Origin of the sequence: Shigella sonnei, from assembly GCF_002950395.1 — a bacterium.
In the GTDB taxonomy this organism is placed as follows: Bacteria; Pseudomonadota; Gammaproteobacteria; order Enterobacterales; family Enterobacteriaceae; genus ECMA0423.
Window position 1 is genome coordinate 1 of sequence record NZ_CP026802.1, and the last position, 57671, is coordinate 57671.

The window sequence follows — 57671 nt, forward strand, 5'->3', positions numbered from 1 at the left end:
CAGCCCTTGAGCTGCCGTTTTTTTATTCTGTTAGTTGTGAAACTGAAGCGATTTAGTCACTATCGATCTCATCAAATATGGCTCGCTTTGAGATATTCCTCAAGTAAAAAAACACCTCTTCCTGCGATTTCTCACAAAAAAGATTCGTTGACAAAAAGTGACAAAATTATGAGATTCCCATCACACATTTTGACATCAGGAACGGTATGCTGAATTCACCAAGACGGGAAGACAAGAGGTAAAATTTATGACAATGAACATTACCAGCAAACAAATGGAAATTACTCCGGCCATCCGCCAACATGTCGCAGACCGTCTCGCCAAACTGGAAAAATGGCAAACACATCTGATTAATCCACATATCATTCTGTCCAAAGAGCCACAAGGGTTTGTTGCTGACGCCACAATCAATACACCTAACGGCGTTCTGGTTGCCAGTGGTAAACATGAAGATATGTACACTGCAATTAACGAATTGATCAACAAGCTGGAACGGCAGCTCAATAAACTGCAGCACAAAGGTGAAGCACGTCGTGCCGCAACATCGGTGAAAGACGCCAACTTCGTCGAAGAAGTTGAAGAAGAGTAGTCCTTTATATTGAGTGGATCGCCAACGCGCCTTCGGGCGCGTTTTTTGTTGACAGCGTGAAAACAGTACGGGTACTGTACTAAAGTCACTTAAGGAAACAAACATGAAACACACACCGTTTTTCTTCGCATTCTTTTTTACCTTCCCCTGAATGGGAGGCGTTTCGTCGTGTGAAACAGAATGCGAAGACGAACAATAAGGCCTCCCAAACCGGGGGGCCTTTTTTATTGATAACAAAAAAGGCAACACTATGACATCGGAAAATCCATTACTGGCGCTGCGAGAGAAAATCAGCGCGCTGGATGAAAAATTATTAGCATTACTGGCAGAGCGGCGCGAACTGGCCGTCGAGGTGGGAAAAGCCAAACTGCTCTCGCATCGCCCGGTACGAGATATTGATCGTGAACGCGATTTACTGGAAAGATTAATTACGCTCGGTAAAGCGCACCATCTGGACGCCCATTACATTACTCGCCTGTTCCAGCTCATCATTGAAGATTCCGTATTAACTCAGCAGGCTTTGCTCCAGCAACATCTCAATAAAATTAATCCGCACTCAGCACGCATCGCTTTTCTCGGCCCCAAAGGTTCTTATTCCCATCTTGCGGCGCGCCAGTATGCTGCCCGTCACTTTGAGCAATTCATTGAAAGTGGCTGCGCCAAATTTGCCGATATTTTTAATCAGGTGGAAACCGGCCAGGCCGACTATGCCGTCGTACCGATTGAAAATACCAGCTCCGGTGCCATAAACGACGTTTACGATCTGCTGCAACATACCAGCTTGTCGATTGTTGGCGAGATGACGTTAACTATCGACCATTGTTTGTTGGTCTCCGGCACGACTGATTTATCCACCATTAATACGGTCTACAGCCATCCGCAGCCATTCCAGCAATGCAGCAAATTCCTTAATCGTTATCCTCACTGGAAGATTGAATATACCGAAAGTACGTCTGCGGCAATGGAAAAGGTTGCACAGGCAAAATCACCGCATGTTGCTGCGTTGGGAAGCGAAGCTGGCGGCACTTTGTACGGTTTGCAGGTACTGGAGCGTATTGAAGCGAATCAGCAACAAAACTTCACCCGATTTGTGGTGTTGGCACGTAAAGCCATTAACATGTCTGACCAGGTTCCGGCGAAAACGACGTTGTTAATGGCGACCGGGCAACAAGCCGGTGCGCTGGTTGAAGCGTTGCTGGTGCTGCGCAACCACAATCTGATTATGACCCGTCTGGAATCACGCCCGATTCACGGTAATCCATGGGAAGAGATGTTTTATCTGGATATTCAGGCCAATCTTGAATCAGCGGAAATGCAAAAAGCATTGAAAGAGTTAGGGGAAATTACCCGTTCAATGAAGGTATTGGGCTGTTACCCAAGTGAGAACGTAGTGCCTGTTGATCCAACCTGATGAAAAGGTGCCGGATGATGTGAATCATCCGGCACTGGATTATTACTGGCGGTTGTCATTCGCCTGACGCAATAACACGCGGCTTTCACTCTGAAAACGCTGTGCGTAATCGCCGAACCAGTGCTCCACCTTGCGGAAACTGTCAATAAACGCCTGCTTATCGCCCTGCTCCAGCAACTCAATCGCCTCGCCGAAACGCTTATAGTAACGTTTGATTAACGCCAGATTACGCTCTGACGACATAATAATGTCGGCATAAAGCTGCGGATCCTGAGCAAACAGTCGCCCGACCATCGCCAGCTCAAGGCGGTAAATCGGCGAAGAGAGCGCCAGAAGTTGCTCAAGCTGAACATTTTCTTCTGCCAGATGCAGCCCATAAGCAAAAGTAGCAAAGTGGCGCAGAGCCTGAATAAACGCCATATTCTGATCGTGCTCGACAGCGCTAATACGATGCAGCCGAGCGCCCCAGACCTGAATTTGCTCCAGAAACCATTGGTATGCTTCCGGCTTACGTCCATCACACCAGACCACAACTTGCTTTGCCAGGCTACCGCTGTCCGGGCCGAACATCGGGTGTAACCCCAGTACCGGGCCATCGTGCGCCGCCAGCATGGCCTGTAATGGTCCATTTTTCACTGATGCCAGATCAACCAGAATACAATCTTTCGGTAAAGGCGGTAATTTGCCGATAACTTGCTCAGTAACGTGGATTGGCACACTAACAATCACCATTCCGGCATCGGCAACAATATCAGCCGCTCGATCCCAGTCATGTTGCTCCAGAATCCGCACCTGATAACCCGAGAGTGTCAGCATCTTCTCGAACAGGCGTCCCATCTGACCGCCACCGCCGACGATAACCACCGGACGCAGTGACGGACAAAGTGTTTTAAATCCTTTGTCGTTTTCACTGGAGTAAGATTCACGCATCACCCGACGCAAAACATCCTCAATCAGATCTGGCGGTACACCCAGAGCTTCCGCCTCTGCACGACGCGAGGCCAACATAGATGCCTCGCGCTCCGGAACATAAATAGGCAGTCCAAAGCGGCTTTTCACCTCGCCCACTTCAGCAACCAGTTCCAGACGCTTCGCTAATAAATTCAGCAGCGCTTTATCGACTTCATCAATTTGATCGCGTAATGCGGTCAATTCAGCAACCATAATAAACCTCTTAAGCCACGCGAGCCGTCAGCTGCCCGTTCAGATCCTGATGAATTTCACGCAGCAAGGCATCGGTCATTTCCCAGCTAATGCAGGCATCGGTTACGGATACACCGTATTTCATTTCACTGCGCGGTTGCTCAGAAGACTGATTGCCCTCGTGGATATTACTTTCGATCATCAGACCAATAATTGAGCGATTGCCATCTTTGATTTGAGCAACCACGGATTCTGCCACCGCAGGCTGACGGCGATAATCTTTATTGGAATTACCGTGGCTGCAATCTACCATCAGAGACGGGCGCAGTCCCGCCTGTTCCATCTCTTTTTCACATTGCGCAACATCCGCAGGGCTATAGTTCGGCGCTTTACCACCGCGCAGGATGACATGCCCGTCCGGATTCCCCTGAGTTTGTAGCAACGCAACCTGCCCTGCCTGGTTAATGCCAACAAAACGGTGCGGCTGGGCGGCGGCGCGCATAGCGTTAATTGCTGTTGCCAGACTGCCGTCGGTGCCGTTTTTAAAACCAACCGGCATGGAAAGCCCGGAGGCCATTTCACGGTGAGTTTGCGATTCCGTTGTACGAGCACCAATTGCTGACCAGCTAAACAGATCGCCCAGGTATTGCGGGCTATTCGGATCTAACGCTTCCGTCGCCAGTGGCAGTCCCATATTCACCAGCTCAAGCAGCAATTTACGCGCGATCTGCAGCCCGGCTTCTACATCAAAAGAGCCATCCATATGGGGATCGTTAATTAACCCTTTCCAGCCGACAGTGGTACGGGGTTTTTCAAAATAGACGCGCATTACCAGATAGAGGCTATCGCTGACCTCTGCGGCAAGGGCTTTAAATCGACGAGCATATTCCAGAGCAGTTTCCGGATCATGAATGGAACAAGGACCACAAACTACCAGCAGACGAGGATCGCGCCCGGCGATAATATCTGAAATGGTTTTACGCGAGTCAGCAATCTGGGCTTCTTGTTGCAGGCTCAATGGAAAAGCGGCCTTCAGTTGTTCCGGAGTCATTAAAACCTGTTCGTCGGTAATATGTACGTTATTCAGCGCGTCTTTTTGCATGATGGCGATCCTGTTTATGCTCGTTTGCGATAGTTGATCCTCAGCGAGGATGACGTAACGATAACACATAAAGTAAAGTTTTCAATCCATATTTCGTACATTTTTCTTTACACGAACAATTTGCTCGCGCTTTTGATGCTTATTTCGTACAAATAAATTTACACCTCCTTTAAAAACAATCCGCTATGCTTTGAAAAAGGAGAAAGAAATGATGAAAAAGTTTATCGCCCCCTTATTGGCTTTACTGGTTAGCGGATGTCAGATTGATCCTTATACTCACGCGCCAACCTTGACCAGCACCGACTGGTATGATGTCGGTATGGAAGATGCGATATCGGGCAGCGCCATAAAAGATGACGATGCATTTAGCGATTCACAGGCGGATCGCGGTCTATACCTTAAAGGATATGCCGAAGGACAAAAGAAAACTTGCCAGACCGATTTTACTTATGCCCGGGGACTTTCCGGTAAAAGCTTTCCTGCCAGCTGTAACAATGTTGAAAGTGCCAGCCAACTGCATGAAGTATGGCAAAAAGGGGCTGATGAAAATGCCAGCACAATACGATTAAATTAATTAAAACCCCACAAATAAATTAAACATAAGATTTTACTCATTGTGTTTTATTTCTCACATTGATGACGATCGCATGAAAAAATGATATTTTAATGAGCATTCTGAAAAAATATCGATGCATTTCGAGCGAAGATGGTGGGGATCCCTGAATGCGTTTTTCTCACCGACTGTTCTTACTTCTGATTCTCCTGCTGACGGGAGCACCAATACTCGCTCAGGAGCCTTCTGACGTTGCGAAAAACGTGCGTATGATGGTTTCCGGTATTGTCAGTTACACCCGCTGGCCTGCGCTATCAGGGCCACCAAAGTTATGTATCTTTTCATCTTCACGTTTTAGTACCGCCCTACAAGAGAATGCCGCGACATCTTTGCCTTATCTGCCTGTCATCATTCACACTCAACAAGAGGCGATGATTTCAGGCTGCAATGGTTTTTATTTTGGCAACGAGTCACCGACATTCCAGATGGAATTAACCGAACAATATCCGTCAAAGGCGTTATTATTAATTGCCGAACAAAATACCGAGTGCATTATTGGTAGCGCCTTTTGTCTGATCATCCACAATAATGACGTCAGATTTGCCGTAAACCTGGATGCCTTATCGCGTAGCGGTGTAAAGGTCAACCCGGATGTCTTAATGCTCGCACGGAAGAAAAATGATGGATAACGATAATTCTCTTAATAAGCGCCCCACGTTTAAAAGAGCATTACGCAACATCAGTATGAGGTGTACTGGCAATAGCGGACACTACCATTTGTTCTTTTTTTAAGCAGCCATCTGATGATATTTTTCCCTGAAGGCTGCCGGGGAGATATTCCCCAGACGAGAGTGACGACGCTGACGATTGTAGAAAATCTCAATGTATTCCCGTATTACTGAGATGGCTTCATCCCGGTTATTAAAACGATAGTGGCTCAGGCTCTCATTTTTCAGCGTTCCCCAGAAGCTTTCCATCGGAGCGTTGTCGTAACAGTTACCTTTACGCGACATTGATGTTTTCAGACCAAACTGCTCCTGTATGACCCGGTAATCGTATGCGCAGTACTGTGAACCTCGATCAGAGTGGTGGATTAGCCCGGCAGGTGGGCGCTGGCTCCTGAGCGCCATAAACAGGGCTTTACCTGTCAGCTCTTTTGTCATGCGCTCTCCCATGGCGTAGCCGACAATTTCGCACGTATAAACATCTTTGATGCCAGCGAGGTACAACCATCCCTCCTGTGTGGCAACATACGTCAGGTCCGCCACCCAGACCTGATTTGGTGCTGTAGGAGCGAACGTCTGGTTCAGCAGATTTGGCGCAACTGGCAGATTGTGGTTCGAGTTCGTAGTCGCTCTGAACTTGCGTTTCTGCTTACAGCGTAGCCTTAGCTCCTTACGAAGACGTGCCAGTCGGTCACGACCAACGATGATGCCATTCTCTGCCAGCTCCGTCTGGAGCCGCCGGGTTCCATATGTTTCGCGAGTGCGGATATGTGCCACCTTAATCTCCAGTTTTAGCCGCTCATCACTTTGTTTTCTGTCTGAGGGTTCATGCTGTACCCAGTTGTAATAACCGCTCCTGGATACACCAAATACCTGACACATCGCTTCAATGGGAAATTGTTGTCGCCATTGTTCGATTAACGCGTATTTTTCAGCGACTCCTGTGCAAAATACGCTGTTGCTTTTTTTAATATATCTCGCTCAAGGCGAGCTTCATTTAACGCCTTACGCAGTTGCAGAATTTCAGATTCCAGTTCAGCCACCGTGCGGGAACCAGGAGTACCGAGCCCTTTTCTGGCGGCGGTAACCCATTGTCCTAAAGTGCCTTCAGGAAGAGATAATCGGGAAGCGCCTTCACTGATCGAAAGTTGATTTTCAAGAACCGTTCTGACAGCTTCGGCTTTGAACTCTTTAGAGTAACGTTGGGTTTTTCTGCTCATTATTAGCTCCTTCTGATGCCATTCTATTTCAGGAAGGAGTGTCCGTTAAACTCAGGCTACCTCAGTATGACCAGCATATTTATCACTATGATGCTGATCTGGTTGCTGCTTTCCGTGACCTCGGTGCTGACCCTGAAACAGTACGCGCAAAAAAACCTGGCACTGACAGCAGCAACAATTGTCAGCGCCAGTGATATAAGACGGTAATTCGCCATTTGGATTGTCCGCTCCACCCAACATGTTGTTTCCTTAAGGTTCTCACACCAGAAAGGACATCAACATGCTGAGCAGAGAGGACTTTTACATGATAAAGCAAATGCGCCAGCAGGGCGCGTACATCGTCGATATTGCGACTCAGATTGGTTGCTCTGAACGGACGGTCAGACGCTACCTCAAATACCCTGAACCGCCAGCCAGAAAGACCCGCCACAAAATGGTTAAGCTGAAACCGTTTATGGATTACATCGACATGCGCCTGGCAGAGAATGTCTGGAATAGCGAGGTTATCTTCGCGGAGATTAAGGCAATGGGTTATACGGGCGGACGTTCCATGCTGCGTTACTACATCCAGCCCAAACGTAAAATGCGTCCGTCAAAAAGAACAGTTCGCTTCGAAACTCAGCCTGGATACCAGCTCCAGCATGACTGGGGCGAAGTTGAGGTGGAGGTTGCCGGGCAACGGTGCAAAGTTAACTTTGCGGTTAATACGCTGGGGTTCTCCCGCAGCTTCCATGTCTTCGCCGCACCAAAACAGGATGCTGAGCATACCTACGAATCACTGGTTCGCGCCTTCCGCTACTTCGGTGGTTGTGTGAAAACGGTGCTGGTTGATAACCAGAAGGCTGCGGTGCTGAAGAATAACAACGGGAAAGTCGTGTTCAACTCCGGATTCCTGTTGCTGGCTGACCACTATAACTTCCTGCCACGGGCATGCCGTCCACGCAGGGCCAGAACAAAAGGTAAGGTTGAGCGGATGGTGAAATACCTCAAGGAGAACTTCTTCGTCCGGTACCGCAGGTTCGACAGCTTCACTCATGTCAATCAACAACTGGAGCAATGGATAGCCGATGTGGCTGACAAACGGGAGCTTCGCCAGTTCAAAGAAACGCCGGAACAGCGCTTCGCGCTGGAGCAGGAACATCTGCAGCCGTTACCGGATACAGACTTCGATACCAGTTACTTCGATATCCGCCATGTGTCCTGGGACAGCTATATCGAGGTTGGTGGTAATCGTTACAGCGTTCCCGAAGCGCTGTGTGGTCAGCCGGTATCGATACGAATATCGCTGGATGACGAGTTGCGGATCTACAGTAATGAGAAACTGGTGGCCTCACATCGCCTCTGTTCAGCATCGTCTGGCTGGCAGACAGTGCCGGAGCATCACGCCCCGCTCTGGCAGCAGGTCAGTCAGGTGGAACATCGACCACTGAGTGCCTATGAGGAGCTGTTGTGATGCATGAACTGGAAGTCCTGCTGAGTCGCCTGAAAATGGAGCATCTGAGTTATCACGTTGAAAGCCTGCTGGAACAGGCAGCTAAAAAAGAGCTGAACTACCGGGAGTTCCTGTGCATGGCGCTACAGCAGGAATGGAACGGCAGGCATCAGCGCGGTATGGAGTCCAGGCTGAAGCAGGCTCGTCTGCCGTGGGTCAAAACGCTGGAGCAGTTCGACTTTACCTTCCAGCCGGGCATCGACCGTAAGGTTGTCCGGGAACTGGCTGGTCTGGCGTTCGTGGAGCGCAGCGAAAACGTGATCCTGCTGGGCCCTCCTGGTGTCGGAAAAACTCATCTGGCCATAGCTCTTGGCGTGAAAGCGGTGGATGCGGGACATCGGGTACTGTTTATGCCACTGGACAGACTGATCGCGACACTGATGAAAGCGAAACAGGAAAACCGGCTGGAGCGTCAGCTACAGCAACTGAGTTATGCCCGGGTGTTGATCCTGGATGAAATAGGCTATCTGCCGATGAACAGAGAGGAAGCCAGTCTGTTCTTCCGGCTACTGAACCGTCGATATGAAAAAGCGAGCATCATACTGACGTCAAACAAAGGGTTCGCAGACTGGGGAGAAATGTTCGGAGATCACGTACTGGCAACAGCGATCCTGGATCGGCTGCTACATCACTCAACCACGCTGAATATCAAAGGAGAGAGTTACCGGTTAAAAGAGAAACGTAAAGCTGGAGTGCTGACCAAAAACACAACGCCAATCAGTGATGATGAAATGGTGGAAAGCGGACAGCATCAGTAACGAAAGTATTTAGCGGGCATGAAAATGGCAAATAACGGTCAAACATCGTGGCGTTGACACAATGACTTACAGTCTGGAAGCAGCTGTCGTTTTTGCCGATGGCCCTGCAGCAACTGAAACACTGGCAGCGCTGGGCCAGCAAGGGCAATTTTCAACTGCAGAAGTACGTGATAAGCAGCAAAATATTCTGGCGTCCTGGCATTACACCCGTAAGGATCCAGGCGATACTTTCAGCAATTTCATAAGCCACTGGCTCTTCCCCGCCCCCATCATTCAGCCGATTCGTCACAATGGTGAAACCATTGGCGAAGTACGCTTAACCGCTCGCGACAGTTCAATCAGCCATTTTATCTGGTTTTCGCTCGCCGTACTGACCGGTTGTATTCTGCTGGCATCAGGCATCGCAATTACCCTCACCCGCCATTTGCACAATGGCCTGGTGGAAGCACTGAAAAATATCACCGATGTCGTACATGATGTGCGTTCCAACCGCAATTTTTCCCGACGAGTTTCGGAAGAACGTATCGCTGAGTTTCACCGCTTCGCTCTCGACTTCAACAGTCTGCTGGATGAAATGGAAGAGTGGCAGCTTCGTTTACAGGCTAAAAATGCGCAGCTTCTACGTACCGCGCTACATGACCCATTAACCGGGCTGGCTAACCGCGCAGCGTTTCGTAGCGGCATCAACACGTTGATGAACAATTCCGATGCCCGAAAAACGTCGGCGTTACTATTTCTTGATGGCGATAATTTCAAATACATCAATGATACCTGGGGTCATGCGACGGGCGATAGAGTCTTGATTGAAATCGCAAAACGGTTAGCTGAAGTTGGCGGGCTGCGACATAAAGCATACCGCCTGGGCGGCGATGAATTCGCTATGGTGCTCTATGATGTACAGTCAGAATCTGAAGTGCAGCAGATATGCTCAGCACTGACACAAATCTTTAATCTCCCGTTTGATCTTCATAATGGCCATCAGACCACCATGACATTAAGCATTGGTTACGCGATGACCATTGAGCACGCCTCTGCGGAAAAATTACAAGAGCTTGCCGATCACAATATGTATCAGGCCAAACACCAGCGTGCCGAAAAGCTGGTGAGATAACAAGGATATATCGATATGATAAAGCACCTGGTAGCACCCCTGATTTTCACCTCACTAATACTGACTGGCTGCCAGTCCCCTCAGGGAAAGTTTACTCCTGAGCAAGTCGCCGCTATGCAATCTTATGGATTTACTGAATCCGCCGGCGACTGGTCGCTGGGCTTATCAGATGCCATTCTGTTCGCAAAAAATGACTACAAATTGCTCCCGGAAAGCCAGCAACAGATCCAAACCATGGCAGCCAAATTGGCCTCGACAGGGCTAACACATGCCCGTATGGATGGACACACCGATAACTATGGTGAAGACAGTTACAACGAAGGCTTATCATTGAAACGGGCGAATGTCGTGGCCGATGCATGGGCTATTGGTGGACAAATTCCACGCAGCAATCTCACCACACAGGGTTTAGGAAAAAAATATCCCATAGCCAGTAACAAGACCGCCCAGGGCCGCGCCGAGAACCGCCGCGTCGCAGTGGTGATTACAACCCCTTAAAACACGAGCAAACAGACAAAAAAAGGGCCAGCCAATTGGCCAGCCCTTCTTAACAGGATGTCGCTTAAGCGAAATCTTAGTTAAGACGCTCTTTGATACGAGCAGCCTTACCAGTACGCTCACGCAGGTAGTACAGTTTAGCTTTACGAACAGCACCACGACGTTTGACAGAAATGCTGTCAACTACCGGAGAGTGAGTCTGGAAGACACGCTCAACGCCTTCGCCGTTGGAAATTTTACGAACAGTGAATGCAGAGTGCAGACCGCGGTTACGAATAGCGATAACCACGCCCTCGAATGCCTGCAGACGTTTTTTGGAACCTTCAACAACCCATACTTTCACTTCCACGGTATCACCCGGACGGAAGGAAGGTACGTCCTGCTTCATCTGCTCTTGTTCAAGTTGCTTAATAATATTGCTCATAATTTAATCTCTTATCCTGGGTAAACTGATATCTCGGGGGCTTACGCCATCCCATCATGTTTATGTTGCTGTTGTGCGTGTTCCGTTTTGAACTCCGCCAGCAACCTTGCTTGCTCTTCAGTCAGAGCCAGGTTTTCCAGAAGTTCAGGTCTTCTAAGCCAGGTACGGCCCAGCGACTGTTTCAAACGCCAGCGACGTATCTCGGCATGGTTGCCCGACAGTAACACTGGCGGAACTTCCATCCCTTCTAACACCTCAGGCCGCGTATAGTGCGGGCAATCCAGCAATCCTTCAGCAAAGGAATCTTCCGTTGCCGAGGCTTCATGTCCCAGTACTCCCGGAATAAACCGGGAAACGGAGTCAATCAGCGTCATTGCTGGTAACTCACCACCACTGAGAACGTAATCGCCGATTGACCATTCTTCGTCAATTTCGGTTTGGATCACGCGCTCATCTATACCTTCGTAGCGACCGCACACCAGAATCAATTTTTGATTCGTTGCCAGTTCGCTGACGCCCGCTTGATCAAGCTTGCGTCCCTGTGGTGACAGATAAATCACCTTTGCGCCTTCACCCGCCGCGGCTTTTGCTGCATGAATGGCGTCCCGCAAGGGTTGCACCATCATTAACATCCCCGGTCCGCCGCCGTAAGGACGATCGTCCACGGTACGGTGCCGGTCATGCGTGAAGTCGCGAGGACTCCAACTCTGGATGCTCAGCAGGCCATTTTTAACTGCCCGGCCAGTTACCCCGTAATCGGTAATTGCGCGGAACATTTCAGGAAACAGGCTAATTATGCCAATCCACATAGCGCCGTCTTTTACCGTTTATCCGGTGGTTTAAAAACCAGGATCCCAATCTACTTCGATTGAACGAGTAGTGAGATCGACTTTCTTGATAACCTGCCCATCGAGGAACGGTACGAGACGTTCCTTGATACCAAACGCATCTTTCAGGTTTGCCTTAATGACGAGAACGTCATTAGATCCGGTTTCCATCATATCGACGACTTTACCGAGATCGTAGCCTTCAGTGGTTACTACCTGGCAGCCCATCAGGTCTTTCCAGTAGTAGTCCCCCTCTTCAAGCTGAGGCAGCTGCGATGAATCCACGACAATTTCACAATTCGTCAGCAGGTTCGCCGCATCACGATCGTCAACGCCTTTCAGCTTGATGATCATGTCCTGATTGTGGTGCTTCCAGCTTTCCAGCTGGACTTGCTGCCACTGACCCGCCTTCTGGATAAACCAGGGCTGATAGTCAAAAATGCTTTCGGCGTCTTCGGTGGAAGAAAACACTCTGAGCCACCCACGAATACCGTAAGACGAACCCATTTTTCCCAAAACGATGGGATCAACAGGTGCTTGCGCGGTGAGTTGTTTGCTCATCATGACCACCGTGACAGATTAAGCTGCTTTGTTTACTTCTTTGATCAGCGCAGCAACGCGATCAGAAATAGTTGCGCCCTGGCCAACCCAGTGAGCGATGCGATCCAGATCCAGGCGAGTGCCTTCTTCTTTTTCGCTAGCGATTGGGTTGAAGAAACCAACGCGCTCGATGAAGCGACCGTTGCGTGCATTACGGCTGTCAGCGACAACAACCTGGTAGAACGGACGCTTTTTAGCGCCGTGACGTGCTAAACGAATAGTTACCATAACATCCTCTTGTGTGAATAAAACAACCGGACCCCATCGAGGAACGGAGTCCGGTGTCATATTAAAAGCCCGAAAATTTTACTCATTTTTGCGGGAATTGCAATCAACAGTTGCTAACTCTGCTGTAAAAGGCCGTCGGCGGTGCAGCCAGTTTGGTGCCGGAGTGCGCGCAGTCACCGGAGCGTACACGCAGTACGTGAGGATGACGAGCACATCCCGGTGCCAAAATGGCAAACAAGCCAGGCCGATTAGCGACCAGGGAAGCCTGGGGGCATCATACCCTTCATGCTTCTCATCATCTTCGCCATTCCGCCCTTCTTCATTTTCTTCATCATGCGCTGCATGTCGTCGAACTGCTTCAGAAGGCGGTTAACGTCCTGCACCTGCATACCGCAACCGGCAGCGATACGACGCTTACGCGAACCTTTGATAATTTCTGGCTTAGCGCGCTCTTTCATCGTCATCGAGTTGATGATGGCTTCCATACGCACCAGCACTTTATCGTCCATCTGCGACTTAACATTATCCGGGATCTGCCCCATGCCCGGCAGCTTGCCCATCAGGCTAGCCATGCCGCCCATATTTTTCATCTGGCGCAGCTGCTCAAGAAAATCGTTGAGATCGAAGCCGTCGCCTTTTTTCAGCTTGCTGGCTAATTTCTCTGCCTGCGCGCGGTCAACTTTGCTTTCGATATCTTCGATCAGCGACAGTACGTCGCCCATGCCGAGAATACGCGACGCGATGCGGTCCGGATGGAACGGCTCCAGCGCCTCAGTTTTCTCGCCAACACCGAGAAACTTGATCGGTTTGCCAGTGATGTGACGAATAGAGAGCGCCGCACCGCCGCGGGCATCGCCGTCCACTTTGGTCAACACTACGCCGGTAAGCGGTAACGCTTCATTGAATGCTTTTGCCGTATTGGCCGCATCCTGACCGGTCATGGCGTCAACCACAAACAGGGTTTCAACCGGGTTAATCGACGCATGGACTTGTTTGATCTCGTCCATCATCGCTTCGTCAACGTGCAGACGACCAGCGGTATCCACCAGCAGCACGTCGTAGAATTTCAGTTTGGCTTCTTTCAGCGCCGCGTTAACGATATCTACCGGCTTCTGACCAACATCAGAAGGGAAGAAATCAACGCCCACCTGCTCTGCCAGCGTCTCAAGCTGTTTGATTGCCGCCGGGCGATAAACGTCGGCAGAAACCACCAGCACTTTCTTCTTGTGCTTCTCGCGCAGGAACTTACCGAGTTTACCAACGCTGGTTGTTTTACCGGCACCTTGCAGGCCCGCCATCAGCACGACCGCAGGCGGTTGCGCCGCCAGGTTCAGGGTCTGGTTCTCTTCGCCCATCGCCGCAACCAGTTCGTTACGGACGATTTTGACGAACTCCTGCCCCGGCGTCAGGCTCTTATTAACTTCATGACCAACCGCTTTCTCTTTTACGCGATTGATAAACTCACGCACTACCGGCAGAGCGACATCCGCCTCCAGCAGCGCCATGCGCACTTCGCGCAGCGTATCTTTTACGTTGTCTTCAGTGAGGCGTCCACGGCCACTGATATTGCGCAGCGTGCGCGACAAACGATCGGTTAAATTATCAAACATTGTCTCTCGCCTGGGGTGGAAACGGTTGGCCGCAATCGCGACACATCATCAGTATTTTGCCGCAGTATAACATGAAGGCGTCTTTGTTGTTATGCAACGGTTGGAGCAGCGTTCACCTGACGCTATACTGCTTCTCTTTCTTATTGCTCAAACTGTCGACATCACTATGCCCGTTTTTGCTCTGCTCGCGCTTGTCGCCTACTCCGTCAGTCTTGCGCTGATTGTTCCCGGTCTGCTGCAAAAAAACGGCGGCTGGCGGCGCATGGCTATTATTTCTGCGGTCATTGCGCTGGTCTGCCACGCAATCGCTCTGGAAGCCCGCATCCTGCCCGACGGTGATAGCGGACAAAACCTCAGCCTGCTGAACGTTGGTTCATTGGTCAGTTTGATGATCTGTACGGTAATGACCATTGTGGCTTCTCGCAATCGTGGCTGGTTGCTGCTACCCATTGTCTATGCCTTTGCGCTTATCAACCTGGCGCTGGCGACCTTCATGCCCAATGAATACATCACCCATCTGGAAGCAACGCCTGGGATGCTGGTGCACATTGGCTTATCGCTCTTTTCCTATGCCACGCTAATTATCGCCGCCCTGTACGCGCTGCAACTGGCGTGGATTGATTACCAACTGAAGAACAAGAAGCTGGCATTTAACCAGGAAATGCCGCCATTGATGAGTATCGAGCGTAAAATGTTCCACATCACGCAGATTGGCGTGGTGCTGCTAACGCTCACGCTTTGCACTGGCCTGTTCTACATGCACAACCTATTTAGCATGGAAAATATCGACAAGGCTGTGCTCTCTATCGTGGCGTGGTTTGTCTATATTGTGCTGCTGTGGGGACATTACCATGAAGGATGGCGTGGACGCCGCGTCGTCTGGTTTAACGTTGCGGGCGCGGTAATTCTGACACTGGCCTACTTCGGCAGCCGAATTGTCCAGCAGTTAATCAGCTAAACCCAGAAAAGGAGTTTCCCCTGGAACACATTTCTACTACTACGTTGATCATTATTCTGATCATCATGGTGGTCATTTCAGCCTATTTTTCCGGGTCCGAAACCGGAATGATGACCCTCAACCGCTATCGTCTGCGACATATGGCGAAACAGGGTAATCGCTCGGCCAAACGCGTCGAAAAATTGCTGCGTAAGCCAGACCGCCTGATAAGCCTGGTGTTAATCGGCAATAACCTGGTCAATATTCTTGCCTCCGCGCTCGGCACTATTGTTGGGATGCGTTTGTACGGCGATGCGGGCGTGGCAATTGCGACTGGTGTGCTGACTTTTGTCGTACTGGTATTTGCTGAGGTATTGCCGAAAACCATTGCCGCGCTGTACCCGGAAAAAGTCGCTTATCCGAGTAGTTTTCTGCTGGCTCCGCTGCAAATTTTGATGATGCCGCTGGTCTGGTTGCTGAATGCTATCACCCGTATGCTGATGCGCATGATGGGTATCAAAACCGATATCGTGGTTAGCGGCTCTTTGAGCAAAGAAGAGTTGCGCACTATCGTGCACGAATCACGCTCACAAATTTCCCGTCGCAATCAGGATATGCTGCTGTCGGTGCTCGATCTGGAAAAAATGACCGTTGATGACATCATGGTGCCGCGCAGTGAAATTATCGGTATTGATATCAACGATGACTGGAAATCGATTCTGCGCCAACTCTCCCACTCACCTCACGGGCGCATCGTGCTCTACCGTGATTCGCTGGACGACGCCATCAGTATGCTGCGAGTACGTGAAGCCTGGCGGTTGATGTCGGAGAAAAAAGAGTTCACCAAAGAAACCATGCTGCGCGCCGCGGACGAGATCTATTTTGTGCCGGAAGGTACGCCGCTCAGCACGCAGTTGGTAAAGTTTCAGCGCAACAAAAAGAAAGTCGGCCTGGTCGTCAACGAGTATGGAGACATTCAGGGGCTGGTGACGGTTGAAGATATTCTGGAAGAGATTGTCGGCGATTTCACTACGTCGATGTCGCCAACACTTGCCGAAGAGGTCACGCCGCAAAACGACGGTTCGGTGATTATCGATGGCACCGCCAACGTGCGGGAAATCAACAAAGCCTTTAATTGGCATCTACCGGAAGATGATGCCCGCACGGTTAATGGCGTCATTCTTGAGGCACTGGAAGAGATCCCTGTCGCAGGCACCCGCGTGCGTATTGGCGAGTACGATATAGATATTCTCGACGTACAGGACAATATGATTAAGCAGGTAAAAGTTTTTCCTGTGAAACCGCTGCGCGAGAGTGTGGCGGAGTAACGAAAACGGCCCTGCATTCGCATGCAGGGCCGTGAATTATTACGAAAACAGAAATTACGCTTTTGCTTTCGCTACAGTTACCATCGCCGCACGAATCGTACGACCATTCAGCGTATAACCCTTCTGCATAATGCCCAGTACGTTACCTGGCGCAACGTCATCAGATTCCACCATTGCGATAGCCTGATGCACATTCGGGTCCAGCGGCACGTTAGTTTCGGCGATCACTTCAACACCAAACTTACGCACAACATCCAGCATCGACTTCAGCGTCAGCTCAATGCCTTCAACCATCGCAGACATATCCGGGTTAGCTTTATCAGCCACTTCCAGCGCACGATCCAGGCTATCAATCACCGGCAGCAATTCGTTGATGAATTTCTCCAGCGCGAATTTGTGGGCTTTTTCAATATCCAGTTCAGTACGTCGACGCAGGTTTTCCATTTCGGCTTTTACACGCAAAATGCCGTCACGTTCACGGGTCTGGGCTTCAGCCAGCTGAGCTTCGAGATTCGCAATTTTTTCATCGCGCGGATCCACCTGCTCAGCAGAAGCTTCTGGCTCAACTGCCTCAATCTCTTCGTGCTGATCCATGATAATTTCTTCCGGGGCTTGCCCCTCAGGCGTTTTCTGTTCTTTACTACTCATGAATTTCTCCGCGTTTTTTTCGCATTCATCTCGCTAACTTCGCTTATTATGGGGATCAGTTTCAGGGTTTCAAGGGAAGCACTCACATTGTCATCAATCTTCGCAACAAGGACCTCGGAAAAATGAATAATCATTTCAAGTGTATTGGCATTGTGGGACACCCACGGCACCCCACTGCACTGACAACACATGAAATGCTCTACCGCTGGCTGTGCACAAAAGGTTACGAGGTCATCGTTGAGCAACAAATCGCTCACGAACTGCAACTGAAGAATGTGAAAACTGGCACGCTCGCGGAGATTGGGCAACTAGCTGATCTCGCGGTAGTCGTTGGTGGCGACGGTAATATGCTGGGCGCGGCACGCACACTCGCCCGTTACGATATTAAAGTTATTGGAATCAACCGTGGCAACCTGGGTTTCCTGACTGACCTTGACCCCGATAACGCCCAGCAACAGTTAGCCGATGTGCTGGAAGGCCACTACATCAGCGAGAAACGTTTTTTGCTGGAAGCGCAAGTCTGTCAGCAAGATTGCCAGAAACGCATCAGCACCGCGATAAATGAAGTGGTGCTTCATCCAGGCAAAGTGGCGCATATGATTGAGTTCGAAGTGTATATCGACGAGATCTTTGCGTTTTCTCAGCGATCTGATGGACTAATTATTTCGACGCCAACAGGCTCCACCGCCTATTCCCTCTCTGCAGGCGGTCCTATTCTGACCCCCTCTCTGGATGCGATTACCCTGGTGCCCATGTTCCCGCATACGTTGTCAGCACGACCACTGGTCATAAACAGCAGCAGCACGATCCGTCTGCGTTTTTCGCATCGCCGTAACGACCTGGAAATCAGTTGCGACAGCCAGATAGCACTGCCGATTCAGGAAGGTGAAGATGTCCTGATTCGTCGCTGTGATTACCATCTGAATCTGATTCATCCGAAAGATTACAGTTATTTCAACACATTAAGCACCAAGCTCGGCTGGTCAAAAAAATTATTCTAATTTTACGCCAGCCTCTTTACTGTATATAAAACCAGTTTATACTGTACACAATAACAGTAATGGTTTTTCATACAGGAAAACGACTATGTTGGCACAACTGACCATCAGCAACTTTGCTATCGTTCGTGAGCTTGAGATTGATTTTCATAGCGGCATGACCGTAATAACTGGCGAGACCGGCGCGGGTAAATCTATTGCAATAGATGCCCTCGGTCTTTGTCTCGGTGGTCGCGCTGAAGCCGACATGGTGCGTACCGGCGCTGCTCGCGCTGACCTGTGCGCCCGTTTTTCTCTGAAAGATACGCCAGCGGCTCTGCGCTGGCTGGAAGAAAACCAGCTTGAAGACGGGCATGAATGTTTGCTTCGTCGCGTGATCAGCAGCGATGGTCGCTCCCGTGGTTTCATCAACGGTACAGCTGTTCCTCTGTCACAACTGCGCGAACTGGGTCAGTTGCTGATTCAGATCCATGGTCAGCACGCTCATCAATTACTCACCAAACCTGAGCACCAAAAATTCCTGCTTGATGGCTATGCCAATGAAACCTCTCTACTGCAGGAAATGACCGCACGTTATCAGTTGTGGCATCAAAGCTGCCGTGACCTCGCGCATCATCAACAGTTAAGTCAGGAACGCGCCGCCCGTGCGGAACTGCTGCAATACCAATTAAAAGAACTTAACGAATTTAATCCGCAGCCCGGAGAGTTTGAACAAATCGACGAAGAGTACAAACGTCTGGCGAACAGCGGTCAATTGCTGACCACCAGCCAGAATGCATTGGCATTAATGGCCGACGGTGAAGACGCAAACCTGCAAAGTCAGCTTTACACGGCTAAACAACTGGTGAGCGAATTGATTGGCATGGACAGCAAACTGTCCGGCGTACTTGATATGCTGGAAGAAGCTACCATCCAGATTGCTGAAGCCAGCGATGAACTGCGCCACTACTGCGATCGTCTGGATCTCGATCCCAACCGACTATTTGAACTTGAACAGCGCATCTCAAAACAGATTTCGCTGGCACGTAAACATCACGTCAGCCCTGAGGCATTGCCACAGTATTACCAGTCGCTACTGGAAGAACAGCAGCAACTGGACGATCAGGCCGACTCACAAGAAACGCTTGCGCTGGCGGTAACGAAACATCATCAGCAGGCACTGGAAATCGCGCGCGCATTACACCAACAACGCCAGCAATATGCAGAAGAACTTGCACAGCTGATCACCGACAGTATGCATGCGCTCTCAATGCCGCATGGGCAGTTTACGATCGATGTTAAATTTGACGAGCATCACCTGGGCGCTGACGGTGCCGATCGTATTGAGTTTCGGGTAACCACCAACCCAGGTCAGCCAATGCAGCCTATTGCCAAAGTCGCATCCGGTGGTGAATTGTCCCGCATCGCACTGGCAATCCAGGTCATCACGGCGCGTAAAATGGAAACCCCGGCACTGATTTTTGATGAAGTGGATGTAGGGATTAGCGGTCCAACAGCGGCAGTTGTCGGCAAACTGCTGCGTCAACTCGGCGAATCAACTCAGGTGATGTGTGTTACCCACCTGCCACAAGTCGCGGGATGTGGTCATCAACACTATTTTGTCAGCAAAGAAACCGATGGTGCGATGACAGAAACGCATATGCAATCCCTGAATAAAAAAGCGCGGTTACAAGAGCTGGCGCGCCTGCTTGGTGGCAGTGAAGTCACACGTAATACACTAGCGAATGCGAAAGAACTGCTTGCAGCGTAAACTTTTTTCCTGCTTCACGGTTAGAGTAAACAGCAAAACGCCGTAAGACCGGAAAGCAAAAGGTTTTAAAGTGATGAAAGGTCTATTATCATCGGCATATTACAGATGAGCCACGTACTGCTCGGGCCCGAAAAGGAATCAAATCACTATGCGCTGTAAAACGCTGACTGCTGCAGCAGCAGTACTATTGATGTTGACCGCAGGCTGTTCCACTCTGGAGCGAGTGGTTTACCGTCCTGACATCAACCAGGGGAACTATCTGACCGCTAACGACGTATCCAAAATACGTGTTGGCATGACGCAACAACAAGTTGCGTACGCATTGGGTACACCGCTGATGTCCGATCCATTTGGTACGAATACCTGGTTCTATGTCTTCCGCCAGCAACCAGGTCATGAAGGTGTAACGCAGCAAACGCTGACGCTGACCTTTAACAGTAGCGGTGTGTTGACCAATATTGATAACAAACCTGCGCTGAGTGGTAACTAATAATAAAGTTGCTCTCAAAGACGTTAAAAAAGGTGCTCAATGAGCTAATGCCAGTCAGTTAAGCAACTGACTGGCTCTTTTTCGGGGCTGTGGGGTATTTCCAGGGCCTCTCCTTTACCACTCTCGGGAAGGCCCTTTCCCTTCTCGTCGGTAATTTCACAAGTTGTCCCATACTTGCAAGATCGCGCATCAGCTCCGGTATACGTCCCGGTGAAGCGCCCTGCAATGTCATCAGCATTCTCATCACCATTCCGCATGATTCTGAGAAACTCAGTTGATTCGGCCAGTAACCTTTCAGATGTTCCGCCATTTTAATCATCTGATATCTCACCAGATTATAAGCCAGTAAGACACCCCACAGCTCTTGCTCCACAAGCTCCGGCTTTTTACTTCTCAGCGTCAGCCTGCTCAGTTGCATCGTCTGTTTTATCTCCCTGTATCCCAGTTCGATTTCCCAGCGATGACTGTACAGATCCGCCATTTCTCCTCCGGGGAAGCGCATGGCGTCCGTCATCGACGTCAGCAGATGGCAGACTTTTCCTTTGCGCGTCACGGTCAGCAGGCGGGCTGTCACTTCATTTCCCAGTCCCGGCCACTTTTTTCGTGCCTGCGGGCTGGTTTTCAGCTTCACCAGATGATCGCCTTTACCCAGTTTTCTGAGCTCTTCATATTGCGCTCCCTTTCTGAGAGGTATCATCCAGTGGCGGTGTTCTCCCGCCAGGCTCCAGGCATTTAACAGTCCCAGTGAGTAATAACCTTTATCCATTAACGTCAGAGTGTTATCGCCGGTTTGTTCTATAAGTTGCTCAGCAAGCTCATTTTCGCTGTTCTTCATCGTGCCGAAGGCTGCAGCCGTCAGCAGATGGCTGGTCAGTTCCATCTGGCAGACCATTTTGACCTGCGGGTAGAGCGCCGGGTTCCCGGCATGTGTCTGGCGGGGGAAGGCTGCATCGTTCTCTGGTGTATCCGGTGTGCGCCAGAACACACCATCGATGGCCAGCAGGGTCAGGCCGCACCAGTGCGGATGCGGCGTGGCGTTATGCCAGAGCTGCGCTGTTTTCGTGAACACGCGGCGGACAGCCTCACTTCCCAGGCGCTGGCGGGCCTGAATAACGGCACTGGGGGCAACGAAGGGGCGATTGCCCGGCAGCATGATGTCCAGGCGATTCACAATCTGGTGAAGAGGTTCTTTACGCTCAAGCGCCATGCCAACAATACACCAGACCATCATTTCGAGGGGAAGACGGCGCTTGCGTAGCGTTACAGTACCTGATTCGGCAAGGCAACGAGAGATGAGTTCGGGGTCGAGGTAATCCCCCAGAGAAGTCAGTGGGTTACGCAGAGAATCGTAACGGGATACCAGATCAAGAGCCTGTCCAATGTGCATAAAAAAATCCGGAAACAAGTGAGCGTTTCCGGATTCTTACACAGCCACTGGATCGGTCAACTGATCCTTAACTGATCGGCATTAGCTCAATGAGCACCTTTTTTCTGTCTGTTATTTATTCGCTGATTTTTCTGCTCGTTGCCTGCGAAGCTCTTTCGGATCGGCAATGAGAGGGCGATAAATCTCCACCCGATCGCCATCATGCACACTATCGCTTAGTTTTGCCGGACGGCTGTAAATGCCGACTTTGTTTTTAGTTAAATCGATATCGGTACGCAATTCCAGCAAGCCACTGGCGCGAATAGCTTCTTCAACCGTCGCGCCCTCCTGCAGCGTCACGCGCTGCAGGTACTGCTTCTCAGGTAGCGCATAAGCCACCTCAACGGCAATTTTACCTAGCACTGTAAACCTCTTTCGCACGAACCGTAAAAGCCTGGACCATATTAGACGCCAGCTCTTTAAACACGCGACCAAAGGCGAGTTCAATCAACTTATTGGTAAACTCAAAGTCGAGATGAAACTCGATACGACACGCCTCCTGGCTCAGCGGCGTAAACTTCCATCCACCAATCAATTTCTTGAACGGCCCATCCACCAGATTCATAAGAATACTTTGGTTACTGGTCAACTGGTTGCGGGTAGTAAACGTTTTGCTGATCCCAGCCTTAGAGACATCTACCGCCGCAGTCATCTGCCCAGGAGTGGACTCCAGAATCCGACTTCCGGTACAACCCGGCAAAAACTGAGGATAAGACTGAACGTCATTCACTAACTGATACATTTGCTCCGCGCTGTAGGGTACCAGTGCGGTCCGGCTAATCTGAGGCATAACTATTTCCATCAACAAAAATCCAACAAATAATATCATTTATCCTGCTGTAAAAAAAAACGCTATCCCGGCGCTGGGTAACATCGGGTTCATGCTAAGATAGAGCCTTGTCCCCCGCAGGATTGATATGGGGTGTTTTCGATTTCAGATTACCGATGATTCACGACGCTTATGACGAAGAAAAAAGCACATAAACCTGGTTCAGCGACCATCGCGCTTAACAAGCGCGCCCGTCACGAATACTTTATCGAAGAAGAGTTCGAAGCGGGACTTGCCCTGCAAGGCTGGGAAGTTAAATCCCTGCGCGCAGGAAAAGCCAATATCAGCGACAGCTACGTCCTTCTGCGTGACGGAGAGGCATTTCTGTTTGGCGCTAACATCACGCCAATGGCCGTGGCCTCCACGCATGTGGTGTGCGATCCTACCCGTACCCGCAAGTTACTTCTCAACCAGCGCGAACTGGACTCATTGTACGGTCGCGTCAATCGAGAAGGCTATACCGTAGTGGCGCTCTCCCTGTACTGGAAAAATGCCTGGTGCAAAGTGAAAATCGGCGTCGCCAAAGGTAAAAAACAGCACGATAAACGTTCAGATATCAAAGAACGCGAATGGCAGGTGGATAAAGCACGTATCATGAAAAACGCCCACCGTTAAACCTGCACTCCAATTATTGACCAGTTCCTCACCGCGCCTCCCTCTCCGGCGGCGCGAATGAACATCTTATTGGCTATCACATCCGACACAAATGTTGCCATCCCATTGCTTAATCGAATAAAAATCAGGCTACATGGGTGCTAAATCTTTAACGATAACGCCATTGAGGCTGGTCATGGCGCTCATAAATCTGGTATACTTACCTTTACACATTGGGGCTGATTCTGGATTCGACGGGATTTGCGAAACCCAAGGTGCATGCCGAGGGGCGGTTGGCCTCGTAAAAAGCCGCAAAAAATAGTCGCAAACGACGAAAACTACGCTTTAGCAGCTTAATAACCTGCTTAGAGCCCTCTCTCCCTAGCCTCCGCTCTTAGGACGGGGATCAAGAGAGGTCAAACCCAAAAGAGATCGCGTGGAAGCCCTGCCTGGGGTTGAAGCGTTAAAACTTAATCAGGCTAGTTTGTTAGTGGCGTGTCCGTCCGCAGCTGGCAAGCGAATGTAAAGACTGACTAAGCATGTAGTACCGAGGATGTAGGAATTTCGGACGCGGGTTCAACTCCCGCCAGCTCCACCACTTTTGACAGGACTGCAACCGGACAGAGACTATAAAAACAGTCACTTACGGACACTGACCAGACAGTAAGCGGACCAGAAAAAGACAAAAATATACACGCAAAATGCACGTGCATTTCAAAAAAGCCTCTGATTATGAAGTCAGAGGCTTTTCTAGTTGTAAATAAGGGTAACAATTTAACACGATGCAGCTTACCAATTACGTAACATCAAACGCTCTAATTGTTCCCAAATCCTCCAGACCACTCAGCTCCTCTTTCATTTCACGCTGACGGCGATAAATCTCATCGTTGCGATCGACCTGCGCCTGCACCATTGCTGCCGCCAGTTCTTCCAGTTCCGGCATCGACAGTTTCACCTGCTGATTATCGGCATCACCCCACGCCATATGCGTTTGTGCTGTGACAGATTTTGCCAGCATGACTACCGGGGACAGGCGGCCCAGTGAGTCGGGGCCAGCATTCCAGATACGACCATTCCATTCAAACGTGAACGGCTTCGCCTCCTGTTCTGTGCGCCATGCTTCAATTTCCTGACGTCTGGCCTCTCTGGCCGCTTCCAGCATTTCTGGTGTCACAGTGAATGGGGCTATCTCACCCCATTTGCCACTTTGCAGTTCCTGCCAGATTTGCTGACCCGTCGGTGCGACATCATCAGCGGTGGCTGTGTAGGGGACTGCCAGGTCCCTGTCGTCAAAAAAAACGTCACAGTCTACTGCGCCACTTTCGGTATAACGGGGATTAATGATTTTTTTAATTTCCACGGTGCATTCCTCACGATGTGCGAATAAAAAGCCCGGGCATTGCGCCAGAGACATGAGCATCCGGCACCCCGGACAGGGCGCTATATGACCCCGGTAATGAATGCTCTGAACATCCCGTAATGAAAAATTGTGGGGATGCTATATACGTTCCGGTGGGAGTACTGGGCACTGAAATCCCCACCGGTCCCAGTCGTGAGCCTCTGTATGACTGCCCCCTGACAAGTCTGATGACTTTATCACCGTCAGCTTCTCCCTGGTACGCAGCAATAATCAGCCCGCCAATGTCAGGGTCTCCCCATCTGTTGCAGACAGAGCTCGCCACGATTCTGTAAATAATATCTTCTGTGGTTATATTTATTTTCACCCAGCCAGTCAGTCTGGATATGGGCCAGTAGCAGTAGCGGGTGTGATAAATGGGGCCGTTAATGCCGTAAAAAGTAAGGGATTTGGCTCTGTACCTCGGTTCTGTTGTCTCAGGGCGTGCATCAGTCCACCGGATGCTGAGCACCCCTTCAAACCGTGTGTCGGGTATGATGATGTCGTAGGGGCCAGCAACGGAATATTCACCTGGCAGCGCATTCCTTACCCAGGCCAGGAAATCACTCTTAGTGTCAAAACGGATAACATCTTCAGGCAGAAAAGCACACCCAAAGCCGAATGCGCCGGGTATCGCCAGACGGCCTTTTGTCCGGTCGTAAATGTCGCTCTGTGCTTCCATCGTGGCCGCACTTTTCAGCCCCAGATTATCCCGGGACTTCTGTTGTGCCTTTTCGCCTGCTGCTGCGATTTCAGACAGATGGTTAGCCGTTTTCAGAGTGCCGGTCAGCGCAGCATCAATGTCATTTTTGGCCTGCTCTGCTGCGCGGGCATAACCTGCGGCTGCCGCCACATCCTGCGCCGTCTGCTGTGCGTTTCCGGCTGCGGCCCCGGCGCTCTGCTGCGCCTGCGCCACCATTTCCTCAAAGCGTTTGACGACATCCGGTTTCAGGTCGCCCTCATCAGGAGCAATCAGAAAGTCATTCAGCGTGCCGGGCTTTGAGTCGTCGTATACAGCAATGTCGCCAACACAGTACTCGTCGCGCCAGTCCCGTTTCAGATACACGCAATATTTTCCGACCTGTGCCTCAAACGAATATTCACCGTTATTTCCGGTCACTACATCAGCCCTGGTACGCATCACCACTTCTGAGGTGTTTACACGGGATTTCAGAATAATCTGGCATCCGGACATGGGGATGCCTGCGCCATCAGTCAGCGCACCTGATATCACTACAGACATAGTTTTTCTCGCGATAAATTAAATCAGGAAGAACCTTCCGGAGAGACGGACCATTCAATGGCGTTATATGAGGATTTATCAGTGATGGTGCTGAAATCCATCGCCTGCAGCGATTTCGCGTAAATACGGTACGCTTTCAGTTTTTCCCGGTCTTCGTCGCTGATTAGCCCCAGCAGCAGGTCTTCTTCCCATTCCCCTGTCCGGGCACTGACCTGAGCCAGAAGGGCATCACGCTCATCTTCCGCTTTGAGTCTGTAGTCAAAGACAAATTCATCATTGCGGTAAAACCAGTAACCCGGCGCGGTAATGCGGCGGTTGGCGGTAATATCAGGAACTTCAATAACACTGGCGTTACGGGGTTCAATGCCTGTCACATCCTTACCGACCCACACCACGCGCCCGTCTCCGGTGTAAACCATTTTTATGGTGTCACTGGCAAAGTTCTTCTGTTCTTCATACCAGTTTTTGCCGTCTTCCGAAAAAAGCCAGGTGACATCATACTGTTTTGTCAGCTGATATTATTCCGCGGTTTTCGGATTACCTGCCGTAATATTTTTTAAATGCAACATTGTTAAATACTCGCTACGTTATACCAGGTGCCATTAATCAGTTTTTGCAGCGGTCGGTAATACACGCCGTTGACGTTATCCGCTGAGTTACGGCCGGTATCCGATATCGATATCCCTGACAGCCCGTGTCCCGAAGGTGAGCGAAATGTCCACGAAACGGTGTTACTGCCGGGGGTGTAATACATTTCATAACCATACCGCACATCCTGCACGCCACCATTTCGCTGCTGGTAACGGGCATCAAAGTTTCCGTAGTCTGACGGTGTTACCCGTCCTGTAACGTTTACAGCTTTATTACTCTGGATACTGCCACTCTGAAAACGCAACACATGCACGCTATTGGCATAAACATCCAGCAGGCCATCACCATTCTGTTTGAATCCGGTGTCATTATCACCAAGAACAATTGAATTCCCCCCCAGGGCGTTCTGAACGCCGATACCCAGCGCACCATTGACCTGCGAACCACCGCCAACAGACACTTTATGCGACATGGATATTTCACCCGTCCGCAGATTAATGGTGAACGGGCGCAGGGGACCAATATCGCCATTTTCCCCCTGACCTTCACTGGTGGGAATAAGGTGCAGGCACTCTTCCGAACGACGAAAAATCAGGCCAAAAGCTTCGTTGAAAATCCTCAGCGCATTAACACCACGGATTTTCAGCTCTCCGGTCATGGTGTCGCCATCACGCTGAACGGCATTTTTTGCCTTATCCACCGTGGGTTTTAATCCGAGGTTTTCAACAGCCTCATCCCTGTCTTCCACATCCGAAAGGTTATTTTTTATCAGCAATGCCTCTTCGTTAATTGCACCGCCCACCAGCAATAATATAGCCTTATATAGCTGGTCGTGTTCTTCTTTATTCAGTTCTATCCCGGCCTTCTCAATGACACCACAGATTTCCTCCTGAATGGCATTCCACATGGCACTGTTCAGCCAGGTAGCAAGACGTCCTGTGCGAAGATTTCCGTCAGTAAATCCGTTCTTACCCGGACCAAACTTATCTTTTACCGCAGTCAGCGTATCAATCCTGTGCATCTTCATCCTCATCTGGATAGGAAAATAAAACGACGGTGTGTGACGGACATAATTTATTAATCACGCACTCCGCAACCGTATCCCCCCACGTCCGGATCGGTGTGTTGCAGGCGTCCGTGCATGTCTGCCACTGAGCACCGGCATCCATCGGCAACGTCACACGCCAGAAATAACGCCAGCGATCTCCCCATTCCGGATCGGGGCTTGCATCCAAGTGCTGGAACTGTTCGATCGTTACGCCGGTATATCCCAGCGCCTCAAGCTGATCCAGGAAGAACTGCTCATTTATGCCACCAGCCACATTGGCTTTTGCTTCAAGACGTTGCTGACGCTGGCGTAATGTCTGGGTTCCGACAGGGGAACAGGAATCAGGTAAACCATACAATTCTTCATAACGTTCAATCAGCTCTGTGGACTGACCGGGATCGATTTCAATCACCAGTTCATCAGCCCGCTGGTGAACACGCACAAGCGATGGTGCCAGACCGTCAAGTACACCGTCGGTATCTGACCATGCAGGCCCCGGCGGCATCAGTCCGTACAGCAGCTTTGTATAATCATCCTGTAACGAATCCATTATTTACTCCTTGCCGGGTCATAAGCCTGCCAGGTGATCTCGCCGAGCACCGGAAGCTCGGTCTCCCCCAGGTCAATATCCGATGAAGGGACGATTAACCGGTGGGCCACTTCACCAGCAGACAAACTGATGGCCTCACTGATTCTGGACAGATACATACGCCCCTCTGGCACACCATCCCGTAACATCAGTGCATTCAGCTCTGCTTTTATTGCAGTCCTGATCTGCGGTGTGTCTTTCGATAATGCAATCGTCATCGGGATGACTTTTTCTGTGGCACCGAATACATACAATCCGCTTCCGGCAACAGGTGCCAGAGGAAGGATGTGGTCCCTGACTGCGTTAATCACGCTTTCATCCGGGGCCGGGCGTTCCGGATCGTTTGTCGCCACCATCACGCCAACCGTTCCAGTGCCTTTCCAGTGTCTGAAAGTCCATGCACGGTTAATACCCTGAACTTCTTTCGCCCAGATAACATAATCAGGGTCTGCGCCCCCGGTGATGCTGCCAACTTACTGATTTAGTGTATGATGGTGTTTTTGAGGTGCTCCAGTGGCTTCTGTTTCTATCAGCTGTCCCTCCTGTTCAGCTACTGACGGGGTGGTGCGTAACGGCAAAAGCACTGCCGGACATCAGCGCTATCTCTGCTCTCACTGCCGTAAAACATGGCAACTGCAGTTCACTTACACCGCTTCTCAACCCGGTACGCACCAGAAAATCATTGATATGGCCATGAATGGCGTTGGATGCCGGGCAACTGCACGCATTATGGGCGTTGGCCTCAACACGATTTTACGTCACTTAAAAAACTCAGGCCGCAGTCGGTAACCTCGCGCATACAGCCGGGCAGTGACGTCATCGTCTGCGCGGAAATGGACGAACAGTGGGGCTATGTCGGGGCTAAATCGCGCCAGCGCTGGCTGTTTTACGCGTATGACAGTCTCCGGAAGACGGTTGTTGCGCACGTATTCGGTGAACGCACTATGGCGACGCTGGGGCGTCTTATGAGCCTGCTGTCACCCTTTGACGTGGTGATATGGATGACGGATGGCTGGCCGCTGTATGAATCCCGCCTGAAGGGAAAGCTGCACGTAATCAGCAAGCGATATACGCAGCGAATTGAGCGGCATAACCTGAATCTGAGGCAGCACCTGGCACGGCTGGGACGGAAGTCGCTGTCGTTCTCAAAATCGGTGGAGCTGCATGACAAAGTCATCGGGCATTATCTGAACATAAAACACTATCAATAAGTTGGAGTCATTACCTGCGCCCCCCTGTGGAATGTAGTAATAACGTTCCATAACGCGGGCACGCCATATTTCCAGATTTTCAATATCTTCACCGTCTGTAATGGTGTCAGCGTACCCTGTGGACGGCAGACCACTGACGGGTGTTCCCAGTTGCATGGCAATACCATCATCCGTATTCCCCGCCGATCCCGGTTCGTCTGCCACAACAGGCACCCGGAGAAGACCATCGGCTGCGGTCACCGTCGCCGTCGTGGTAAAGGTCACCTGATTATCACGCTGGATCTGCGTTCCCGCTGGCAATACCGGCGTCCCCTCTACGCCATCCCAGCGCACAAATCCCCGGGCTGCCACCGCTTCTTTTCGCGGGCAGCGTTTGATTCTGGCGTGCCGGTACAGCCAGTCTTCATCACACACGTCCGGTAACAGATTTCTGGCAAGATAATCGATATACCCGTACAACGTGTGTACGGCTGCAGCCTGTACACGGGCATACACTTCCGCATCCATACGACGAAGCAGCGTATCCTGCTCAAAGCGGGTTAATAAATCGCTCCGGATCATAGAAATAAGTTGCGGGAGGCCGGGGCGATAAAACTGACTGTCAGCCATTCAGTTCACTCCAGATATCATCAAAAATAATGTTGTGAATATTGCCGTCACGCTGGTAAATGGTAATGGCAAGTGCCAGCGAGTCTGTCCCGGTCCGGACAGCGTTAATATCAAGACGGGAAGCAACACCATCCTCCACCATCCACGCCAGCGCCTCACGGACATAATCTCTGGCAAGCTGCGGGGTTTTATTTGTCAGCTTGCTGCGTCGCAACAGATACAAACGCGACCCCGTGCGATCATTCTGAACCGCAGGCCAGGTATCCCCCCACCATCCAAATATCCGTGGTGCATCATCACGCCCGGCACGCCGCCATGTAAAAAGCGAAATAATCACAGCACGCGTCAGAAGGTCGATCGAAGCCCCGGTCGACACGGGTCGCCCGTTAACATTAATCATCATGATTTTCAGCCCATCGGTTGATCCGGCGTGTCAGTGATCCCGCCACCATCACCATTTTCGGTATGTTTGTGGGCATTGTAGGCCTGCCGCATTTGCTGCATGCTGAGTCCGCCACTGTCGCAATTGTCAGTAATATCGGCGGTGGATTCGACTGGCATTTCAAAGCGCGCTTTAGGCGCGTTTTTAAAAATTATGGCCTTCCCGGCCCCGTCCACCACAATACCGGAACGGGTCAGGACAACGGACTGTCCCAGATCGTCATAAAGCGCCACTTCCCCACGTTTCAGTCCTTTCAGCCGGTAACGTCTGTCAGCCACGACCACAACCACACCATGAGAACGATCGCCCGCCGGAAATAAAGCAACGCCCTCAGCACCGTTCTGTGCGGCAGATGTAAAACCATAAGGTTCAAGGTGCTCAACGTGTTGTTTCTGATCTCCGGCTATCATTTTCAACCCTACAGACTGACACTTTCTGGCGGAATCCACCGCCGTGATGACAGCCCGGGAAATCAGATTACGAAGAGAAAACCCGTTCATCAGAAATCCTCCTCAACATTTTTTTCTTCCTGGCGGTAACAGGCTCGGGGAGATAAGCATCTGCCGGGCCAACCCGTAATTCAGTCGTCGTGCCCCGGTCGTCCTGGTTATAGGTAACTTCTGCGATCACCAGTTCATCATTATCAAAATTATTCAGCGGGTCGAAAACGATGACAGATAACCCCGGACGCCATAACGCGCCACTGCCCTGCCGCCAGCCCTGAACCGTATATGTTGTCTCACGGGTAAGCGCAGCCCGTTGGCGCGCTTCAAATTCACAACGGGCCTTACAGGTTGCTGTCGTTGCTGTGCCTGACTGCTGAATCAACAAAGGGCGATAACGGGTCACGCCACTGTCCTGAATGGTCTGACGTATTGCGGCAATGGTGGCCTCACCAAAATCATCGTCGTTGCCCGGGCGCTGCCCACTGACCTGATATTCAGAAAACCGCTCTCTGATGCTTCTTTCCGTGTCACAGGAAAGAATATTCTCTCCCAGCACCAGCGCCGTCGCCGCTTTACCTGTTCCGGGTTTTCCCAGAACCAGTCGCCCGCATTCATCGTCATAAGCCAGCGTCTGAACCTGCCCCAGTAACCGGTTAAGACAATCGGCAACGGTTTCGCCGTGTTCCGGCTGGGCATCAATCACCGCTGTCTGCGGCACGCCAGCATCAACAACGGTGATGCCAAATGGCGCAGCCAGTTCACTGACTATTCTGAGCAGGTTTTTTTCCGCTCTGCTGGAGTGGCAAAGCAGAGCAGTCAACCAGATCGGCTGTTTTGCTTCGCCCGACAATTCCCATGCTGACGCTGCTGGCGTCATAACGAAGCGGTAGTGCCTCCACATATCCGGTGAGCACAGGCTCATCCCCGATAAGCACTTCAACCAGCTCACCATTTTTTATCCGGGGTTGATAATCCCGGCTTCCGGGCCAGCGGGTGGTAATGGCAACATTAAAATCCCGGGCAATACGGTTAATGCCCGCACTGATACGGACGGATGTCCAGCCGCCCCATTCGCGACCGGAAACCCGAAGTAAAACGGTATCATTCATCTGACGGGTACCCTTAATGCCCTGACCGGAACAAAGCCCGGATGAGAGATGGCATTTCGATCCAGGATATCAGTTTCACGGGACGCATCGTCGTACCATGACGCAGCCAGAACAAGCGCAGGCAGAACTTCCGCTGGCGTTCGCTCTGCGGTTTCCTCCGTCTGAACCAGACGCGCCTGAATATCCCGGTTCAGTTCTGTACGTAATGACGTCAGCTGAAAAAACAGCCTGTCATCCGCCGTACGCCTGAGCTCCTGTTCAATCGCCGCGTTCAGCGATTCGCGTATGATGGTGAGATTTTCCCGCGTGGGTGGTTGCGCTCTCTCATCCTGTCCTGTGCTGGCTGCCACGCTGTCAAGTGCCGGATGAGAAACGTGAATAATATCGGACTGACGTTCAGTGGAACCACCAACAGCCACAACCGCCTGCTGATTTTTCACCAGGCTTCCGGGTTGTGGCAGTGAAGTGACCGCCCTTGTGGCTTCGCTGATTGCCGTCGTCCGGATGACAGCAGCCACAAGGTTTGTCTGCTGTTTTTGCCTGATAACCGATGCGGAATCTGTGGGCCACACCGCACGCGGTGCCAGTCCTGGGTCCAGCGTAATGCCGGACATTGTCGTTATGGACTGCACCAGATCCTGTGTGTTATCCACCAGCCGGGTTCCGGCCCGCCAGGTATCCTGCAACGTATGCACAAAATCACTGGCAACCGACGGCGGCATCAGAATGACGGATAAATCGCCCTGCAGTAGTCTCGCTCCGGCAGAAACAGCCGAATTAACCATTTTGAAAGCTGTCTGAACGGTTCCCAGCATATCGGTCGTCCGGGCAATAACATCGTTCTGAATAAAGTCCGGTATTCCCGCGAGATCAAAATCGCCGAACATGTCTTCAATCAACTCATCCAGGAATACGGACGACTCCTCCAGTTTTCTGGCGGTTGCAGCTCCGGCGACCGGAAATGACAGTTCCCCGCTCTCAACAAACTGAAATGAAACCCGGCACATACGGCCTTCAGTGCCGGAGTGAGAAACGGTCACCTGCCCGTCAATACAGCCCTGCATTTCACCGAACTGCGGATGGATCAGCGTCCCCGGCCCGGCGGTTTCAATCGCTGTAATCAGCCTGTCGCGCTGCTCTGCGTAATCATCACCAACGAGATACGCATTAATCGTCAGCCGTCGCGTGGCACGCCCGAGATCTTCCGTGTACGGTTTGTCACGGTTTGGGTATTCATGGACCTGAACGCGGCGTCCGAACGAACCCTCGTCGCTCTCCACCGAAAACGGAACGCCACGAAATGAAGCGTCGTAAAGATTATCGCGCCAATTGATACCTGAAGATGCAGAAAAGAGTGAAGAAAGAGAAGGTAAAGAAGGTAAGTCCATACTGTCTCCACTATAAAAAAACCGCCAATTTCTGGCGGCTTATATATTAATCATCATTAATATCTTTCATATTCAATTTGCAATTTTCGTAGGTCACTCCCGACTCGCCATTAACATTAACTCCAGCTCTGATATTCCCGTTTTCTTTTACATCTACAAAAAACTGGCCTCTTGGCATCTTGAACGCAAATGTAAAACCAACAGTATCTGAATCAAAATCATCATCTTTATATATTGGGATCAAAAATGTCATCGTCGCTGGTGATGCATTGTTTGCAAAATCAAATACACCTATACTTTTGCCGAATTCATAAGAAGCTTTTCTCAATATAATCGCACCGCTGGCAGAAGGGGATGGGCACGATATCCTCAGTTGTCTGAATCCATCTGTATCCAAGTCAACGTCATTATCTGCAGATGTTTTAACGGGTAATGACTCCAACTTATTGATAGTGTTTTATGTTCAGATAATGCCCGATGACTTTGTCATGCAGCTCCACCGATTTTGAGAACGACAGCGACTTCCGTCCCAGCCGTGCCAGGTGCTGCCTCAGATTCAGGTTATGCCGCTCAATTCGCTGCGTATATCGCTTGCTGATTACGTGCAGCTTTCCCTTCAGGCGGGATTCATACAGCGGCCAGCCATCCGTCATCCATATCACCACGTCAAAGGGTGACAGCAGGCTCATAAGACGCCCCAGCGTCGCCATAGTGCGTTCACCGAATACGTGCGCAACAACCGTCTTCCGGAGACTGTCATACGCGTAAAACAGCCAGCGCTGGCGCGATTTAGCCCCGACATAGCCCCACTGTTCGTCCATTTCCGCGCAGACGATGACGTCACTGCCCGGCTGTATGCGCGAGGTTACCGACTGCGGCCTGAGTTTTTTAAGTGACGTAAAATCGTGTTGAGGCCAACGCCCATAATGCGTGCAGTTGCCCGGCATCCAACGCCATTCATGGCCATATCAATGATTTTCTGGTGCGTACCGGGTTGAGAAGCGGTGTAAGTGAACTGCAGTTGCCATGTTTTACGGCAGTGAGAGCAGAGATAGCGCTGATGTCCGGCAGTGCTTTTGCCGTTACGCACCACCCCGTCAGTAGCTGAACAGGAGGGACAGCTGATAGAAACAGAAGCCACTGGAGCACCTCAAAAACACCATCATACACTAAATCAGTAAGTTGGCAGCATCACCGTTTTAACGTTACTAATAAATCGTGAAACAATCTCCTCATTTGTTAGTATTTTCGCCTGAGCACAGCAAGAGGTTAATATTGCAACCGTCATTAAAAATGGCTTTATCACAAAACAAACTCCATTGTTAGCATGTTACGCGATAATTTTGCCTCATCTTTCACCACAAAAAAAGAACTCACCTTTTAAATGGAGAATACCCAACATCATGGGTGATTTTCATAAAGGGATCGCCTGTTTTCGGCAAATCGATAACGCGCATTCCAGGCGGCGCGTTGTCAAACGTCACCTTAAGTTCGCTGCGGGTTGCCGGTGAAGATGCAAGGCTTAACAGCTGATTCCTTTCCAGTGATACATTCGGGGTGTAGCGTTTATCGGGAGATAAATACCCATCACCACGTGGCATCTGCCATCCGGTCATGTCATAGACAAAATCATGGAACTGTTTGCCCCACTCGTCGAACTTATCATTCAGACCAAATCCACTGTTCAGTGCATCAGCCACAAAATTTTTAACAAGCCAGGGATGTGCTTTTTCAAACTCCTGCGCCATCATGCCCAGTTCAAGCAATCCACCAATCAGACTGATCTTTCCGAGGCCCTTTAATTTCAGCCCTGTTTTTCCTGCCGCCGTTGTCCATTGATTCTGGGCGACTGTTGCCGCACGAATACTTGCCACCGCCTTCACACCAATATACAGGGCAGAAACCGTTGCTATTGTTTTTACTGCCTGTTCCCATCCCCCCATTGCTCTGACAACCTGATCAACCTCCTGCCAGACTTTTTTCACAACCGGACCGACCGTTTCCCAGTTATCAATTATGAGATATGCACCACCGACGAGAAGCGCAATTAATCCCTTTGCCGGCGTCATATTCATCACGCTACCCATGATTTTTGTTATGCGTGTCAATGTGCCAATCGCCACGCCCATCGTCAGTAATGCCGCACCAGTTTTCGCGATGGTTTTTACGACCTCAGGATTTTCTCTGACAAACGTGCGCACTTCTTCCAGAAAAGGCTTCATCTCTTTTATGCCTTCATTGAGTGAAGGCAGGAAGGTTTCCCCCAGCGTGGAAGAAATCGCATTGATCTGGTTCTGCAGCAGCAACAACTGATTTTCTGTCGTCGCGGCACGGGCGGCATATTCTTTCTGCATTGAGCCGCCATACTGCTGCGCATCCGCCACACGATTAAAGTTGGTTCGCAACAAATCCAGATTCGTGAGCAGCGGCGCAATGGCCCCCAGGGATTCCTTCCCGAACAGCGCTTTCAGCACAGCAGCCTGTTTTTCTTTCGGCACTTTTGCCAGAGAATCCAGTACGTGCAGCATGGCCCCGCGGGCGTCTTTCTGCATATCCGCCGCCAGTTTTTTCGGGCTAATGCGCAACGAGCGGAGCACTTTTTTCTGCGATTTGGTGGCAGAATCCCTCGCTGTCAGCGACAACATAAAATTCTTTATCCCCGTCGCAGCAATTTCTGACTCCACCCCCATTCCGGCAATGGTTGCCCCCATTGCGGCAATCTCTCCGGAGGCCACACCCGCAACACTGCCTAAAGGGCCAATACGGGTCACAACATCAGAAATCTTTTTCGCACTTGCAGGACCGGTATTACCAAGATAGTTAATCTTATCCGCAAGCCCTGCCACCTCTCCCTGTGTCAGTTTAAAGGCAGTGCGCCACTGCGCCATCATCTGACCGGATTCTTCTGCCGTGGTGTCAAAGGCCACGCCCATCTTCACGGCATCGTCAGTAAACTGCATCAGCTCGTCACGGGCGATACCAGCCTGACCACCCGCCGCCACAATTTCGGCGATACCTTCCGCCGACATGGGCAGTTCTGTTGACAGGTCGCGCACCTGCTCCGTCATTGCCTTAAACGCTTCCGGCGTATCCAGACCATCCACCACTTTCCGGACATCCGCCATTTTTGATTCAAGGGCAATGGCAGATTTGACCGGGAGCGCCAGCGCCCCCAGTACTGCGGTTCCGGCACCCGCTGCGCCCAGTAACAGGCTGGCAAACTCCTTTTTAAAACCTTTCAGCTGGCGCTGCATTCCCTTCAGCGGTGCCGATACCTTATCCACGGCAGTGATGATCGCCTTCAGCTGAAAACTGTCAGCCATGCTTCATCTCCTCGTTAATGCGGACGGCCTCGGCTTCCAGTTCTGTAAACTGCGAAACAGCCCCCCGTCGCAGCTCCAGTGGATTCAGTTTCCAGAACCAGGCAACATTGTAGAGTCGTTTCCGGAGGTGCTTCCCGTCTCCGACTGGGTAAAAAAACGCAGGATCTGCATGCTGGTCTTAAAAATATCCAGTTTTGCCATCTGCGCCGCCGATGAACGCGGGATCCCCGCCAGCAACGGGATATATTTCAGTGCCACCTGGCTGTCCAGTTTAATACTGCCTTCACCGGAAATAATGAAAGGAAAACCCAGCGCCTCGATTTCGTCATACGTGGGCTCGCGCAACTCCAGCACATGCAGCATTTCGTTATGCGCTGTCACCGGTTTTTTTAAAACTATTTCTGTAACGTTCATTGCCATTACTGATACCCTCCCTCTTCGCCGTGGAATTCAAGATCTGCCGTGCCTTCTTCGGCATTATGATTAGCCTCTCCGTGCAGCCATGCCGCCGAAAGCACATACACCATGCCGTTTGCCAGCTCAGCGGTAATCGTCATCTGGTCTGAGGTGGTAATTTTGTCGACCGGAAAGTTTTTGGGCACTTTAAACGTGCCCTTAACGTAAGGTGACCGCCAGGTCTCCTTGTAATCCACATCCCCTGCCATGCCGACGATGTCATCCCGGACATTGGTGTTCATCGGCACTTCAATGCCACCTGTCAGCGATAACTGCTGACCATCCACTTTAAAAAAACAGGTTCCGGCGATCTTTGCCATTATGCTGACTCCTCTGAATACTGAAGACGGAACTGGTTAACCACCGCAAAGACACGTAACTGATTAACATAATCCGGCGGGAACAGCGTATTCAGTCGGTTCGGGTTATCTGCATCACGCTCAACTATCAGATACTGTTTAAACAGATCGTAATTTTCCACAATACCGGCACGCTCCATCTGACGATATGTCGCCAGAAGTTCCCCTTTGATAACGGCAGGAGTGACAATCGCCTGCCCCGGACCAAAACGGGTACCATCATTTGCCAGCTTGTGACGTCCGTACTTGCTTGTGATGACCGATTTCAGTTTGCGAAGAACATATGCACTGGTATGCAGAGTTTCACTGTCCAGATAGCTGTTGTCTGCCACGCCATACGCATTCTTTTTGTAGGTGGTTACGGAACGCTGGATCTGCAACGTGCCGCCTTCCACATAAGCCGTCGCCACGCCGTGAGATAAAAGGGTCTGCTGCTCTGTCATGATGAATCGCTTACCTTTCGGTGCCGGAAGCATCCCCACCAGCTCCCCCGTCTGTGTCGGACGGGCAGGATCATTCCGGATAAATACCGCTTCACGGGCAAGGCGACTGGCAACCAGTTCATCGACAGGCGACTGGGTTTCTTTTTCGTAACCGGCAAGCGTGATATGTTGCTGATTATGCATATCTCCGGCACCAACCAGCTCTGACAGCGTTCCCAGTTTTGCGGTATAGACATGCCCGTATAACTGGCGCGCATAACTCCAGCGACCGCTGCTGTCATTCATTTCGGTCATCATCATATTGATGGAGGCGGCATCGTTGAACGGCAGACCGATAAAGTCGAATGCCTCATCGCCCATAGCAGCAACAGCGGCGGTAAGATCAGGCGCTCCGCTACCGGCAGCACCGACTTCCGTCACCACCCGAAGCCCTGCTGGCAGAATCTCACCACCACCAGAACCATAATAATTCAGACAGACCGGTAACTCATTACCATACAGCCCCTTATGACGGGCAGTCAGCGTCACCACACCTGCATCAGATGACGCCGTAAACGGCAGGGTGATAACCCCGTTTACCGCTTCCTTAATCGCGGTGGCAACCGCAGTGGCATCATCGCCATTCACCACAGGCACCTGTACACGGGAGCGCCCGACATACAGACTCAGGGTGCCGCTTTCCTCTGCTTCTCCGGCAACCGTCACCCTGACCGTCGCCGCCGCCCCTCTGGCTTCCGGTACTGCAATAACATACAGTTCACCGAAAGGATCTGTCTGACGGTAGACTTCCACCATACGCGCCAGCTGGCTCCCCGCCCCACAAATCTGGCGGGCATAATCTGCCGATGGCATCAGCACCAGGCTGTTAACCTCAATGGCTGCATCGTTGCTGGCATGCCCGATCAGTAATGCAGGCGCGCTGGTCACCGCTGTATTTGCCGCAGAATTGTTCATCTCGGCGTAGAACAACGGCACCAGCGTATTCGACGGAACAGTATTAAAACTTATCGTCATGATTTTTTAGCCTTATCCTTGAGGTGTACTGGCAATAGCGGACACTACCATTTGTTCTTTTTTTAAGCAGCCATCTGATGATATTTTTCCCTGAAGGCTGCCGGGGAGATATTCCCCAGACGAGAGTGACGACGCTGACGATTGTAGAAAATCTCAATGTATTCCCGTATTACTGAGATGGCTTCATCCCGGTTATTAAAACGATAGTGGCTCAGGCTCTCATTTTTCAGCGTTCCCCAGAAGCTTTCCATCGGAGCGTTGTCGTAACAGTTACCTTTACGCGACATTGATGTTTTCAGACCAAACTGCTCCTGTATGACCCGGTAATCGTATGCGCAGTACTGTGAACCTCGATCAGAGTGGTGGATTAGCCCGGCAGGTGGGCGCTGGCTCCTGAGCGCCATAAACAGGGCTTTACCTGTCAGCTCTTTTGTCATGCGCTCTCCCATGGCGTAGCCGACAATTTCGCACGTATAAACATCTTTGATGCCAGCGAGGTACAACCATCCCTCCTGTGTGGCAACATACGTCAGGTCCGCCACCCAGACCTGATTTGGTGCTGTAGGAGCGAACGTCTGGTTCAGCAGATTTGGCGCAACTGGCAGATTGTGGTTCGAGTTCGTAGTCGCTCTGAACTTGCGTTTCTGCTTACAGCGTAGCCTTAGCTCCTTACGAAGACGTGCCAGTCGGTCACGACCAACGATGATGCCATTCTCTGCCAGCTCCGTCTGGAGCCGCCGGGTTCCATATGTTTCGCGAGTGCGGATATGTGCCACCTTAATCTCCAGTTTTAGCCGCTCATCACTTTGTTTTCTGTCTGAGGGTTCATGCTGTACCCAGTTGTAATAACCGCTCCTGGATACACCAAATACCTGACACATCGCTTCAATGGGAAATTGTTGTCGCCATTGTTCGATTAACGCGTATTTTTCAGCGACTCCTGTGCAAAATACGCTGTTGCTTTTTTTAATATATCTCGCTCAAGGCGAGCTTCATTTAACGCCTTACGCAGTTGCAGAATTTCAGATTCCAGTTCAGCCACCGTGCGGGAACCAGGAGTACCGAGCCCTTTTCTGGCGGCGGTAACCCATTGTCCTAAAGTGCCTTCAGGAAGAGATAATCGGGAAGCGCCTTCACTGATCGAAAGTTGATTTTCAAGAACCGTTCTGACAGCTTCGGCTTTGAACTCTTTAGAGTAACGTTGGGTTTTTCTGCTCATTATTAGCTCCTTCTGATGCCATTCTATTTCAGGAAGGAGCGTCCGTTAAACTCAGGCTACCTCAGTCTTTCAGGACGTACCCAATAGAAAGGCCGGTTAACGAACCGGCCTTCATGTGTGCATGTGCACGTTTTGCGAGGGGATCATCATCAATAAGCAACCGTCCCCTGACGTAAAGCCCGACATCGTCTTCCTTCATTTCGGTGTAAACACCGATGGGTTCATCCATGCGGTGCTGCCAGAGCAGCGCAGGTAACGCTTTTCTGTCACTCCACGCCCGCAGGGAAGCAGCAAATGCCCCGGACATCACCACATCATCGTGGCTGTCCTTTACACCAAAGACGGAGCCATACCCTTCAAACTCACCGGAGTCACTGACAGATTTCAGACTCAGCGGTACATCAAGACGTTGTTTCGTCTGCATTGGCGTTATCCTTCTGCTTACCGGCCTTACTGCCATCGGAGGGTTTCGTGGTCATGTTCATCGGTGTGAGATAGACATCACCACCGGGACTAATGCCAGTCAGTTAAGCAACTGACTGGCTCTTTTTCGGGGCTGTGGGGTATTTCCAGGGCCTCTCCTTTACCACTCTCGGGAAGGCCCTTTCCCTTCTCGTCGGTAATTTCACAAGTTGTCCCATACTTGCAAGATCGCGCATCAGCTCCGGTATACGTCCCGGTGAAGCGCCCTGCAATGTCATCAGCATTCTCATCACCATTCCGCATGATTCTGAGAAACTCAGTTGATTCGGCCAGTAACCTTTCAGATGTTCCGCCATTTTAATCATCTGATATCTCACCAGATTATAAGCCAGTAAGACACCCCACAGCTCTTGCTCCACAAGCTCCGGCTTTTTACTTCTCAGCGTCAGCCTGCTCAGTTGCATCGTCTGTTTTATCTCCCTGTATCCCAGTTCGATTTCCCAGCGATGACTGTACAGATCCGCCATTTCTCCTCCGGGGAAGCGCATGGCGTCCGTCATCGACGTCAGCAGATGGCAGACTTTTCCTTTGCGCGTCACGGTCAGCAGGCGGGCTGTCACTTCATTTCCCAGTCCCGGCCACTTTTTTCGTGCCTGCGGGCTGGTTTTCAGCTTCACCAGATGATCGCCTTTACCCAGTTTTCTGAGCTCTTCATATTGCGCTCCCTTTCTGAGAGGTATCATCCAGTGGCGGTGTTCTCCCGCCAGGCTCCAGGCATTTAACAGTCCCAGTGAGTAATAACCTTTATCCATTAACGTCAGAGTGTTATCGCCGGTTTGTTCTATAAGTTGCTCAGCAAGCTCATTTTCGCTGTTCTTCATCGTGCCGAAGGCTGCAGCCGTCAGCAGATGGCTGGTCAGTTCCATCTGGCAGACCATTTTGACCTGCGGGTAGAGCGCCGGGTTCCCGGCATGTGTCTGGCGGGGGAAGGCTGCATCGTTCTCTGGTGTATCCGGTGTGCGCCAGAACACACCATCGATGGCCAGCAGGGTCAGGCCGCACCAGTGCGGATGCGGCGTGGCGTTATGCCAGAGCTGCGCTGTTTTCGTGAACACGCGGCGGACAGCCTCACTTCCCAGGCGCTGGCGGGCCTGAATAACGGCACTGGGGGCAACGAAGGGGCGATTGCCCGGCAGCATGATGTCCAGGCGATTCACAATCTGGTGAAGAGGTTCTTTACGCTCAAGCGCCATGCCAACAATACACCAGACCATCATTTCGAGGGGAAGACGGCGCTTGCGTAGCGTTACAGTACCTGATTCGGCAAGGCAACGAGAGATGAGTTCGGGGTCGAGGTAATCCCCCAGAGAAGTCAGTGGGTTACGCAGAGAATCGTAACGGGATACCAGATCAAGAGCCTGTCCAATGTGCATAAAAAAATCCGGAAACAAGTGAGCGTTTCCGGATTCTTACACAGCCACTGGATCGGTCAACTGATCCTTAACTGATCGGCATTACAGCTCAAGGGCTGCCGTTTTGTGTTTCAGGTTTCTGTTATGTATTGCTGCTGTTTGCGGCGATGATTTTCGCTACTTTTTCAGCTTGCGCATTCATCTGCATCTGACGGTATGCATTTTCCATCAGTGGCAGCGCATCACGCGTAGCCTGGGTATCCGGGTAGTCGCGCAACATGCCTTCTACGCGGTTAACGACGGCAACCCATGCACCACGTTCTGTATAGTACTCGGCAACGGAGTATTCATATTTCGCCAGACGATCTTTCAGGAATACCAGACGTTTGGTGGCATCGGTAGTGTACTGACTGTTCGGATAGCCGCGCACCAGTTTGGAAAAGTCACTAAACGCAGCTCGTGCATGTTGAGGATCGCGATCGCTACGGTCAACGCCAAAGAACCCTTGCAGCGCACTGTCATCCAGCGCCATATTGGTCAGGCCACGCATGTACATGACATAATCGATATTCGGATGGGTCGGGTTAAGGCGAATAAAACGATCGATGGCAGCCTGTGCTAACGGCAAATCGGCGTTTTTATAGTAGGCGTAGATGAGATCCAGCTGCACCTGCTGCGAATACGGACCAAACGGATAGCGATTATCTAACGCTTCCAGTTGCGTTATTGCCTGTCTCCAGTTACCGTCCTGCAGCTTTTGTTGTGCAGTCGCGTAAATTTCATTTGGCGGATTATCAGGTACTTCTTCCTTTGACCCCGAGCAACCCGCCAAAAACAGGCTTAGTGTGGCGGCTGCCACCAGATATTTCATGCGCGTCATGACGTTTTGACTTTCCTCAAAATGTAATACGGGAGATTCTCTGTTCCTGCTCCCGGTTAAGACCAGCTACAATAGCACACTATATTAAACGGCAAAGCCGTAAAACCCCAACGATAAACGAAGAAGCAGTATATATGGCACAACGAGTACAGCTCACTGCAACGGTGTCCGAAAACCAACTCGGTCAACGCTTAGATCAGGCTTTGGCCGAAATGTTCCCGGATTATTCACGTTCGCGGATAAAAGAATGGATCCTCGACCAGCGCGTGCTGGTTAACGGCAAAGTTTGTGATAAGCCGAAAGAAAAAGTATTGGGTGGCGAGCAGGTTGCCATCAACGCTGAGATTGAAGAAGAAGCGCGTTTTGAACCGCAGGATATCCCGCTGGATATCGTCTATGAAGATGAAGATATCATTGTCATTAATAAACCGCGCGACCTAGTAGTACATCCTGGCGCGGGTAACCCGGATGGCACGGTACTGAATGCGTTGCTTCATTATTATCCGCCCATTGCCGATGTACCGCGTGCGGGCATCGTCCATCGTCTGGATAAAGACACCACCGGCCTGATGGTTGTGGCAAAAACCGTTCCGGCTCAGACGCGTTTAGTCGAATCTTTGCAACGGCGTGAAATTACTCGTGAGTATGAAGCGGTGGCGATTGGTCATATGACCGCTGGCGGTACAGTAGATGAACCCATCAGCCGCCACCCGACCAAACGTACTCACATGGCGGTGCATCCGATGGGCAAACCGGCGGTGACTCACTATCGCATCATGGAACACTTCCGTGTGCACACGCGTCTGCGGTTGCGTCTGGAAACTGGACGTACGCACCAGATCCGCGTGCATATGGCCCATATCACTCATCCGCTGGTGGGCGATCCGGTTTATGGTGGCCGTCCGCGTCCGCCAAAAGGTGCTTCGGAAGCATTTATCTCCACGCTGCGTAAGTTTGACCGCCAGGCGCTTCATGCAACCATGCTGCGTCTTTATCACCCGATCTCTGGCATCGAAATGGAATGGCATGCGCCTATTCCACAAGATATGGTGGAGCTGATTGAGGTGATGCGCGCCGATTTCGAAGAGCATAAGGATGAAGTGGACTGGTTATGAGTAAGCTGATTGTCCCGCAGTGGCCACTGCCAAAAGGTGTTGCGGCCTGTAGCTCCACTCGTATCGGCGGCGTGAGCTTGCCCCCGTATGACTCACTCAACCTCGGTGCCCATTGTGGCGATAACCCGGATCACGTTGAGGAGAATCGCAAGCGACTTTTTGCTGCGGGCAATTTGCCTTCTAAACCGGTCTGGCTTGAGCAGGTACACGGCAAAGATGTGCTTAAGCTTACTGGCGAACCTTATGCCTCAAAACGAGCAGATGCCTCTTATAGCAATACGCCTGGCACGGTTTGCGCAGTGATGACTGCCGACTGCCTCCCTGTGCTGTTTTGCAATCGAGCGGGAACGGAAGTCGCCGCCGTTCATGCTGGCTGGCGTGGACTGTGCGCAGGCGTGCTGGAAGAGACGGTTTCCTGTTTTGCTGATAAACCTGAAAACATTCTCGCCTGGTTAGGGCCGGCAATTGGTCCACGCGCGTTCGAAGTGGGGGCGGAGGTTCGCGAGGCGTTTATGGCAGTAGACGCTAAAGCAAGTGCAGCTTTCATTCAGCATGGTGATAAGTATCTGGCGGATATTTATCAGCTTGCCCGGCAGCGTCTGGCGAACGTGGGTGTTGAGCAAATTTTCGGCGGCGACCGTTGTACATATACGGAAAATGAGACTTTCTTCTCTTATCGTCGCGACAAGACCACCGGTCGTATGGCAAGTTTCATTTGGCTGATATAACCTAAAGAATCAAGACGATCCGGTACGCGTGATTTTCTTTTCACATTAATCTGGTCAATAACCTTGAATAATTGAGGGATGACCTCATTTAATCTCCAGTAGCAACTTTGATCCGTTATGGGAGGAGTTATGCGTCTGGATCGTCTTACTAATAAATTCCAGCTTGCTCTTGCCGATGCCCAATCACTTGCACTCGGGCACGACAACCAATTCATCGAACCACTTCATTTAATGAGCGCCCTGCTGAATCAGGAAGGGGGTTCGGTTAGTCCTTTATTAACATCCGCTGGCATAAATGCTGGCCAGTTGCGCACAGATATCAATCAGGCATTAAATCGTTTACCGCAGGTTGAAGGTACTGGTGGTGATGTCCAGCCATCACAGGATCTGGTGCGCGTTCTTAATCTTTGCGACAAGCTGGCGCAAAAACGAGGTGATAACTTTATCTCGTCAGAACTGTTCGTTCTGGCGGCACTTGAGTCTCGCGGCACGCTGGCCGACATCCTGAAAGCAGCAGGGGCGACCACCGCCAACATTACTCAAGCGATTGAACAAATGCGTGGAGGTGAAAGCGTGAACGATCAAGGTGCTGAAGACCAACGTCAGGCTTTGAAAAAATATACCATCGACCTTACCGAACGAGCCGAACAGGGCAAACTCGATCCGGTGATTGGTCGTGATGAAGAAATTCGCCGTACCATTCAGGTGCTGCAACGTCGTACTAAAAATAACCCGGTACTGATTGGTGAACCCGGCGTCGGTAAAACTGCCATCGTTGAAGGTCTGGCGCAGCGTATTATCAACGGCGAAGTGCCGGAAGGATTGAAAGGCCGCCGCGTACTGGCGCTGGATATGGGCGCGCTGGTGGCTGGGGCGAAATATCGCGGTGAGTTTGAAGAACGTTTAAAAGGCGTGCTTAACGATCTTGCCAAACAGGAAGGCAACGTCATCCTGTTTATCGACGAATTACATACCATGGTCGGCGCGGGTAAAGCCGATGGCGCAATGGACGCCGGAAACATGCTGAAACCGGCGCTGGCGCGTGGTGAATTGCACTGCGTAGGTGCCACGACGCTTGACGAATATCGCCAGTACATTGAAAAAGATGCTGCGCTGGAACGTCGTTTCCAGAAAGTGTTTGTTGCCGAGCCTTCTGTTGAAGATACCATTGCGATTCTGCGTGGCCTGAAAGAACGTTACGAATTGCACCACCATGTGCAAATTACTGACCCGGCAATTGTTGCAGCGGCGACGTTGTCTCATCGCTACATTGCTGACCGTCAGCTGCCGGATAAAGCCATCGACCTGATCGATGAAGCAGCATCCAGCATTCGTATGCAGATTGACTCAAAACCAGAAGAACTCGACCGACTCGATCGTCGTATCATCCAGCTCAAACTGGAACAACAGGCGTTAATGAAAGAGTCTGATGAAGCCAGTAAAAAACGCTTGGATATGCTCAACGAAGAACTGAGCGACAAAGAACGTCAGTACTCCGAGTTAGAAGAAGAGTGGAAAGCAGAGAAGGCATCGCTTTCTGGTACGCAGACCATTAAAGCGGAACTGGAACAGGCGAAAATCGCTATTGAACAGGCTCGCCGTGTGGGGGACCTGGCGCGGATGTCTGAACTGCAATACGGCAAAATCCCGGAACTGGAAAAGCAACTGGAAGCCGCAACGCAGCTCGAAGGCAAAACTATGCGTCTGTTGCGTAATAAAGTGACCGACGCCGAAATTGCTGAAGTGCTGGCGCGTTGGACGGGGATTCCGGTTTCTCGCATGATGGAAAGCGAGCGCGAAAAACTGCTGCGTATGGAGCAAGAACTGCACCATCGCGTCATTGGTCAGAACGAAGCGGTTGATGCGGTATCTAACGCTATTCGCCGTAGCCGTGCGGGGTTGGCGGATCCAAATCGCCCGATTGGTTCATTCCTGTTCCTCGGCCCAACGGGTGTGGGGAAAACTGAGCTTTGTAAGGCGCTGGCGAACTTTATGTTTGATAGCGACGAGGCGATGGTCCGTATCGATATGTCCGAGTTTATGGAGAAACACTCGGTGTCTCGTCTGGTTGGTGCGCCTCCGGGATATGTCGGTTATGAAGAAGGTGGCTACCTGACCGAAGCTGTGCGTCGTCGTCCGTATTCCGTCATCCTGCTGGATGAAGTGGAAAAAGCGCATCCGGATGTCTTCAACATTCTGTTGCAGGTACTGGATGATGGTCGTCTGACTGACGGGCAGGGGAGAACGGTCGACTTCCGTAATACGGTTGTCATTATGACCTCTAACCTCGGTTCCGATTTGATTCAGGAACGCTTCGGTGAACTGGATTATGCGCACATGAAAGAGCTGGTGCTCGGTGTGGTAAGCCATAACTTCCGTCCGGAATTCATTAACCGTATTGATGAAGTGGTGGTCTTCCATCCGCTGGGTGAACAGCACATTGCCTCGATTGCGCAGATTCAGTTGAAACGTCTGTACAAACGTCTGGAAGAACGTGGTTATGAAATCCACATTTCTGACGAGGCGCTGAAACTGCTGAGCGAGAACGGTTACGATCCAGTCTATGGTGCACGTCCTTTGAAACGTGCTATCCAGCAGCAGATCGAAAACCCGCTGGCACAGCAAATACTGTCTGGTGAATTGGTTCCGGGTAAAGTGATTCGCCTGGAAGTTAATGAAGACCGGATTGTCGCTGTCCAGTAATGATAAAACGAGCCCTTCGGGGCTCGTTTTTGTCTATAAGTTAGACGGAAAAGACTATATTTAAGATGTTTTGCCTGAAAAATGAGCGAACGATAAAGTTTTTATATTTTTCGCTTGTCAGGCCGGAATAACTCCCTATAATGCGCCACCACTGACACGGAACAACGGCAAACACGCCGCCGGGTCGGCGGGGTTCTCCTGAGAATTCCGGCAGAGAAAGCAAAAATAAATGCTTGACTCTGTAGCGGGAAAGCGTATTATGCACACCCCGCGCCGCTGAGAAAAAGCGAAGCGGCACTGCTCTTTAACAATTTATCAGACAATTTGTGTGGGCACTCGAAGATACGGATTCTTAACGTCGCAAGACGAAAAATGAATACCAAGTCTCAAGAGTGAACACGTAATTCATTACGAAGTTTAATTCTTTGAGCATCAAACTTTTAAATTGAAGAGTTTGATCATGGCTCAGATTGAACGCTGGCGGCAGGCCTAACACATGCAAGTCGAACGGTAACAGGAAACAGCTTGCTGTTTCGCTGACGAGTGGCGGACGGGTGAGTAATGTCTGGGAAACTGCCTGATGGAGGGGGATAACTACTGGAAACGGTAGCTAATACCGCATAATGTCGCAAGACTAAAGAGGGGGACCTTCGGGCCTCTTGCCATCGGATGTGCCCAGATGGGATTAGCTAGTAGGTGGGGTAACGGCTCACCTAGGCGACGATCCCTAGCTGGTCTGAGAGGATGACCAGCCACACTGGAACTGAGACACGGTCCAGACTCCTACGGGAGGCAGCAGTGGGGAATATTGCACAATGGGCGCAAGCCTGATGCAGCCATGCCGCGTGTATGAAGAAGGCCTTCGGGTTGTAAAGTACTTTCAGCGGGGAGGAAGGGAGTAAAGTTAATACCTTTACTCATTGACGTTACCCGCAGAAGAAGCACCGGCTAACTCCGTGCCAGCAGCCGCGGTAATACGGAGGGTGCAAGCGTTAATCGGAATTACTGGGCGTAAAGCGCACGCAGGCGGTTTGTTAAGTCAGATGTGAAATCCCCGGGCTCAACCTGGGAACTGCATCTGATACTGGCAAGCTTGAGTCTCGTAGAGGGGGGTAGAATTCCAGGTGTAGCGGTGAAATGCGTAGAGATCTGGAGGAATACCGGTGGCGAAGGCGGCCCCCTGGACGAAGACTGACGCTCAGGTGCGAAAGCGTGGGGAGCAAACAGGATTAGATACCCTGGTAGTCCACGCCGTAAACGATGTCGACTTGGAGGTTGTGCCCTTGAGGCGTGGCTTCCGGAGCTAACGCGTTAAGTCGACCGCCTGGGGAGTACGGCCGCAAGGTTAAAACTCAAATGAATTGACGGGGGCCCGCACAAGCGGTGGAGCATGTGGTTTAATTCGATGCAACGCGAAGAACCTTACCTGGTCTTGACATCCACGGAAGTTTTCAGAGATGAGAATGTGCCTTCGGGAACCGTGAGACAGGTGCTGCATGGCTGTCGTCAGCTCGTGTTGTGAAATGTTGGGTTAAGTCCCGCAACGAGCGCAACCCTTATCCTTTGTTGCCAGCGGTCCGGCCGGGAACTCAAAGGAGACTGCCAGTGATAAACTGGAGGAAGGTGGGGATGACGTCAAGTCATCATGGCCCTTACGACCAGGGCTACACACGTGCTACAATGGCGCATACAAAGAGAAGCGACCTCGCGAGAGCAAGCGGACCTCATAAAGTGCGTCGTAGTCCGGATTGGAGTCTGCAACTCGACTCCATGAAGTCGGAATCGCTAGTAATCGTGGATCAGAATGCCACGGTGAATACGTTCCCGGGCCTTGTACACACCGCCCGTCACACCATGGGAGTGGGTTGCAAAAGAAGTAGGTAGCTTAACCTTCGGGAGGGCGCTTACCACTTTGTGATTCATGACTGGGGTGAAGTCGTAACAAGGTAACCGTAGGGGAACCTGCGGTTGGATCACCTCCTTACCTTAAAGAAGCGTACTTTGCAGTGCTCACACAGATTGTCTGATAGAAAGTGAAAAGCAAGGCGTCTTGCGAAGCAGACTGATACGTCCCCTTCGTCTAGAGGCCCAGGACACCGCCCTTTCACGGCGGTAACAGGGGTTCGAATCCCCTAGGGGACGCCACTTGCTGGTTTGTGAGTGAAAGTCACCTGCCTTAATATCTCAAAACTCATCTTCGGGTGATGTTTGAGATATTTGCTCTTTAAAAATCTGGATCAAGCTGAAAATTGAAACACTGAACAACGAAAGTTGTTCGTGAGTCTCTCAAATTTTCGCAACACGATGATGAATCGAAAGAAACATCTTCGGGTTGTGAGGTTAAGCGACTAAGCGTACACGGTGGATGCCCTGGCAGTCAGAGGCGATGAAGGACGTGCTAATCTGCGATAAGCGTCGGTAAGGTGATATGAACCGTTATAACCGGCGATTTCCGAATGGGGAAACCCAGTGTGATTCGTCACACTATCATTAACTGAATCCATAGGTTAATGAGGCGAACCGGGGGAACTGAAACATCTAAGTACCCCGAGGAAAAGAAATCAACCGAGATTCCCCCAGTAGCGGCGAGCGGACGGGGAGCAGCCCAGAGCCTGAATCAGTGTGTGTGTTAGTGGAAGCGTCTGGAAAGGCGTGCGATACAGGGTGACAGCCCCGTACACAAAAATGCACATATTGTGAGCTTGATGAGTAGGGCGGGACACGTGGTATCCTGTCTGAATATGGGGGGACCATCCTCCAAGGCTAAATACTCCTGACTGACCGATAGTGAACCAGTACCGTGAGGGAAAGGCGAAAAGAACCCCGGCGAGGGGAGTGAAAAAGAACCTGAAACCGTGTACGTACAAGCAGTGGGAGCACGCTTAGGCGTGTGACTGCGTACCTTTTGTATAATGGGTCAGCGACTTATATTCTGTAGCAAGGTTAACCGAATAGGGGAGCCGAAGGGAAACCGAGTCTTAACTGGGCGTTAAGTTGCAGGGTATAGACCCGAAACCCGGTGATCTAGCCATGGGCAGGTTGAAGGTTGGGTAACACTAACTGGAGGACCGAACCGACTAATGTTGAAAAATTAGCGGATGACTTGTGGCTGGGGGTGAAAGGCCAATCAAACCGGGAGATAGCTGGTTCTCCCCGAAAGCTATTTAGGTAGCGCCTCGTGAATTCATCTCCGGGGGTAGAGCACTGTTTCGGCAAGGGGGTCATCCCGACTTACCAACCCGATGCAAACTGCGAATACCGAAGAATGTTATCACGGGAGACACACGGCGGGTGCTAACGTCCGTCGTGAAGAGGGAAACAACCCAGACCGCCAGCTAAGGTCCCAAAGTCATGGTTAAGTGGGAAACGATGTGGGAAGGCCCAGACAGCCAGGATGTTGGCTTAGAAGCAGCCATCATTTAAAGAAAGCGTAATAGCTCACTGGTCGAGTCGGCCTGCGCGGAAGATGTAACGGGGCTAAACCATGCACCGAAGCTGCGGCAGCGACGCTTATGCGTTGTTGGGTAGGGGAGCGTTCTGTAAGCCTGCGAAGGTGTGCTGTGAGGCATGCTGGAGGTATCAGAAGTGCGAATGCTGACATAAGTAACGATAAAGCGGGTGAAAAGCCCGCTCGCCGGAAGACCAAGGGTTCCTGTCCAACGTTAATCGGGGCAGGGTGAGTCGACCCCTAAGGCGAGGCCGAAAGGCGTAGTCGATGGGAAACAGGTTAATATTCCTGTACTTGGTGTTACTGCGAAGGGGGGACGGAGAAGGCTATGTTGGCCGGGCGACGGTTGTCCCGGTTTAAGCGTGTAGGCTGGTTTTCCAGGCAAATCCGGAAAATCAAGGCTGAGGCGTGATGACGAGGCACTACGGTGCTGAAGCAACAAATGCCCTGCTTCCAGGAAAAGCCTCTAAGCATCAGGTAACATCAAATCGTACCCCAAACCGACACAGGTGGTCAGGTAGAGAATACCAAGGCGCTTGAGAGAACTCGGGTGAAGGAACTAGGCAAAATGGTGCCGTAACTTCGGGAGAAGGCACGCTGATATGTAGGTGAAGTCCCTCGCGGATGGAGCTGAAATCAGTCGAAGATACCAGCTGGCTGCAACTGTTTATTAAAAACACAGCACTGTGCAAACACGAAAGTGGACGTATACGGTGTGACGCCTGCCCGGTGCCGGAAGGTTAATTGATGGGGTCAGCGCAAGCGAAGCTCTTGATCGAAGCCCCGGTAAACGGCGGCCGTAACTATAACGGTCCTAAGGTAGCGAAATTCCTTGTCGGGTAAGTTCCGACCTGCACGAATGGCGTAATGATGGCCAGGCTGTCTCCACCCGAGACTCAGTGAAATTGAACTCGCTGTGAAGATGCAGTGTACCCGCGGCAAGACGGAAAGACCCCGTGAACCTTTACTATAGCTTGACACTGAACATTGAGCCTTGATGTGTAGGATAGGTGGGAGGCTTTGAAGTGTGGACGCCAGTCTGCATGGAGTCGACCTTGAAATACCACCCTTTAATGTTTGATGTTCTAACGTGGACCCGTGATCCGGGTTGCGGACAGTGTCTGGTGGGTAGTTTGACTGGGGCGGTCTCCTCCTAAAGAGTAACGGAGGAGCACGAAGGTTGGCTAATCCTGGTCGGACATCAGGAGGTTAGTGCAATGGCATAAGCCAGCTTGACTGCGAGCGTGACGGCGCGAGCAGGTGCGAAAGCAGGTCATAGTGATCCGGTGGTTCTGAATGGAAGGGCCATCGCTCAACGGATAAAAGGTACTCCGGGGATAACAGGCTGATACCGCCCAAGAGTTCATATCGACGGCGGTGTTTGGCACCTCGATGTCGGCTCATCACATCCTGGGGCTGAAGTAGGTCCCAAGGGTATGGCTGTTCGCCATTTAAAGTGGTACGCGAGCTGGGTTTAGAACGTCGTGAGACAGTTCGGTCCCTATCTGCCGTGGGCGCTGGAGAACTGAGGGGGGCTGCTCCTAGTACGAGAGGACCGGAGTGGACGCATCACTGGTGTTCGGGTTGTCATGCCAATGGCACTGCCCGGTAGCTAAATGCGGAAGAGATAAGTGCTGAAAGCATCTAAGCACGAAACTTGCCCCGAGATGAGTTCTCCCTGACCCTTTAAGGGTCCTGAAGGAACGTTGAAGACGACGACGTTGATAGGCCGGGTGTGTAAGCGCAGCGATGCGTTGAGCTAACCGGTACTAATGAACCGTGAGGCTTAACCTTACAACGCCGAAGATGTTTTGGCGGATGAGAGAAGATTTTCAGCCTGATACAGATTAAATCAGAACGCAGAAGCGGTCTGATAAAACAGAATTTGCCTGGCGGCCGTAGCGCGGTGGTCCCACCTGACCCCATGCCGAACTCAGAAGTGAAACGCCGTAGCGCCGATGGTAGTGTGGGGTCTCCCCATGCGAGAGTAGGGAACTGCCAGGCATCAAATTAAGCGAAAGGCCATCCTGACGGATGGCCTTTTTGCATTGGCGCAGAAAAAAATGCCTGATGCGACACTGCGCGTCTTATACTCCCACATATGCCAGATTCAGCAACGGATACGGTTTCCCCAACTTGCCCACTTCCATACGTGTCCTCCTTACCAGAAATTTATCCTTAAGCTCCTCAATAACCATTTTCCTGCTAACTAAATTCATGGTTAAGGTTGCACAATGATATGCAACAAATGTATAACATTTCCTTTACCAAAAAAAATAAACAAAAGCGACCGACAAAAGCATCGGATTACGGCAGGAGACATAATGGCATGGCTGAAAGTACTGTAACGGCAGACAGCAAACTGACAAGTAGTGATACTCGTCGCCGCATTTGGGCAATTGTGGGGGCCTCTTCAGGTAATCTGGTCGAGTGGTTCGATTTCTATGTCTACTCGTTCTGTTCACTCTACTTCGCCCACATCTTCTTCCCTTCCGGGAACACGACGACTCAACTACTACAAACAGCAGGTGTTTTTGCTGCGGGATTCCTGATGCGCCCAATAGGCGGTTGGCTATTTGGCCGCATAGCCGATAAACATGGTCGCAAAAAATCGATGCTGCTATCGGTGTGTATGATGTGTTTCGGCTCACTGGTAATCGCCTGTTTGCCTGGTTATGAAACAATCGGTACGTGGGCTCCGGCATTATTGCTTCTCGCGCGTTTATTTCAGGGATTATCCGTTGGCGGAGAATATGGCACCAGCGCCACCTATATGAGTGAAGTTGCCGTTGAAGGGCGCAAAGGTTTTTACGCATCATTTCAGTATGTGACGTTGATCGGCGGACAACTGCTAGCCCTACTGGTTGTCGTGGTTTTACAACACACCATGGAAGACGCTGCACTCAGAGAGTGGGGATGGCGTATTCCTTTCGCGTTAGGAGCTGTGTTAGCTGTTGTGGCGTTGTGGTTACGTCGTCAGTTAGATGAAACTTCGCAACAAGAAACGCGCGCTTTAAAAGAAGCTGGATCTCTGAAAGGATTATGGCGCAATCGCCGTGCATTCATCATGGTTCTCGGTTTTACCGCTGCGGGCTCCCTTTGTTTCTATACCTTCACTACTTATATGCAGAAGTATCTGGTAAATACTGCGGGAATGCATGTCAACGTGGCGAGTGGCATTATGACTGCCGCATTGTTTGTATTCATGCTTATTCAACCACTCATTGGCGCGCTGTCGGATAAGATTGGTCGCCGTACCTCAATGTTATGTTTCGGTTCGCTGGCAGCCATTTTTACCGTTCCTATTCTCTCAGCATTGCAAAACGTTTCCTCGCCTTATGCCGCTTTTGGTCTGGTGATGTGTGCCCTGCTGATAGTGAGTTTTTATACATCAATCAGTGGAATACTGAAGGCTGAGATGTTCCCGGCACAGGTTCGCGCATTAGGCGTTGGCCTGTCATATGCGGTCGCTAATGCTATATTTGGTGGTTCGGCGGAGTACGTAGCGTTGTCGCTGAAATCAATAGGAATGGAAACAGCCTTCTTCTGGTATGTGACCTTGATGGCCGTGGTGGCGTTTCTGGTTTCTTTGATGCTACATCGCAAAGGGAAGGGGATGCGTCTTTAGTGACGGGTCAGTTGCCAGACGGTATAGCCGGTGCTTGCACCGGCGACATCCCAGGCCAAATCCTTCCAGCTCCAGCCGCTCCCTTCGGGGCGGCTATCCCAAAGCTCTTTTGACGCCCCCAAACTGACAGAGAACATCAATCCAAACATGGCACTGCGATCCCGGCTCATCCCCTGATGCTGTGAATATTCATTTCCGGCGGCGGAAAGCATCGCCGAGGCGATAAAGTGTTGAGCTTTATCCTGCCCGCTCCAGCTATCGTTAGCCATATGGCTGCATCCAGAAAGTAACAATAGCGAACAGACAAAAAGAATACGCAAAACGTGGCCTCCAAAAAACAAACCCCGTACAGGACGGGGTTGTGATTACAGGATGCGGCTAATTAATCGGTCGATGCGGATACGGCGCAAACGGCGGATGAGTTTACGAACCTTCACCGGATAATCGGCAATACTTTGCAGATCGCGATAGTGCTTAACGATGGTGGTATGCTCGCGGATCAGCTCCAGTTCTTTCTCTCGCTGCGGCGCAAGCTTCAGTTGTGGATCGTGGATCAAAATGGCGTTTTCCAGATCCAGACGCCAGGCGCGCGGGTTCAGGTTATTACCGGTGATCAACATCCACTTATCATCAACCCACATCCCTTTCAGGTGATAGGTGTTGTCGTCATCTTTCCATAACCGAACCACTAGCTGGTCAGTATTGACGTAATACTGCAAACGGCTCAGGAAACGACGCAGATTGATCTCATAGAGATAAGGCAATGCGCCAATTATCTTGAAAGGTTCATCTTCCGGAATGTAGAAGTCGTTCGCGGTTTTATCACCAACAATAATTTCGACCTTTTTCCCTTCGCGCAGCAACTGGATAATATTGCGCACAAGGATTGCTGGCAGGTTGAAGTATGGCGTACAGATGGTTAGTTTCTGCTCGGCACAAGGCATAAGATGGAAAATGGTCTTGTTCAACAGACTCGATTTCCCCAGCCCCACTAGCGGCGTTACGGAAAGCTGATCGTTGTCGGCATCGCCCTGGAAATGATAAGCGGCATCACGCAGCTCCTGGCGGAACAGACGAATATCGTTCTTGATTTCCGGGCTTTTTGGCCGATTAACATCATCCAGACGATTAACGCCGCGGCCATTCATAATATTCTGTGTAACCCATTCAAACATAATGTCTGACATCTTACGGTTACGGATAAGATGATAACGGTCGTAGCGATATTTATCGTGCTGATGCAGGTAAACATCGTTCAGGCTGGCACCGCTATAAAGTACGCTATCGTCGATGATAAAGCCTTTAAAGTGCAGAACACCAAGGGCTTCACGGGTATTGATTGGAACGCCATAAACCGGAACATCTACGCCCGAATTTTCCTGCGCCATGCGGCAGTACCAGTCAGCGTTAGTGTTAGATGCCGCAGCGCCAATGCGTCCACGTTGTGCACGATGCCAGTCGACCAGCACCCGCACATCCAGTTCCGGACGCTGCCTTTTAGCTTCATACAACGCGTTCAGAATGCCTTTGCCACCGTCATCCTGTTCGAGATACAGGGCGACAATGCAAATGCGCTGCTTCGCGCTGGCTATTTTTTCCAGCAGCGTCTCCCGGAAGTCGGCGGGAGCGTAAAAGAAATCGACATCATCAACTGATTGAGAAATCTTGGGTAGTTGGGCAAGGTGTTGTTGATGTTTATTACGCTTAAATTTTGACAACATCACAGTGCATTTCTTCTCTGTTCATTGAAGGGTCCTCTGTGCAATGCAGACGACATAAGCGGGCAATAATAACACCAGTCCCGATTAAGTGGTCAACATTTCCAGTACCTTACTCATGATTCCTCGCGTTGGGCAAGATTTAGCGTAAGCCCAACGATCCCCTCTTCGAGCTGGATATCAACGTTAAACCCGAGCTTGCGGGCTAGCGCCACCATGCCACGATTGTTTGGCATCGTAATACCATTCAGACGTTGTAGTCCGTGATCTCGCGTATAGGTAATCAACTTTTCCATTAAGCGTCGACCTAAGCCTAACCCTTTGAGATCCGAGCGAACCAGCACAGCAAATTCGGCATCGATGTTATCAGGATCGGAAATCGCACGCGTGACGCCGAGGATCTCTTCCGTTTGATCAATACGTCGTACCGCTACAAACGCCATTTCCCGATCGTAGTCGATCTGTGTCATGTTGGCTAAATCTTCATGGGTAAATTCGTTGATCTCGCTAAAGTAGCGGTAATAAAGATCTTCTTTGGTGACTCGCGAAATGAATTGCTGAAGTTGTGGCTCATCTTCTGGCAAAATCGGGCGGAACAAGCAGCGTTCACCGTTTTTCAATTCTACCCATTCTTCCAGCTGATGCGGATAAGGGCGCACTGCCAGCCGACTCTCGTTATCGCCTTCAAACGGCGAGATATCCAGCGTGACATCCAGCGCGGTAAATTCACTGCCAGAAGCCAGCAAAGGATGAATATCCAGACGCTGAATTTCCGGGCAATCGACAATCAAGTTGGAAACCTGCACCAGAAGCTGGCTCAAGCCTGCAACATCCAATGGGCGTAGCGCACTGCGCGCACGAATCTTTTTACTTTTGATCCCCTGAATAACCAGATAGCGGGCCAGGTTCATGTTCAGCGGCGGCAGTGCGACGACGGCTTGATCTTCAGGACGCCACTCCACACCGCCTTCACCCAGCATGATCAACGGCCCGAAAACCGGATCGTGCTCAACCACAACCCGCAACTCCTGAGCGCCAGCACGGTTAGCCATACTTTGCACCAACAGGCCGTGGACCCGCGCCTGTGGCCAGGCCATTTTTACGCGATCGAAAATAGCGTTCGCCGCTTGCTGGACTTCATTGGCTGTACGCAGGTAAAGCATGACGCCCTGAACTTCCGATTTATGTGGAATATCCGGCGAACGCAATTTCAGCGCCACCGGATAACCAATCTGTTCGGCAATATGCACCGCTTCGGTGCTATCGCTGGCAATCCAGGTAGGGAGCGTGTTCATGCCATACGCTTGCAGGATGGGCTGAACTTCATGGGTATCGAGCGACGTAGCCCCTTCGGCAATCGCCTGTTGCAACAGAAGATGCGCTTCTGCGGTATTGGAAGTCAGATTGCTGGGCAACGTCGGCGTTTCGCGTAGTTGCTT

49 protein-coding genes, 1 tRNA gene, 3 rRNA genes, 1 other RNA gene, 10 pseudogenes and 1 other annotated feature (1 of these 65 running past the window's edge) are annotated in these 57671 nt (G+C 51.0%); of the genes and pseudogenes, 27 read left to right on the forward strand and 37 right to left on the reverse strand.

The features are described from left to right. Window positions 1–247: 247 nt before the first annotated feature. The 3 genes from raiA to pheA all read left to right on the forward strand — a co-directional run bounded on the left by raiA (window position 248) and on the right by pheA (window position 2000). A complete protein-coding gene (gene raiA, locus C1P89_RS00130) occupies window positions 248–589 on the forward strand; it encodes a ribosome-associated translation inhibitor RaiA (protein ID WP_000178456.1) in 342 nt (113 codons plus the stop codon). Window positions 590–691: 102 nt separating this feature from the next. Then, window positions 692–817: a sequence feature (Phe leader region), on the forward strand. Beyond that, window positions 693–740, forward strand: coding sequence for a pheA operon leader peptide PheL (gene pheL, locus C1P89_RS00135; protein WP_001386991.1), 48 nt, complete (start codon window positions 693–695; stop codon window positions 738–740). Its footprint overlaps the feature before it by 48 nt. Window positions 818–839: 22 nt before the next feature. Continuing rightward, complete coding sequence (gene pheA, locus C1P89_RS00140; RefSeq protein WP_000200114.1) at window positions 840–2000, forward strand: bifunctional chorismate mutase/prephenate dehydratase; 1161 nt, start codon at window positions 840–842, stop codon at window positions 1998–2000. A gap of 42 nt (window positions 2001–2042) precedes the next feature. On the opposite strand, the gene tyrA is transcribed toward pheA, so the two are convergent. Together tyrA and aroF are read right to left on the reverse strand one after the other, a co-directional pair. After that, complete coding sequence (gene tyrA / locus C1P89_RS00145) at window positions 2043–3164, reverse strand: bifunctional chorismate mutase/prephenate dehydrogenase (RefSeq protein WP_000225221.1); 1122 nt, start codon at window positions 3162–3164, stop codon at window positions 2043–2045. Between the two features lie 10 nt (window positions 3165–3174). Next, entirely contained in the window at window positions 3175–4245 is a 1071-nt protein-coding gene (gene aroF, locus C1P89_RS00150; protein ID WP_001168045.1) for a 3-deoxy-7-phosphoheptulonate synthase AroF, read from the reverse strand. 208 nt (window positions 4246–4453) lie between these two features. Here aroF and C1P89_RS00155 point away from each other — a divergent pair, with 208 nt between their 5' ends. The 3 genes and pseudogenes from C1P89_RS00155 to C1P89_RS25680 form a co-directional block, all read left to right on the forward strand. Further along, the gene (locus C1P89_RS00155) at window positions 4454–4819 is read left to right on the forward strand and encodes a DUF2799 domain-containing protein (protein WP_001370532.1); all 366 of its coding nucleotides are present in this window, start codon (window positions 4454–4456) and stop codon (window positions 4817–4819) included. Between the two features lie 149 nt (window positions 4820–4968). After that, window positions 4969–5487 carry a regulatory sequestration protein YfiR gene (gene yfiR / locus C1P89_RS00160; protein WP_001212391.1) on the forward strand — a complete coding sequence of 173 codons (519 nt, stop codon included), beginning with the start codon at window positions 4969–4971 and terminating at the stop codon, window positions 5485–5487. Then, window positions 5477–5545, forward strand: a pseudogene (locus tag C1P89_RS25680) (hypothetical protein); the annotation flags it as partial. The gene yfiR and the pseudogene C1P89_RS25680, both read left to right, overlap by 11 nt. Before the next feature lie 41 nt (window positions 5546–5586). Here the strand turns inward: C1P89_RS25680 and C1P89_RS00165 are convergent. Then, a protein-coding gene (locus tag C1P89_RS00165) for an IS3-like element IS600 family transposase (RefSeq protein ID WP_085948186.1) occupies window positions 5587–6743 on the reverse strand; the annotation gives its coding sequence in 2 pieces (ribosomal slippage) (window positions 5587–6494 and window positions 6494–6743; 1158 coding nt in all). A 15-nt stretch (window positions 6744–6758) separates the two neighbouring features. Here C1P89_RS00165 and C1P89_RS00170 point away from each other — a divergent pair. The 5 genes and pseudogenes from C1P89_RS00170 to C1P89_RS00190 all read left to right on the forward strand — a co-directional run. After that, window positions 6759–6923: pseudogene (locus C1P89_RS00170) on the forward strand (hypothetical protein); the annotation flags it as partial. Window positions 6924–7023: 100 nt separating this feature from the next. Then, on the forward strand, window positions 7024–8196 hold the full coding sequence (istA, locus tag C1P89_RS00175; RefSeq protein ID WP_000952382.1) for an IS21-like element IS21 family transposase: 1173 nt from the start codon (window positions 7024–7026) through the stop codon (window positions 8194–8196). After that, window positions 8196–8993: an IS21-like element IS21 family helper ATPase IstB gene (gene istB, locus C1P89_RS00180; protein ID WP_000544828.1), complete on the forward strand. Its 798-nt coding sequence runs from the start codon at window positions 8196–8198 to the stop codon at window positions 8991–8993. The genes istA and istB overlap by 1 nt, the downstream gene beginning before the upstream one ends. Window positions 8994–9051: 58 nt before the next feature. Further along, a pseudogene (gene dgcN / locus C1P89_RS00185) lies at window positions 9052–10104 on the forward strand (diguanylate cyclase DgcN/YfiN); the annotation flags it as partial. A gap of 15 nt (window positions 10105–10119) precedes the next feature. Next, complete coding sequence (locus C1P89_RS00190) at window positions 10120–10602, forward strand: OmpA family protein (RefSeq protein ID WP_000589825.1); 483 nt, start codon at window positions 10120–10122, stop codon at window positions 10600–10602. Between the two features lie 76 nt (window positions 10603–10678). Here the strand turns inward: C1P89_RS00190 and rplS are convergent, their stop codons facing one another. The 5 genes from rplS to ffh all read right to left on the reverse strand — a co-directional run bounded on the left by rplS (window position 10679) and on the right by ffh (window position 14291). Beyond that, on the reverse strand, window positions 10679–11026 hold the full coding sequence (rplS, locus tag C1P89_RS00195; protein ID WP_000065253.1) for a 50S ribosomal protein L19: 348 nt from the start codon (window positions 11024–11026) through the stop codon (window positions 10679–10681). A gap of 41 nt (window positions 11027–11067) precedes the next feature. Beyond that, entirely contained in the window at window positions 11068–11835 is a 768-nt protein-coding gene (trmD, locus tag C1P89_RS00200; protein ID WP_000264777.1) for a tRNA (guanosine(37)-N1)-methyltransferase TrmD, read from the reverse strand. A gap of 30 nt (window positions 11836–11865) precedes the next feature. Next, the gene (gene rimM, locus C1P89_RS00205; protein ID WP_000043335.1) at window positions 11866–12414 is read right to left on the reverse strand and encodes a ribosome maturation factor RimM; all 549 of its coding nucleotides are present in this window, start codon (window positions 12412–12414) and stop codon (window positions 11866–11868) included. A gap of 18 nt (window positions 12415–12432) precedes the next feature. Continuing rightward, window positions 12433–12681: a 30S ribosomal protein S16 gene (rpsP, locus tag C1P89_RS00210; protein ID WP_000256450.1), complete on the reverse strand. Its 249-nt coding sequence runs from the start codon at window positions 12679–12681 to the stop codon at window positions 12433–12435. Between the two features lie 248 nt (window positions 12682–12929). Beyond that, on the reverse strand, window positions 12930–14291 hold the full coding sequence (gene ffh, locus C1P89_RS00215; protein ID WP_000460035.1) for a signal recognition particle protein: 1362 nt from the start codon (window positions 14289–14291) through the stop codon (window positions 12930–12932). A gap of 166 nt (window positions 14292–14457) precedes the next feature. On the opposite strand from ffh, the gene C1P89_RS00220 reads away from it, so the two are divergent. After that, window positions 14458–15249, forward strand: a complete 792-nt coding sequence (locus tag C1P89_RS00220) for a cytochrome C assembly family protein (RefSeq protein ID WP_001338897.1) — start codon at window positions 14458–14460, stop codon at window positions 15247–15249. Window positions 15250–15269: 20 nt separating this feature from the next. Next, on the forward strand, window positions 15270–16556 hold the full coding sequence (locus C1P89_RS00225) for an HlyC/CorC family transporter (protein WP_010723175.1): 1287 nt from the start codon (window positions 15270–15272) through the stop codon (window positions 16554–16556). A gap of 54 nt (window positions 16557–16610) precedes the next feature. Here the strand turns inward: C1P89_RS00225 and grpE are convergent, their stop codons facing one another. Beyond that, window positions 16611–17204 carry a nucleotide exchange factor GrpE gene (gene grpE / locus C1P89_RS00230; protein ID WP_001296310.1) on the reverse strand — a complete coding sequence of 198 codons (594 nt, stop codon included), beginning with the start codon at window positions 17202–17204 and terminating at the stop codon, window positions 16611–16613. A gap of 122 nt (window positions 17205–17326) precedes the next feature. On the opposite strand from grpE, the gene nadK reads away from it, so the two are divergent. The 3 genes from nadK (at window position 17327) to bamE (ending at window position 20442) form a co-directional block, all read left to right on the forward strand. After that, window positions 17327–18205 carry an NAD(+) kinase gene (gene nadK, locus C1P89_RS00235; protein ID WP_001059169.1) on the forward strand — a complete coding sequence of 293 codons (879 nt, stop codon included), beginning with the start codon at window positions 17327–17329 and terminating at the stop codon, window positions 18203–18205. 85 nt (window positions 18206–18290) lie between these two features. Next, entirely contained in the window at window positions 18291–19952 is a 1662-nt protein-coding gene (gene recN, locus C1P89_RS00240; protein ID WP_000880910.1) for a DNA repair protein RecN, read from the forward strand. A 148-nt stretch (window positions 19953–20100) separates the two neighbouring features. Further along, window positions 20101–20442, forward strand: coding sequence for an outer membrane protein assembly factor BamE (bamE, locus tag C1P89_RS00245; RefSeq protein WP_001203437.1), 342 nt, complete (start codon window positions 20101–20103; stop codon window positions 20440–20442). Between the two features lie 58 nt (window positions 20443–20500). Here the strand turns inward: bamE and C1P89_RS00250 are convergent, their stop codons facing one another. The 3 genes from C1P89_RS00250 to ratA all read right to left on the reverse strand — a co-directional run bounded on the left by C1P89_RS00250 (window position 20501) and on the right by ratA (window position 22658). Next, window positions 20501–21847, reverse strand: a complete 1347-nt coding sequence (locus tag C1P89_RS00250; protein ID WP_000483769.1) for an IS4-like element IS4 family transposase — start codon at window positions 21845–21847, stop codon at window positions 20501–20503. 93 nt (window positions 21848–21940) lie between these two features. Beyond that, complete coding sequence (locus C1P89_RS00255; RefSeq protein WP_000900741.1) at window positions 21941–22231, reverse strand: RnfH family protein; 291 nt, start codon at window positions 22229–22231, stop codon at window positions 21941–21943. Then, entirely contained in the window at window positions 22221–22658 is a 438-nt protein-coding gene (gene ratA, locus C1P89_RS00260) for a type II toxin-antitoxin system toxin RatA (RefSeq protein ID WP_001341638.1), read from the reverse strand. The genes C1P89_RS00255 and ratA overlap by 11 nt, the downstream gene beginning before the upstream one ends. Window positions 22659–22829: 171 nt before the next feature. Between ratA and smpB the strand changes: the two genes are divergently transcribed. Both smpB and ssrA read left to right on the forward strand, forming a co-directional pair. After that, the gene (gene smpB / locus C1P89_RS00265) at window positions 22830–23312 is read left to right on the forward strand and encodes an SsrA-binding protein SmpB (protein WP_000162574.1); all 483 of its coding nucleotides are present in this window, start codon (window positions 22830–22832) and stop codon (window positions 23310–23312) included. Window positions 23313–23526: 214 nt separating this feature from the next. Further along, window positions 23527–23889, forward strand: a transfer-messenger RNA (tmRNA) gene (gene ssrA / locus C1P89_RS00270). Between the two features lie 198 nt (window positions 23890–24087). Here ssrA and C1P89_RS00275 read toward each other — a convergent pair. From C1P89_RS00275 to C1P89_RS00300, 6 genes and pseudogenes are all read right to left on the reverse strand, one after another. Further along, entirely contained in the window at window positions 24088–24711 is a 624-nt protein-coding gene (locus C1P89_RS00275) for a DUF4376 domain-containing protein (protein WP_014334053.1), read from the reverse strand. Next, the gene (locus C1P89_RS00280; protein ID WP_005143284.1) at window positions 24662–25930 is read right to left on the reverse strand and encodes a prophage tail fiber N-terminal domain-containing protein; all 1269 of its coding nucleotides are present in this window, start codon (window positions 25928–25930) and stop codon (window positions 24662–24664) included. Before C1P89_RS00280 ends, C1P89_RS00275 begins: the two co-directional genes overlap by 50 nt. Before the next feature lie 23 nt (window positions 25931–25953). Further along, entirely contained in the window at window positions 25954–26442 is a 489-nt protein-coding gene (locus tag C1P89_RS00285) for a tail fiber assembly protein (RefSeq protein ID WP_065408630.1), read from the reverse strand. Between the two features lie 59 nt (window positions 26443–26501). Beyond that, a pseudogene (locus C1P89_RS25685) lies at window positions 26502–26780 on the reverse strand (phage tail protein); the annotation flags it as partial. 748 nt (window positions 26781–27528) lie between these two features. Next, complete coding sequence (locus tag C1P89_RS00295; RefSeq protein ID WP_000377819.1) at window positions 27529–28119, reverse strand: YmfQ family protein; 591 nt, start codon at window positions 28117–28119, stop codon at window positions 27529–27531. Next, window positions 28119–28616, reverse strand: a pseudogene (locus tag C1P89_RS00300) (baseplate J/gp47 family protein); the annotation flags it as partial. The gene C1P89_RS00295 and the pseudogene C1P89_RS00300, both read right to left, overlap by 1 nt. 55 nt (window positions 28617–28671) lie before the next feature. Here C1P89_RS00300 and C1P89_RS00305 point away from each other — a divergent pair. Continuing rightward, window positions 28672–29369, forward strand: a protein-coding gene (locus tag C1P89_RS00305) for an IS1-like element IS1A family transposase (protein WP_094096600.1) whose coding sequence is annotated in 2 segments (ribosomal slippage) — window positions 28672–28921 and window positions 28921–29369 — 699 coding nt in all. Because the reading frame shifts where the segments join, the coding sequence is not laid out codon by codon here. A 6-nt stretch (window positions 29370–29375) separates the two neighbouring features. On the opposite strand, the pseudogene C1P89_RS00310 reads toward C1P89_RS00305, so the two are convergent. The 16 genes and pseudogenes from C1P89_RS00310 to bamD form a co-directional block, all read right to left on the reverse strand. Further along, window positions 29376–29978 (reverse strand): annotated as a pseudogene (locus C1P89_RS00310) (baseplate J/gp47 family protein); the annotation flags it as partial. Continuing rightward, complete coding sequence (locus C1P89_RS00315; protein WP_000973349.1) at window positions 29971–30381, reverse strand: phage GP46 family protein; 411 nt, start codon at window positions 30379–30381, stop codon at window positions 29971–29973. The gene C1P89_RS00315 and the pseudogene C1P89_RS00310, both read right to left, overlap by 8 nt. A gap of 5 nt (window positions 30382–30386) precedes the next feature. Next, window positions 30387–30920 carry a phage baseplate assembly protein V gene (locus tag C1P89_RS00320; RefSeq protein ID WP_001013085.1) on the reverse strand — a complete coding sequence of 178 codons (534 nt, stop codon included), beginning with the start codon at window positions 30918–30920 and terminating at the stop codon, window positions 30387–30389. Continuing rightward, window positions 30898–31975, reverse strand: a pseudogene (locus tag C1P89_RS00325) (phage baseplate assembly protein). Before C1P89_RS00325 ends, C1P89_RS00320 begins: the two are co-directional and overlap by 23 nt. Then, a complete protein-coding gene (locus C1P89_RS00330; RefSeq protein WP_000365505.1) occupies window positions 31972–33363 on the reverse strand; it encodes a DNA circularization protein in 1392 nt (463 codons plus the stop codon). Before C1P89_RS00330 ends, C1P89_RS00325 begins: the two are co-directional and overlap by 4 nt. 46 nt (window positions 33364–33409) lie before the next feature. After that, window positions 33410–33790 (reverse strand): annotated as a pseudogene (locus C1P89_RS25690) (hypothetical protein); the annotation flags it as partial. A gap of 16 nt (window positions 33791–33806) precedes the next feature. Further along, window positions 33807–34504, reverse strand: a protein-coding gene (locus tag C1P89_RS00340; RefSeq protein ID WP_094096600.1) for an IS1-like element IS1A family transposase whose coding sequence is annotated in 2 segments (ribosomal slippage) — window positions 33807–34255 and window positions 34255–34504 — 699 coding nt in all. Because the reading frame shifts where the segments join, the coding sequence is not laid out codon by codon here. A gap of 54 nt (window positions 34505–34558) precedes the next feature. Continuing rightward, a pseudogene (locus C1P89_RS25695) lies at window positions 34559–34669 on the reverse strand (hypothetical protein); the annotation flags it as partial. A 67-nt stretch (window positions 34670–34736) separates the two neighbouring features. Then, window positions 34737–36686, reverse strand: a complete 1950-nt coding sequence (locus C1P89_RS00345) for a phage tail tape measure protein (RefSeq protein WP_000785369.1) — start codon at window positions 36684–36686, stop codon at window positions 34737–34739. A gap of 84 nt (window positions 36687–36770) precedes the next feature. After that, window positions 36771–37106, reverse strand: coding sequence for a phage tail assembly protein (locus C1P89_RS00350; RefSeq protein ID WP_001251341.1), 336 nt, complete (start codon window positions 37104–37106; stop codon window positions 36771–36773). Beyond that, window positions 37106–37462, reverse strand: coding sequence for a phage tail tube protein (locus tag C1P89_RS00355; protein WP_001062338.1), 357 nt, complete (start codon window positions 37460–37462; stop codon window positions 37106–37108). The genes C1P89_RS00350 and C1P89_RS00355 overlap by 1 nt, the downstream gene beginning before the upstream one ends. Beyond that, window positions 37462–38958, reverse strand: a complete 1497-nt coding sequence (locus C1P89_RS00360; protein ID WP_000155744.1) for a phage tail sheath subtilisin-like domain-containing protein — start codon at window positions 38956–38958, stop codon at window positions 37462–37464. Before C1P89_RS00360 ends, C1P89_RS00355 begins: the two co-directional genes overlap by 1 nt. Window positions 38959–39020: 62 nt before the next feature. Beyond that, a protein-coding gene (locus tag C1P89_RS00365) for an IS3-like element IS600 family transposase (protein WP_085948186.1) occupies window positions 39021–40177 on the reverse strand; the annotation gives its coding sequence in 2 pieces (ribosomal slippage) (window positions 39021–39928 and window positions 39928–40177; 1158 coding nt in all). A 64-nt stretch (window positions 40178–40241) separates the two neighbouring features. Next, window positions 40242–40601 (reverse strand): annotated as a pseudogene (locus C1P89_RS00370) (HK97 family phage prohead protease); the annotation flags it as partial. 103 nt (window positions 40602–40704) lie between these two features. Next, window positions 40705–42051: an IS4-like element IS4 family transposase gene (locus C1P89_RS00380; RefSeq protein ID WP_000483769.1), complete on the reverse strand. Its 1347-nt coding sequence runs from the start codon at window positions 42049–42051 to the stop codon at window positions 40705–40707. 103 nt (window positions 42052–42154) lie between these two features. After that, window positions 42155–42892 carry an outer membrane protein assembly factor BamD gene (bamD, locus tag C1P89_RS00385; RefSeq protein WP_000197686.1) on the reverse strand — a complete coding sequence of 246 codons (738 nt, stop codon included), beginning with the start codon at window positions 42890–42892 and terminating at the stop codon, window positions 42155–42157. Window positions 42893–43026: 134 nt separating this feature from the next. Here bamD and rluD point away from each other — a divergent pair, with 134 nt between their 5' ends. The 8 genes from rluD to kgtP all read left to right on the forward strand — a co-directional run bounded on the left by rluD (window position 43027) and on the right by kgtP (window position 54514). Then, window positions 43027–44007, forward strand: coding sequence for a 23S rRNA pseudouridine(1911/1915/1917) synthase RluD (gene rluD / locus C1P89_RS00390; protein ID WP_000079112.1), 981 nt, complete (start codon window positions 43027–43029; stop codon window positions 44005–44007). Then, window positions 44004–44735 carry a purine nucleoside phosphorylase YfiH gene (yfiH, locus tag C1P89_RS00395; RefSeq protein ID WP_000040142.1) on the forward strand — a complete coding sequence of 244 codons (732 nt, stop codon included), beginning with the start codon at window positions 44004–44006 and terminating at the stop codon, window positions 44733–44735. Before rluD ends, yfiH begins: the two co-directional genes overlap by 4 nt. Before the next feature lie 129 nt (window positions 44736–44864). Continuing rightward, window positions 44865–47438 carry an ATP-dependent chaperone ClpB gene (gene clpB, locus C1P89_RS00400; RefSeq protein WP_001235102.1) on the forward strand — a complete coding sequence of 858 codons (2574 nt, stop codon included), beginning with the start codon at window positions 44865–44867 and terminating at the stop codon, window positions 47436–47438. Window positions 47439–47880: 442 nt separating this feature from the next. After that, window positions 47881–49422: ribosomal RNA gene (locus tag C1P89_RS00405) — 16S ribosomal RNA — on the forward strand. An 85-nt stretch (window positions 49423–49507) separates the two neighbouring features. Beyond that, a tRNA-Glu gene (locus tag C1P89_RS00410) sits at window positions 49508–49583 on the forward strand. Between the two features lie 193 nt (window positions 49584–49776). After that, a 23S ribosomal RNA gene (locus tag C1P89_RS00415) occupies window positions 49777–52680 on the forward strand. A 94-nt stretch (window positions 52681–52774) separates the two neighbouring features. Further along, window positions 52775–52890, forward strand: a 5S ribosomal RNA gene (gene rrf, locus C1P89_RS00420). The 16S, 23S and 5S rRNA genes sit together here with 1 tRNA gene alongside, the layout of an rRNA operon. Window positions 52891–53215: 325 nt before the next feature. Next, a complete protein-coding gene (gene kgtP, locus C1P89_RS00425) occupies window positions 53216–54514 on the forward strand; it encodes an alpha-ketoglutarate permease (protein ID WP_000841111.1) in 1299 nt (432 codons plus the stop codon). Here kgtP and C1P89_RS00430 read toward each other — a convergent pair. The 3 genes from C1P89_RS00430 to patZ all read right to left on the reverse strand — a co-directional run. Beyond that, window positions 54511–54834, reverse strand: a complete 324-nt coding sequence (locus tag C1P89_RS00430) for a YfiM family lipoprotein (protein ID WP_001300818.1) — start codon at window positions 54832–54834, stop codon at window positions 54511–54513. The genes kgtP and C1P89_RS00430 overlap by 4 nt on opposite strands. Before the next feature lie 45 nt (window positions 54835–54879). Continuing rightward, complete coding sequence (gene pssA, locus C1P89_RS00435) at window positions 54880–56235, reverse strand: CDP-diacylglycerol--serine O-phosphatidyltransferase (RefSeq protein WP_000949274.1); 1356 nt, start codon at window positions 56233–56235, stop codon at window positions 54880–54882. A 113-nt stretch (window positions 56236–56348) separates the two neighbouring features. Beyond that, window positions 56349–57671: the 3' portion of a peptidyl-lysine N-acetyltransferase PatZ gene (patZ, locus tag C1P89_RS00440; protein WP_000083025.1), read on the reverse strand. It continues 1338 nt past the right edge of the window; only the last 1323 of its 2661 coding nucleotides appear in the window; its start codon lies off the right edge, out of view — the gene reads right to left on this strand; the stop codon is at window positions 56349–56351.

Bases quoted from the DNA above. Each gene is read 5' to 3' on its own strand.
- rpsP (WP_000256450.1), bottom strand. From the start codon at position 12,681: ATGGTAACTATTCGTTTAGCACGTCACGGCGCTAAAAAGCGTCCGTTC.
- C1P89_RS00315 (WP_000973349.1), bottom strand. From the start codon at position 30,381: ATGATGATTAATGTTAACGGGCGACCCGTGTCGACCGGGGCTTCGATC.
- C1P89_RS00330 (WP_000365505.1), bottom strand. From the start codon at position 33,363: ATGGACTTACCTTCTTTACCTTCTCTTTCTTCACTCTTTTCTGCATCT.
- nadK (WP_001059169.1), top strand. From the start codon at position 17,327: ATGAATAATCATTTCAAGTGTATTGGCATTGTGGGACACCCACGGCAC.
- rimM (WP_000043335.1), bottom strand. From the start codon at position 12,414: ATGAGCAAACAACTCACCGCGCAAGCACCTGTTGATCCCATCGTTTTG.
- clpB (WP_001235102.1), top strand. From the start codon at position 44,865: ATGCGTCTGGATCGTCTTACTAATAAATTCCAGCTTGCTCTTGCCGAT.
- recN (WP_000880910.1), top strand. From the start codon at position 18,291: ATGTTGGCACAACTGACCATCAGCAACTTTGCTATCGTTCGTGAGCTT.
- C1P89_RS00295 (WP_000377819.1), bottom strand. From the start codon at position 28,119: ATGGATTCGTTACAGGATGATTATACAAAGCTGCTGTACGGACTGATG.
- raiA (WP_000178456.1), top strand. From the start codon at position 248: ATGACAATGAACATTACCAGCAAACAAATGGAAATTACTCCGGCCATC.
- bamD (WP_000197686.1), bottom strand. From the start codon at position 42,892: ATGACGCGCATGAAATATCTGGTGGCAGCCGCCACACTAAGCCTGTTT.
- C1P89_RS00275 (WP_014334053.1), bottom strand. From the start codon at position 24,711: ATGCTCATGTCTCTGGCGCAATGCCCGGGCTTTTTATTCGCACATCGT.
- trmD (WP_000264777.1), bottom strand. From the start codon at position 11,835: ATGTGGATTGGCATAATTAGCCTGTTTCCTGAAATGTTCCGCGCAATT.
- bamE (WP_001203437.1), top strand. From the start codon at position 20,101: ATGCGCTGTAAAACGCTGACTGCTGCAGCAGCAGTACTATTGATGTTG.
- C1P89_RS00320 (WP_001013085.1), bottom strand. From the start codon at position 30,920: ATGAACGGGTTTTCTCTTCGTAATCTGATTTCCCGGGCTGTCATCACG.
- rplS (WP_000065253.1), bottom strand. From the start codon at position 11,026: ATGAGCAATATTATTAAGCAACTTGAACAAGAGCAGATGAAGCAGGAC.
- tyrA (WP_000225221.1), bottom strand. From the start codon at position 3,164: ATGGTTGCTGAATTGACCGCATTACGCGATCAAATTGATGAAGTCGAT.
- yfiR (WP_001212391.1), top strand. From the start codon at position 4,969: ATGCGTTTTTCTCACCGACTGTTCTTACTTCTGATTCTCCTGCTGACG.
- C1P89_RS00190 (WP_000589825.1), top strand. From the start codon at position 10,120: ATGATAAAGCACCTGGTAGCACCCCTGATTTTCACCTCACTAATACTG.
- pheA (WP_000200114.1), top strand. From the start codon at position 840: ATGACATCGGAAAATCCATTACTGGCGCTGCGAGAGAAAATCAGCGCG.
- grpE (WP_001296310.1), bottom strand. From the start codon at position 17,204: ATGAGTAGTAAAGAACAGAAAACGCCTGAGGGGCAAGCCCCGGAAGAA.
- pssA (WP_000949274.1), bottom strand. From the start codon at position 56,235: ATGTTGTCAAAATTTAAGCGTAATAAACATCAACAACACCTTGCCCAA.
- C1P89_RS00280 (WP_005143284.1), bottom strand. From the start codon at position 25,930: ATGTCTGTAGTGATATCAGGTGCGCTGACTGATGGCGCAGGCATCCCC.
- ffh (WP_000460035.1), bottom strand. From the start codon at position 14,291: ATGTTTGATAATTTAACCGATCGTTTGTCGCGCACGCTGCGCAATATC.
- smpB (WP_000162574.1), top strand. From the start codon at position 22,830: ATGACGAAGAAAAAAGCACATAAACCTGGTTCAGCGACCATCGCGCTT.
- kgtP (WP_000841111.1), top strand. From the start codon at position 53,216: ATGGCTGAAAGTACTGTAACGGCAGACAGCAAACTGACAAGTAGTGAT.
- aroF (WP_001168045.1), bottom strand. From the start codon at position 4,245: ATGCAAAAAGACGCGCTGAATAACGTACATATTACCGACGAACAGGTT.
- C1P89_RS00360 (WP_000155744.1), bottom strand. From the start codon at position 38,958: ATGACGATAAGTTTTAATACTGTTCCGTCGAATACGCTGGTGCCGTTG.
- C1P89_RS00220 (WP_001338897.1), top strand. From the start codon at position 14,458: ATGCCCGTTTTTGCTCTGCTCGCGCTTGTCGCCTACTCCGTCAGTCTT.
- C1P89_RS00155 (WP_001370532.1), top strand. From the start codon at position 4,454: ATGATGAAAAAGTTTATCGCCCCCTTATTGGCTTTACTGGTTAGCGGA.
- C1P89_RS00350 (WP_001251341.1), bottom strand. From the start codon at position 37,106: ATGGCAATGAACGTTACAGAAATAGTTTTAAAAAAACCGGTGACAGCG.
- rluD (WP_000079112.1), top strand. From the start codon at position 43,027: ATGGCACAACGAGTACAGCTCACTGCAACGGTGTCCGAAAACCAACTC.
- C1P89_RS00345 (WP_000785369.1), bottom strand. From the start codon at position 36,686: ATGGCTGACAGTTTTCAGCTGAAGGCGATCATCACTGCCGTGGATAAG.
- istB (WP_000544828.1), top strand. From the start codon at position 8,196: ATGCATGAACTGGAAGTCCTGCTGAGTCGCCTGAAAATGGAGCATCTG.
- istA (WP_000952382.1), top strand. From the start codon at position 7,024: ATGCTGAGCAGAGAGGACTTTTACATGATAAAGCAAATGCGCCAGCAG.
- ratA (WP_001341638.1), bottom strand. From the start codon at position 22,658: ATGCCTCAGATTAGCCGGACCGCACTGGTACCCTACAGCGCGGAGCAA.
- yfiH (WP_000040142.1), top strand. From the start codon at position 44,004: ATGAGTAAGCTGATTGTCCCGCAGTGGCCACTGCCAAAAGGTGTTGCG.
- C1P89_RS00355 (WP_001062338.1), bottom strand. From the start codon at position 37,462: ATGGCAAAGATCGCCGGAACCTGTTTTTTTAAAGTGGATGGTCAGCAG.